The organism is Streptomyces sp. NPDC054796 (assembly GCF_053611545.1).
Map to the genome: position 1 here is coordinate 1 of NZ_JBSHAO010000005.1, position 54721 is coordinate 54721.

At 71.5% G+C, this 54721-nt stretch carries 56 protein-coding genes, 1 tRNA gene, 1 pseudogene and 1 riboswitch (1 of these 59 cut by a window edge); of the genes and pseudogenes, 27 read left to right on the forward strand and 31 right to left on the reverse strand.

The annotated features are described in order from the left end of the window. Positions 1–25: 25 nt before the first annotated feature. Positions 26–718: a DUF461 domain-containing protein gene (locus ACWGJ2_RS05695; protein ID WP_453344691.1), complete on the reverse strand. Its 693-nt coding sequence runs from the start codon at positions 716–718 to the stop codon at positions 26–28. A gap of 646 nt (positions 719–1364) precedes the next feature. Between ACWGJ2_RS05695 and ACWGJ2_RS05700 the strand changes: the two genes are divergently transcribed. The 10 genes from ACWGJ2_RS05700 to ACWGJ2_RS05745 all read left to right on the forward strand — a co-directional run bounded on the left by ACWGJ2_RS05700 (position 1365) and on the right by ACWGJ2_RS05745 (position 13806). Beyond that, the gene (locus ACWGJ2_RS05700; RefSeq protein ID WP_016472332.1) at positions 1365–1847 is read left to right on the forward strand and encodes a CarD family transcriptional regulator; all 483 of its coding nucleotides are present in this window, start codon (positions 1365–1367) and stop codon (positions 1845–1847) included. A gap of 370 nt (positions 1848–2217) precedes the next feature. Further along, complete coding sequence (gene ispD, locus ACWGJ2_RS05705) at positions 2218–2973, forward strand: 2-C-methyl-D-erythritol 4-phosphate cytidylyltransferase (RefSeq protein WP_453344692.1); 756 nt, start codon at positions 2218–2220, stop codon at positions 2971–2973. Then, positions 2963–3523 (forward strand): 2-C-methyl-D-erythritol 2,4-cyclodiphosphate synthase, encoded by a 561-nt coding sequence (gene ispF, locus ACWGJ2_RS05710; RefSeq protein ID WP_453344693.1) that lies wholly within the window; start codon positions 2963–2965, stop codon positions 3521–3523. Before ispD ends, ispF begins: the two co-directional genes overlap by 11 nt. A gap of 101 nt (positions 3524–3624) precedes the next feature. Beyond that, positions 3625–4206, forward strand: a complete 582-nt coding sequence (locus tag ACWGJ2_RS05715; RefSeq protein ID WP_453344694.1) for a GNAT family N-acetyltransferase — start codon at positions 3625–3627, stop codon at positions 4204–4206. Positions 4207–4233: 27 nt separating this feature from the next. Further along, a complete protein-coding gene (locus ACWGJ2_RS05720) occupies positions 4234–5808 on the forward strand; it encodes an ABC transporter substrate-binding protein (protein ID WP_453344695.1) in 1575 nt (524 codons plus the stop codon). Between the two features lie 90 nt (positions 5809–5898). After that, on the forward strand, positions 5899–7689 hold the full coding sequence (locus tag ACWGJ2_RS05725) for an ABC transporter permease subunit (protein WP_453344892.1): 1791 nt from the start codon (positions 5899–5901) through the stop codon (positions 7687–7689). 163 nt (positions 7690–7852) lie between these two features. Continuing rightward, positions 7853–9148, forward strand: a complete 1296-nt coding sequence (locus tag ACWGJ2_RS05730) for an MFS transporter (RefSeq protein WP_453344893.1) — start codon at positions 7853–7855, stop codon at positions 9146–9148. A 151-nt stretch (positions 9149–9299) separates the two neighbouring features. Continuing rightward, positions 9300–10706 (forward strand): cysteine--tRNA ligase, encoded by a 1407-nt coding sequence (cysS, locus tag ACWGJ2_RS05735; protein WP_453344696.1) that lies wholly within the window; start codon positions 9300–9302, stop codon positions 10704–10706. A 181-nt stretch (positions 10707–10887) separates the two neighbouring features. Next, positions 10888–11838, forward strand: a complete 951-nt coding sequence (gene rlmB / locus ACWGJ2_RS05740; RefSeq protein WP_453344697.1) for a 23S rRNA (guanosine(2251)-2'-O)-methyltransferase RlmB — start codon at positions 10888–10890, stop codon at positions 11836–11838. Positions 11839–12000: 162 nt separating this feature from the next. Then, positions 12001–13806, forward strand: a complete 1806-nt coding sequence (locus ACWGJ2_RS05745) for a DoxX family protein (RefSeq protein WP_453344698.1) — start codon at positions 12001–12003, stop codon at positions 13804–13806. 107 nt (positions 13807–13913) lie between these two features. Here the strand turns inward: ACWGJ2_RS05745 and ACWGJ2_RS05750 are convergent, their stop codons facing one another. From ACWGJ2_RS05750 to ACWGJ2_RS05760, 3 genes are all read right to left on the reverse strand, one after another. Next, the gene (locus tag ACWGJ2_RS05750) at positions 13914–14630 is read right to left on the reverse strand and encodes a nucleotidyltransferase family protein (RefSeq protein WP_453344699.1); all 717 of its coding nucleotides are present in this window, start codon (positions 14628–14630) and stop codon (positions 13914–13916) included. A 255-nt stretch (positions 14631–14885) separates the two neighbouring features. Beyond that, positions 14886–15302 carry a hypothetical protein gene (locus ACWGJ2_RS05755; RefSeq protein ID WP_453344700.1) on the reverse strand — a complete coding sequence of 139 codons (417 nt, stop codon included), beginning with the start codon at positions 15300–15302 and terminating at the stop codon, positions 14886–14888. 262 nt (positions 15303–15564) lie between these two features. Continuing rightward, positions 15565–16683, reverse strand: a complete 1119-nt coding sequence (locus ACWGJ2_RS05760; protein WP_453344701.1) for an ABC transporter ATP-binding protein — start codon at positions 16681–16683, stop codon at positions 15565–15567. A gap of 258 nt (positions 16684–16941) precedes the next feature. Between ACWGJ2_RS05760 and ACWGJ2_RS05765 the strand changes: the two genes are divergently transcribed. Further along, positions 16942–17015 (forward strand) — tRNA-Thr (locus tag ACWGJ2_RS05765). A gap of 95 nt (positions 17016–17110) precedes the next feature. On the opposite strand, the gene ACWGJ2_RS05770 is transcribed toward ACWGJ2_RS05765, so the two are convergent. The 16 genes from ACWGJ2_RS05770 to ACWGJ2_RS05845 form a co-directional block, all read right to left on the reverse strand. Then, entirely contained in the window at positions 17111–18349 is a 1239-nt protein-coding gene (locus tag ACWGJ2_RS05770) for a site-specific integrase (RefSeq protein WP_453344702.1), read from the reverse strand. Further along, positions 18346–18552, reverse strand: coding sequence for an excisionase family DNA-binding protein (locus ACWGJ2_RS05775; protein WP_453344703.1), 207 nt, complete (start codon positions 18550–18552; stop codon positions 18346–18348). Before ACWGJ2_RS05775 ends, ACWGJ2_RS05770 begins: the two co-directional genes overlap by 4 nt. Further along, a complete protein-coding gene (gene repSA / locus ACWGJ2_RS05780) occupies positions 18549–19952 on the reverse strand; it encodes a replication initiator protein RepSA (RefSeq protein WP_453344704.1) in 1404 nt (467 codons plus the stop codon). The genes ACWGJ2_RS05775 and repSA overlap by 4 nt, the downstream gene beginning before the upstream one ends. Before the next feature lie 207 nt (positions 19953–20159). Then, a complete protein-coding gene (locus ACWGJ2_RS05785) occupies positions 20160–20360 on the reverse strand; it encodes a hypothetical protein (protein WP_453344705.1) in 201 nt (66 codons plus the stop codon). Between the two features lie 92 nt (positions 20361–20452). Continuing rightward, on the reverse strand, positions 20453–20824 hold the full coding sequence (locus ACWGJ2_RS05790) for a hypothetical protein (RefSeq protein ID WP_453344706.1): 372 nt from the start codon (positions 20822–20824) through the stop codon (positions 20453–20455). 14 nt (positions 20825–20838) lie between these two features. Then, positions 20839–21024 (reverse strand): mobile element transfer protein, encoded by a 186-nt coding sequence (locus ACWGJ2_RS05795; protein WP_453344707.1) that lies wholly within the window; start codon positions 21022–21024, stop codon positions 20839–20841. Between the two features lie 2 nt (positions 21025–21026). Next, positions 21027–21206: a hypothetical protein gene (locus ACWGJ2_RS05800; protein WP_453344708.1), complete on the reverse strand. Its 180-nt coding sequence runs from the start codon at positions 21204–21206 to the stop codon at positions 21027–21029. A 19-nt stretch (positions 21207–21225) separates the two neighbouring features. After that, positions 21226–21879, reverse strand: a complete 654-nt coding sequence (locus tag ACWGJ2_RS05805; RefSeq protein WP_453344709.1) for a DUF2637 domain-containing protein — start codon at positions 21877–21879, stop codon at positions 21226–21228. Between the two features lie 14 nt (positions 21880–21893). After that, positions 21894–22064 (reverse strand): hypothetical protein, encoded by a 171-nt coding sequence (locus ACWGJ2_RS05810; protein WP_453344710.1) that lies wholly within the window; start codon positions 22062–22064, stop codon positions 21894–21896. Between the two features lie 263 nt (positions 22065–22327). Continuing rightward, a complete protein-coding gene (locus tag ACWGJ2_RS05815; protein ID WP_453344711.1) occupies positions 22328–22492 on the reverse strand; it encodes a hypothetical protein in 165 nt (54 codons plus the stop codon). A gap of 4 nt (positions 22493–22496) precedes the next feature. After that, positions 22497–22694 carry a hypothetical protein gene (locus ACWGJ2_RS05820; RefSeq protein WP_453344712.1) on the reverse strand — a complete coding sequence of 66 codons (198 nt, stop codon included), beginning with the start codon at positions 22692–22694 and terminating at the stop codon, positions 22497–22499. Positions 22695–22790: 96 nt separating this feature from the next. Further along, on the reverse strand, positions 22791–24134 hold the full coding sequence (locus tag ACWGJ2_RS05825; RefSeq protein ID WP_453344713.1) for an FtsK/SpoIIIE domain-containing protein: 1344 nt from the start codon (positions 24132–24134) through the stop codon (positions 22791–22793). A gap of 2 nt (positions 24135–24136) precedes the next feature. Then, complete coding sequence (locus ACWGJ2_RS05830; protein ID WP_453344714.1) at positions 24137–24466, reverse strand: SCO3933 family regulatory protein; 330 nt, start codon at positions 24464–24466, stop codon at positions 24137–24139. 187 nt (positions 24467–24653) lie between these two features. Continuing rightward, on the reverse strand, positions 24654–25391 hold the full coding sequence (locus tag ACWGJ2_RS05835; RefSeq protein WP_453344715.1) for a GntR family transcriptional regulator: 738 nt from the start codon (positions 25389–25391) through the stop codon (positions 24654–24656). A gap of 73 nt (positions 25392–25464) precedes the next feature. Continuing rightward, the gene (locus tag ACWGJ2_RS05840; protein ID WP_453344716.1) at positions 25465–26295 is read right to left on the reverse strand and encodes a nuclease-related domain-containing protein; all 831 of its coding nucleotides are present in this window, start codon (positions 26293–26295) and stop codon (positions 25465–25467) included. A 1577-nt stretch (positions 26296–27872) separates the two neighbouring features. Then, the gene (locus ACWGJ2_RS05845) at positions 27873–28286 is read right to left on the reverse strand and encodes an ArsI/CadI family heavy metal resistance metalloenzyme (RefSeq protein WP_453344717.1); all 414 of its coding nucleotides are present in this window, start codon (positions 28284–28286) and stop codon (positions 27873–27875) included. Between the two features lie 80 nt (positions 28287–28366). Between ACWGJ2_RS05845 and ACWGJ2_RS05850 the strand changes: the two genes are divergently transcribed. From ACWGJ2_RS05850 to ACWGJ2_RS05860, 3 genes are read left to right on the forward strand one after another with little or no spacing between them, the layout of a single operon-like run. Then, positions 28367–28783 carry an ArsR/SmtB family transcription factor gene (locus ACWGJ2_RS05850; RefSeq protein WP_453344718.1) on the forward strand — a complete coding sequence of 139 codons (417 nt, stop codon included), beginning with the start codon at positions 28367–28369 and terminating at the stop codon, positions 28781–28783. Next, entirely contained in the window at positions 28780–29952 is a 1173-nt protein-coding gene (gene arsB, locus ACWGJ2_RS05855) for an ACR3 family arsenite efflux transporter (protein ID WP_453344719.1), read from the forward strand. Before ACWGJ2_RS05850 ends, arsB begins: the two co-directional genes overlap by 4 nt. Next, positions 29945–30400, forward strand: a complete 456-nt coding sequence (locus ACWGJ2_RS05860; RefSeq protein WP_453344720.1) for an arsenate reductase ArsC — start codon at positions 29945–29947, stop codon at positions 30398–30400. The genes arsB and ACWGJ2_RS05860 overlap by 8 nt, the downstream gene beginning before the upstream one ends. Before the next feature lie 122 nt (positions 30401–30522). Here the strand turns inward: ACWGJ2_RS05860 and ACWGJ2_RS05865 are convergent, their stop codons facing one another. Continuing rightward, on the reverse strand, positions 30523–31986 hold the full coding sequence (locus ACWGJ2_RS05865) for an FG-GAP-like repeat-containing protein (protein WP_453344721.1): 1464 nt from the start codon (positions 31984–31986) through the stop codon (positions 30523–30525). A 317-nt stretch (positions 31987–32303) separates the two neighbouring features. Next, entirely contained in the window at positions 32304–32498 is a 195-nt protein-coding gene (locus ACWGJ2_RS05870; RefSeq protein ID WP_453344722.1) for a hypothetical protein, read from the reverse strand. Between the two features lie 169 nt (positions 32499–32667). Here ACWGJ2_RS05870 and ACWGJ2_RS05875 point away from each other — a divergent pair, with 169 nt between their 5' ends. After that, positions 32668–33033 carry a hypothetical protein gene (locus ACWGJ2_RS05875; RefSeq protein WP_453344723.1) on the forward strand — a complete coding sequence of 122 codons (366 nt, stop codon included), beginning with the start codon at positions 32668–32670 and terminating at the stop codon, positions 33031–33033. Between the two features lie 42 nt (positions 33034–33075). On the opposite strand, the gene ACWGJ2_RS05880 is transcribed toward ACWGJ2_RS05875, so the two are convergent. Further along, the gene (locus tag ACWGJ2_RS05880) at positions 33076–33723 is read right to left on the reverse strand and encodes a zinc-binding dehydrogenase (RefSeq protein ID WP_453344724.1); all 648 of its coding nucleotides are present in this window, start codon (positions 33721–33723) and stop codon (positions 33076–33078) included. Between the two features lie 108 nt (positions 33724–33831). On the opposite strand from ACWGJ2_RS05880, the gene ACWGJ2_RS05885 reads away from it, so the two are divergent. Then, on the forward strand, positions 33832–34545 hold the full coding sequence (locus ACWGJ2_RS05885) for a pentapeptide repeat-containing protein (protein ID WP_453344725.1): 714 nt from the start codon (positions 33832–33834) through the stop codon (positions 34543–34545). Between the two features lie 88 nt (positions 34546–34633). Here ACWGJ2_RS05885 and ACWGJ2_RS05890 read toward each other — a convergent pair whose 3' ends face one another. After that, positions 34634–35131, reverse strand: a complete 498-nt coding sequence (locus ACWGJ2_RS05890; RefSeq protein WP_453344726.1) for a hypothetical protein — start codon at positions 35129–35131, stop codon at positions 34634–34636. A 224-nt stretch (positions 35132–35355) separates the two neighbouring features. Between ACWGJ2_RS05890 and ACWGJ2_RS05895 the strand changes: the two are divergent. Beyond that, positions 35356–36612 (forward strand): annotated as a pseudogene (locus tag ACWGJ2_RS05895) (glycoside hydrolase family 27 protein); the annotation flags it as partial. Positions 36613–36957: 345 nt separating this feature from the next. Here the strand turns inward: ACWGJ2_RS05895 and ACWGJ2_RS05900 are convergent. Continuing rightward, entirely contained in the window at positions 36958–37533 is a 576-nt protein-coding gene (locus tag ACWGJ2_RS05900; protein WP_453344727.1) for a TerD family protein, read from the reverse strand. Positions 37534–37758: 225 nt separating this feature from the next. Between ACWGJ2_RS05900 and arfB the strand changes: the two genes are divergently transcribed. After that, on the forward strand, positions 37759–38187 hold the full coding sequence (arfB, locus tag ACWGJ2_RS05905; protein ID WP_453344728.1) for an alternative ribosome rescue aminoacyl-tRNA hydrolase ArfB: 429 nt from the start codon (positions 37759–37761) through the stop codon (positions 38185–38187). 45 nt (positions 38188–38232) lie between these two features. On the opposite strand, the gene ACWGJ2_RS05910 is transcribed toward arfB, so the two are convergent. Beyond that, the gene (locus ACWGJ2_RS05910; RefSeq protein WP_453344729.1) at positions 38233–38754 is read right to left on the reverse strand and encodes a flavin reductase family protein; all 522 of its coding nucleotides are present in this window, start codon (positions 38752–38754) and stop codon (positions 38233–38235) included. Positions 38755–39310: 556 nt separating this feature from the next. Between ACWGJ2_RS05910 and cdgB the strand changes: the two genes are divergently transcribed. After that, on the forward strand, positions 39311–41032 hold the full coding sequence (gene cdgB / locus ACWGJ2_RS05915; RefSeq protein WP_453344730.1) for a diguanylate cyclase CdgB: 1722 nt from the start codon (positions 39311–39313) through the stop codon (positions 41030–41032). 199 nt (positions 41033–41231) lie between these two features. Beyond that, positions 41232–42212, forward strand: a complete 981-nt coding sequence (locus ACWGJ2_RS05920; RefSeq protein WP_453344731.1) for a carbohydrate-binding protein — start codon at positions 41232–41234, stop codon at positions 42210–42212. Between the two features lie 55 nt (positions 42213–42267). Here ACWGJ2_RS05920 and ACWGJ2_RS05925 read toward each other — a convergent pair whose 3' ends face one another. The 3 genes from ACWGJ2_RS05925 to ACWGJ2_RS05935 form a co-directional block, all read right to left on the reverse strand. Then, positions 42268–43263, reverse strand: coding sequence for a 1-phosphofructokinase family hexose kinase (locus ACWGJ2_RS05925; protein ID WP_453344732.1), 996 nt, complete (start codon positions 43261–43263; stop codon positions 42268–42270). A 327-nt stretch (positions 43264–43590) separates the two neighbouring features. Beyond that, positions 43591–44829 (reverse strand): N-acetylglucosamine-6-phosphate deacetylase, encoded by a 1239-nt coding sequence (nagA, locus tag ACWGJ2_RS05930; protein ID WP_453344733.1) that lies wholly within the window; start codon positions 44827–44829, stop codon positions 43591–43593. Next, positions 44826–45773 (reverse strand): ROK family protein, encoded by a 948-nt coding sequence (locus tag ACWGJ2_RS05935; protein WP_453344734.1) that lies wholly within the window; start codon positions 45771–45773, stop codon positions 44826–44828. Before ACWGJ2_RS05935 ends, nagA begins: the two co-directional genes overlap by 4 nt. Positions 45774–46069: 296 nt before the next feature. Between ACWGJ2_RS05935 and ACWGJ2_RS05940 the strand changes: the two genes are divergently transcribed. The 3 genes from ACWGJ2_RS05940 (at position 46070) to otsB (ending at position 48606) form a co-directional block, all read left to right on the forward strand. Next, a complete protein-coding gene (locus tag ACWGJ2_RS05940) occupies positions 46070–47353 on the forward strand; it encodes an ABC transporter substrate-binding protein (RefSeq protein WP_453344735.1) in 1284 nt (427 codons plus the stop codon). Positions 47354–47400: 47 nt separating this feature from the next. Further along, the gene (locus tag ACWGJ2_RS05945; RefSeq protein ID WP_453344736.1) at positions 47401–47688 is read left to right on the forward strand and encodes a DUF3263 domain-containing protein; all 288 of its coding nucleotides are present in this window, start codon (positions 47401–47403) and stop codon (positions 47686–47688) included. 84 nt (positions 47689–47772) lie between these two features. Continuing rightward, entirely contained in the window at positions 47773–48606 is an 834-nt protein-coding gene (gene otsB / locus ACWGJ2_RS05950) for a trehalose-phosphatase (RefSeq protein WP_453344737.1), read from the forward strand. A 38-nt stretch (positions 48607–48644) separates the two neighbouring features. Here otsB and ACWGJ2_RS05955 read toward each other — a convergent pair whose 3' ends face one another. Further along, the gene (locus ACWGJ2_RS05955) at positions 48645–50159 is read right to left on the reverse strand and encodes an alpha,alpha-trehalose-phosphate synthase (UDP-forming) (protein WP_453344738.1); all 1515 of its coding nucleotides are present in this window, start codon (positions 50157–50159) and stop codon (positions 48645–48647) included. Between the two features lie 363 nt (positions 50160–50522). After that, entirely contained in the window at positions 50523–51476 is a 954-nt protein-coding gene (locus tag ACWGJ2_RS05960; RefSeq protein ID WP_453344739.1) for a glucosyl-3-phosphoglycerate synthase, read from the reverse strand. A gap of 162 nt (positions 51477–51638) precedes the next feature. Beyond that, a riboswitch (SAM riboswitch) is annotated at positions 51639–51780 on the forward strand. Between the two features lie 17 nt (positions 51781–51797). Between ACWGJ2_RS05960 and thrC the strand changes: the two genes are divergently transcribed. From thrC to groL, 4 genes are all read left to right on the forward strand, one after another. Continuing rightward, positions 51798–53105, forward strand: a complete 1308-nt coding sequence (thrC, locus tag ACWGJ2_RS05965; RefSeq protein ID WP_453344740.1) for a threonine synthase — start codon at positions 51798–51800, stop codon at positions 53103–53105. Next, entirely contained in the window at positions 53102–53380 is a 279-nt protein-coding gene (locus tag ACWGJ2_RS05970; protein ID WP_453344741.1) for a MoaD/ThiS family protein, read from the forward strand. The genes thrC and ACWGJ2_RS05970 overlap by 4 nt, the downstream gene beginning before the upstream one ends. 517 nt (positions 53381–53897) lie before the next feature. Next, the gene (locus tag ACWGJ2_RS05975) at positions 53898–54101 is read left to right on the forward strand and encodes a cold-shock protein (RefSeq protein WP_016472377.1); all 204 of its coding nucleotides are present in this window, start codon (positions 53898–53900) and stop codon (positions 54099–54101) included. Between the two features lie 528 nt (positions 54102–54629). Further along, positions 54630–54721 carry the start of a chaperonin GroEL gene (groL, locus tag ACWGJ2_RS05980; RefSeq protein ID WP_453344742.1) on the forward strand. Its footprint extends 1537 nt past the window's final position, so 92 of the gene's 1629 nt are visible here — the first part of the coding sequence; it begins with the start codon at positions 54630–54632; its stop codon lies off the right edge, out of view.

Below are 54721 nucleotides of genomic sequence, written 5' to 3' on the forward strand. Positions count from 1 at the left end.
CCGCAGGCCGGGCGCGGGCGGCGGCTCAGTGGCTCGCGTGCGCTCCGCCGTCGGCCGACTCCTGCGACTCCGAGCCGGAGGCGGACTCGCTCGCGCCGGTGCTCGGCTTGCCGGAGGCGTCGCCCTCGGCGCCCTGCGCGCTCTCCTGGCCCTCCTGGCCCTCCGACGCACCGGCCGACTCGGAAGCGGACGCCGAACCGGACGGCGACGGCTGGACGCTCGGCCCGGACTTCTCGTACTGGTGCGTCGCGGGGACCACCGTCGCGCGCAGCTTGACCGCGCCCGTGCTGCTGAGGCTGAAGGTGACGGGCTGCGCGCTGCCGTTGCTGACCTTGCCCCCGGCGTTCTCCAGCAGGGCCGAGGCATTGCCCTCGCCGCCGAGCGCCAGGGAGCCGCCCGCGGGGACGGTCACCTTCTTCTCGCCCTCGGCGGGGCTCAGCTTCGCCTGGCCGGCGCCGCGGACGGTGACCGACTCCAGGGTCTCGTCCTTGGTGCCGTCGTTGAAGATCCGGCCGGTCACGGTGGCGGCACCCGAACCGTCGGGGGCGGTCACCACATTGGCGTTCTGGATCTTGATGTCGCCGACGTGGACCGCGGCGTTGTCCGGCTTGATCTGAAGGGTCTGCGCGTCGTTCCCCGCACCACAGGCGGAGAGCGTGAGGACGGAGAGCGTCAGGGCGGTGGCGGCGAGGGTGCCGCGTCGAAGGCTGCTGCTCACGGCGGCGGCATCTCCTTGGCGAGCTCTTGCGGCCGAACTACGTGCCGGTCGCGGTCGGATGGGGCATCCCCGCCGGGGCGGGGCACGTCGCCAGTGACGTCATCTGGCGCGCTCAGGTTACCGAGCCGCCTCGCGCGCCCCGCACCCGACCCTCCGGCCGACGACGGACCGTCATCCGGAACGCCACGCGGACCGTCATCCGGAACCCCACGCGAAGCACCCGCGGGGCGCGCCGCGCACCCGCGCCAGTGCCGGACGACATCCGTACGGGCGATTCCGGGGAAAGAAAGCGGGGACCGTGTGAAGAAGGCCCGGAAGACCCTCGTGAATTGATCAAAGTGAGCTGTTGATCAATTCTTCGGAAAGTCCGCGCGACAGTGGAACTGACGCCGAACGGACTACTACTTACAGCCGGACAAAACGGACAGTCGCTCACTTCTGGCGGCACTTCCGGGACCGTGACGAGCGGGTTTCACTCGGCGCGCAGATGGGCCCCGACCTGCGAATACCCGCTTGCAACGACCCGCCGAAGCACGATACGGGGTGGGTTGTCAAGCCCCGAGATATGCCCTGACCTGCGAAAACGCCATTCAGAAGAGGCCGTTCCCGTGTTACTCTAGATAGCCACGGAAGGGGTACCTGACACATGACGTTCAAGGTTGGCGACACCGTGGTCTATCCCCATCACGGGGCCGCGCTGATCGAGGCCATCGAAACTCGCCAGATCAAAGGCGTGGACAAGACCTACTTGGTTCTGAAGGTCGCGCAAGGCGACTTGACGGTTCGTGTGCCAGCGGACAATGCGGAGTTCGTGGGCGTGCGTGATGTAGTCGGTTCGGACGGGCTGGACAGGGTCTTCGAGGTGCTCCGCGCACCGTATGCGGAAGAGCCCACCAACTGGTCCCGGCGCTACAAGGCGAATCTTGAGAAGCTCGCTTCCGGCGACGTGATCAAGGTGGCGGAGGTCGTGCGTGACCTCTGGCGCCGTGAGCGCGAGCGTGGTCTCTCGGCCGGAGAGAAGCGGATGCTGGCCAAGGCGCGCCAGATCCTGGTGAGCGAGCTGGCCCTCGCGGAGAACACCAACGAAGACAAGGCCGAGGCCCTGCTCGACGAGGTCCTCGCGTCCTGACGCGCGCTGTGCGTACGCGTTCTTGATCTTCACCTTCCGCTCTCCTCTTCTCCTCACGCGTCCTGCGCGAGGTTCCCCGCGAACGCGAGAAGCGCGGAGGAAGAGCGAGTTGTAGTGCAGTAGCAGCAGCGATGTGCCGCAGTGCCCGTGTGATGCAGTTCTGTCGCCGGGCGCTGCGGCATGTCTGCGACCAGCCCACGACGTTCAGTAATCTCAACTTCTGCACTTCTGCCCGCGAGAGCGGGAAGTGTGCCGGGCCCGGGCAGATGCCTCGACCGTCATCACGGAAGGGTCCGGTCGGGGGCGTCGCGCCCGGCACGCTGTGGCCATACCCATACCGGCTGAGGACACAAACCTGAACGCGCAACCGATGTCACGTGAATCCACGGGCCAGGCCCGTGACCCCGAATCCCGGACCGCCGTCGTCATCCCCGCGGCAGGCCGCGGGGTGCGTCTGGGGCCCGGCGCGCCCAAGGCGCTGCGCACGCTGAGCGGCACCCCGATGCTCGTGCACGCCGTGCGCGCCATGGAGCGGGCCCGCGCGGTGTCGCTCGTCGTCGTGGTCGCCCCGTCCGACGGCGCCAAGGAGGTCCGCAACCTCCTCGACGAGCACTCGCTCTCCGACGTGGTCGTCGTCCCCGGCGGCGAGACCCGGCAGGACTCCGTGCGGCTGGGCCTGGCCGTCCTTCCCGACGACATCGGCACCGTCCTCGTGCACGACGCGGCCCGCCCGCTGGTGCCGGTGGACACCGTGGACGCGGTGGCCGCCGCCGTGCGGGACGGGGCCCCGGCCGTCGTGCCCGCGCTGCCGGTCTCCGACACGGTCAAGGAGGTCGAGCCGCGCGGGAACGGCGCGCCCGAGCCCGTCACCGGCACCCCGGACAGGTCGCGGCTGCGTGCCGTGCAGACGCCCCAGGGCTTTGCCCGGGAGGTGCTGGCCGAGGCCCACGAGCGCGTCGCCCGGGAGGGAGAGGGCGCGACGGACGACGCGGGCATGGTCGAGCGCACGGGCGTCCAGGTCGTGGTCGTCCCCGGGCACGAGGAGGCGTTCAAGGTGACGCGTCCGCTCGATCTGGTGCTGGCCGAGGCCGTCCTCGCGCGAAGGAGGGCGACCGATGCCTTCTGAGCCGCCTGCCGAGCTGCCGCCCGAGGCGCCCGTGTCGTCCGGCGCCGTCGCCGCGACCACGTCCCGGGCCGGGCTGCCCAGGGTGGGCACCGGGACGGACGTGCACGCCTTCGAGGAGGGGCGCGAGCTGTGGTGCGCCGGGCTGCTGTGGGAGGGCGAGAGCCACGGCCTCGCCGGGCACTCCGACGGCGACGTCGCCGCGCACGCCGCCTGCGACGCCCTCTTCTCCGCCGCTGGACTCGGCGATCTCGGCGCCCACTTCGGCACCTCGCGCCCCGAGTGGTCCGGCGCCTCCGGGGTCACGCTGCTGACGGAGGCGGCGCGGATCGTACGCGCTGCGGGGTACGAGATCGGCAATGTCGCCATCCAGGTGATCGGCGTCCGTCCCAAGGTCGGCAAGCGGCGCGACGAGGCGCAGCGCGCGCTGTCCGACGCGGTCGGCGCGCCGGTCTCCGTCTCGGGCACGACCACGGACGGGCTCGGCCTGACGGGGCGGGGCGAGGGGCTGGCGGCGATGGCCACGGCGCTGGTGGTGCGGGCCGGGGGCTGAGCGGGTCCGGGGCGCCCCGGCAGGGGGCCGGGTGGCTGCGGCGAGAGCTGAGATACGGGTCACCCGCTGTTGCGCATGGTTCGCAGTTAGTCTTGTGGGCGATGTCCTACGTACTGCGCACCGCGACCCCCGCCGACGCCGACGCCGCCCGCAGCGTCATGCTCGATACCGTCTACGGCGATCTGCGGTCCGGGTACGTGCCGCGCTGGCACCGCGACATCATCGACGTCGAGGGCACGTATCTGCGCCCCGAGCGCCGCACGCTGCTCGTCGCCGAGGCCGACGACGGCCGGATCGTGGCCACGGGCGCCGTGCGCGACGAGGGGCCGCAGTCGCCGCCGAACCCCGAGTGGATCGCCCGGCGCTTCCCCTCCGGCAGCACGGCGCAGCTCTGCCGGATCTACGTGCGCCCGGAGTACCGCCGCCTCGGCATCGCCCGCGCCATGGTGCGCGAGCTGAGCGCCTTCGTCGCGGAGGCGGGCGGCTACACGGCGCTCTACCTCCACACCGACCCCTCCGTGCCCGGCGCCGAGCCCTTCTGGCGGTCGATCGCGCGGGAGGTGTGCGACGAGCGCGCGCTGCCCGGCGGCGGACAGGGCATCGTCCACTTCGAGCTGCCGCTGCCCGTGCCTGCTTCGGCGTCCGCTTCGGCCCCGGGGGCCGTCGCCGTGGCCGCTGAGTGAGAATCGTTTTCAGATAGAGTGCTGAGCATGTCCCGAATACGCCGTTCCCGCCTCCTCCCGCTCGCCGCGGTCTCCCTGCTCGCCACCGGCGCCCTCACCGCGTGCGGCGGCCAGGACTCCGGCAGCGGCGGCGAACGGCTCCGGGTGGCGATGGCCTTCCCGCCCGCGCAGGGCATGAGCCCCTACGGGGACGACGCCGTCACCCTCAGCAGGCTCTCCGTGATCGAGGGCCTCACCAAGCTCGACGCCAAGGGTGAGGTCAAGCCGGCGCTCGCCACGTCCTGGAAGCCGTCGGGCGGCGGCAAGGAGTGGACGTTCACGCTGCGCGAGGCGCGTTTCCAGGACGGCGACCCGGTGAACGCGGACGCCGTCGTGCGCTCCCTGGAGGAGGCCGAGAAGGCGTCGCCGAAGCCGCGCGTCCTCAGCGACGCGGGCGACCTGAAGGCCGAGGCGGAGGGCGCCCGCAAGGTACGGGTCACCAGCAGCGAGCCCGACGCGCTGCTGCCCCAGCGCCTCGCCAACCCCTCGCTGGCCGTGCTCTCGGCGGGCGCCTACGGGGCGGCCGACACGTCAGAGGGCGGCAAGGGCGACAAGGACGGCAAGGGCGCGAAGGGCTCGGACAAGGGCGGCAGGGTGGACCCGGCCGGGCACGCGACGGGCCCCTTCACCCTCACCCGCCTCAACGGCACCGCGAGCGCGACCCTGGAGCGCAACGGGACCTACTGGGGCGGCAAGGCCAAGGCCTCCGGCGTGGACGTGAAGTTCGTGTCCGACGGCACGGCCCGCGCCAACGCGCTGCGCGGCGGCCAGACCGACATCGCCGAGTACGTCCCCGTCTCGCAGGCGTCCGTGCTCGACGAGAAGCAGGTCCACGAGGTGCCAACGGCGCGCACCAACAGCCTCTACCTCAACACCGAGCGCGGCGTCTTCAAGGACGCGGGCATGCGCGCGGCCGTGCGCGAGGCCGTCGACAGCAAGGCGCTGATCAAGGGCGTCTACGAGGGCCGCGCCGACACCCCGCGCGGGCTGTTCGGACCCGGCGTGAGCTGGGCGCAGGACAAGCGGGTCAAGGTCTCCGGGCGCGCCGACGCCGCGCCGGAGAAGGACGTGAAGGCGACGAAGACCATCACGCTGGCCACGTACACCAACCGGCCCGAGCTGCCCGAGGTCGCCACCGTCCTCCAGCAGCAGTTGCGCAAGGCGGGGTTCAAGGTCAAGCAGGACGTCCGCGACTACGCGCAGATGGAGGCGGACGCGCTCTCCGGCAAGTACGACGCGTTCCTCCAGGCCCGCAACACCCTCCTGGACACCGGCGACCCGGTCTCCTACCTCCAGTCCGACTTCACCTGCGACGGCTCCTTCAACATCTCCCAGCTTTGCGACGGCTCCGTCGACTCCGCCGTGCGCAAGGCGGCGGGCACCGCCGACACGGAGAAGCGGCAGAGCGCCGAGATGCGTGCCGAGGCGCGGGTGCTGGGCACCGACGCCGTCGTACCGCTCCTCCACGAGCGCTTCATCCAGGGCGTGGCCGACGGTGTCGAGGGGGTCTCCTTCGACCCGATGGAGCGCACCCTGGTCACCGCCGACACGCGGCGCGGCTGAGCGGTGCGGGCGGGAGGCATATCCCGCGCGGGCGCGACGGAACCGTCGGGCAGGGGCCCGTCGGGCAAGGCGCTCGCCGCCGGGCTGTGGGTGGCCGCCGGACGGCTCGCCGCCGCGGTCCTCGTGCTGCTCGCCGTCGGGCTGCTGCCCTGGCTGACCCGTACCGACCCGGCCCGCGCGATCCTGCACGCCCGCTACGCCGACCGTGAGCCGACCCCCTCGGCCCTCGCCGCCATCCGCGCGCAGACCGGCCTCGACGACGGCCCGGCGCGCGTCCTCGGCCGCTGGCTCGGCGGCCTCGTACGCGGCGACTTCGGCACCTCATGGGTCTCGGGCCTCCCCGTGCGCCCCGACGTCCTCTCCGCGCTCGGCGTCTCGCTGACGCTCATGGGCGTCTCCCTCGCCGTCGCCCTCCTGCTGGCCGCCGCGCTCGGCCTCCGCACGCTGCTCGCGGGCGCGCGCGGCACGGGCGCGGTGCGGGCGCGGGCCGGGACGGTGGCCGCCGTGCTGGCGGCGCTGCCCGAGTTCCTGCTGGCCGCCGTGTTCGCGGCCGTCTTCGCCGTACGCCTCGGCTGGTTCCCGCCGCTGGGCTGGGACGGGCCGCAGACGGCCGTGCTGCCCGCGCTGGCCATGGGCGTGCCCGCGGGGGCGCTGCTGGGACGGCTGCTGGACGACGCGCTGCCCGCCGCCTTCGCCGAACCGTGGGTCCGCACGAACGTGGCCTTCGGCGTGCCGCCCGCGCGCATCGCACGGCACGCGCTGCGCCGGGTGCTGCCGCCGCTGCTGCCGCAGTTCGGCTTCGTCGTCGTCGGTCTGACGGGCGGCGCCGTCGCCGTGGAGTCCCTGTTCGCCGTGCCGGGTCTTGGCAGGACGGCGCTCGACGCGGCGCTCGCGCAGGACCTGCCCGTACTCCAGGCGAGCGTGCTCGTGCTGCTCGCGCTCGGTGTCGCGGTGGGAGCGCTCGTGGGCGTGGCCCGGCGCACGCTGATCGGCCCCGCGCTGCACGCCGCCGCCATCCCCGCGCTGCGCCGCCCCCGGCTGCCCGCGGGGCCGCTGCTGTGGGGCGCGACGGGCGTGCTGGGCGCGGTGCTCGCGGTCACCGTCGTCGCGGGGCTGCTGCGCGACCCGCTCGCCGTCGACGCGGCGGCGCGGCTGGCGTCGCCGAGCGCCGCGCATCCGCTGGGCACCGACTCGCTGGGCCGCGACGTGCTGGCCAGGCTGGGGCACGGCGCGGCCCGTACGGCGCTCACCGCCGTCGCCGTCGGCGCCGTCACACTGCTCGCGGGGCTGGCGGCCGGGCTGCTGGCCCGCTGGACGGAGGGCCTGCGCGAGGTCGCCAACGCGCTGCCGCCCGTGGTGTCCGGACTGATCGTCGCGGGCCTGCTGGGGCCCGGCGCGTGGGGCGCGGCCGTCGCCGTCGCCGTGGTGGCCTGGGCGCCGCTCGCCGCGCACACGGCGGGGCTGTACGAGGAGGAACGGGCCGCCGCGCACCTGGAGTCCGCCGTCGCGCTCGGCGCCGGGCGCGCGCATCTGCTGACGCGGCACGTCCTGCCCGGTGTCCTCCCGCCCGTGCTGCGGCACGCGCTGCTGCGCGTTCCGGCGCTGGCCCTGGCGCTCGCCTCCCTGGGGTTCCTCGGCCTGGGCGCGGAACCTCCGGCTCCGGAGTGGGGCCGGATGCTCTCGGAGAACATGCCGTACGTGGAACGCGCCCCCTGGGCCGTCCTCGCCCCCGCCACCGCACTGGCAGCGCTGGGCGCACTCTCCGTCCTCGCCGGCTCCCTCCGGCTCCCGCGCCGTCGCGGGGGAGGGGACGCGGTACGGGCCGAGGGCGTCGGCGCGTCCGCCGATGGCCGTCCGCTGGCGGAGGGGGCTGTCCGGTGAGCCGTTCGGAGCGCCCGGAGCGCCGGGGCGGCGCCGCTCCGGGCGGGTGGCGGCGTGGGGCCGAGGGTGCTGGCGCGTCCGCCGATGGCCGTCCGCTGGCGGAGGGGGCTGTCCGGTGAGCCGTCCGGAGCGCCCGGAGCGCCGGGGCGGCCCCGCTCCGGGCGTGCCCGGCGCACGCAGCGGGGCCGGAGGGCTGCGGGAGAAGGGCGGGGCGTTGCGGGATCTGCGCGTGCTGCCGCCGCTCCTCCGTCTGCTCGCCGTCACCCAGCTCGCCTTCAACGTCGGCTTCTTCGCCGTCCTCCCCTACCTCGCTGCGCACCTGGGCGAAGGGCTCGGCATGGGCGGCTGGCTCGTCGGCCTCGTGCTGGGGCTGCGGACGTTCAGCCAGCAGGGTCTCTTCGTGGTCGGCGGGCTGCTCACGGACCGGTACGGGCCGCGCCCGGTCGTGCTCGTCGGGTGCGTGCTGCGGATCGCCGGGTTCCTGTGGCTCGCGCGGGCGGACGGCACCGTCTCCGTGGTCGCCGCCGTCGTCTGCGTCGGCTTCGCGGCGGCCCTCTTCTCGCCCGCCGTCGAGTCGGAGACCGCGCGCCAGGCGGTCAGGTTCGAGGCGGCGACGGGGCACCCCCGCGCCCGTACGCTCGCGGTCTTCTCGGCCGCCGGGCAGGCCGGTTCGTTCCTGGGCCCGCTGCTCGGCTCGCTGCTCCTGCTGGCCGACTTCCGTACGGCCTGCTGGGCGGGAGCCCTCGTCTTCGTCGCCGTACTGGCCGCGCAGTGGCGCCTGATGCCCCGCCGCGACCAGCGCGAGGACGGCTCCCGTGACCCGTCGGAGCCTGCGAGCCCCCGCGAAGGGGCCCGCGTGGCGGCCCGCGCCGCGCTGCGCAACCGTCCCTTCCTCCTCCTCTGCCTCGCCTACAGCACCTACCTCCTCGCCTACAACCAGCTCTATCTGGCCCTCCCCGAGGAGGTCGTGCGCGCGACCGGTTCGCAGGCCGCGCTGGGCTGGCTCTTCGCGCTCTCCTCACTCCTCGTCGTCTGCGCGCAGTTGCCCGTCACGGCCCGCGCGGGGGAGCGGCTGGGCCAGCGCGCCACGCTCTGCCTCGGGCTGCTCGTCGTCGCGTCCGGGTTCGCCGTCGTCGCGGTGGCCGCGCCGTTCGGGCTCACAGGGCCCTACGGGTTGCTGCCCGCCGCCGGATACGTGCTGCTGCTGACCCTCGGCCAGATGCTGGCGGTGCCCTCCGCACGTGCGCTGGTCACGGAGTACGTCCCCGACCGGCACCTGGGCTTCGCGATGGGCGCGCTCTCGTCGTTCTCGGGGCTCGTCGTGCTGGGCGGGAGCGCGGCGACGGGCGCGCTCCTGGGCAGCGGCCTCGGGCCCGCGACGGCGTGGGCGGCGCTGGCGGCCGTGCCGCTGCTGGGCGCGGTCGCGGCCCGCGCGGTGGGGCCCCGCGCGGCGGCCTGACGGACCCGTCGTCCCAGGCGCCGCGCCACCGCTCCGCTCTGCCGACGACGGCCCCGTAAACCACTCTTCCGCGTCGCCTCCGCGCGGACCCGCCTCCACCACGTCCCCAGGTGCGGCACCGGCACCCCCGCGCGCCTACTACCCTTGACGCGTGACTATTCGCCTGTACGACACCAGCGCCCGGCAGATTCGCGATTTCAGCCCCCTCGTGCCGGGCTGTGTCTCGATCTACCTGTGCGGCGCGACGGTGCAGGCGGCCCCGCACATCGGGCACATCCGCTCGGGGCTCAACTTCGACATCATGCGCCGCTGGTTCACGTACCGCGGCTATGACGTCACCTTCGTCCGCAACGTCACGGACATCGACGACAAGATCATCGCCAAGGCCGCCGACCAGGGCCGTCCCTGGTGGTCGATCGGCTACGAGAACGAGCGCGCCTTCAACGCCGCCTACGACGCACTCGGCTGCCTGCCGCCCACCTACGAGCCGCGCGCCACGGGCCACGTCCCCGAGATGGTCGAGATGATGCGCGCCCTCATCGACAGCGGCCACGCCTACGCCTCGGACGGCAACGTCTATTTCGACGTCCGCTCCTACGACGGCTATCTCCAGCTCTCCAACCAGGAGCTGGACAACCTCCTCCAGCCCGAGGGCGAGGGCGAGACCGGCAAGCGGGACCCGCGCGACTTCGCCATGTGGAAGGCCGCCAAGCCGGGCGAGCCGAGCTGGGAGACGCCCTGGGGCCGTGGCCGCCCCGGCTGGCACCTGGAGTGCTCGGCGATGGCGCACAAGTATCTCGGCCCGGCCTTCGACATCCACGGCGGCGGCGTCGATCTCGTCTTCCCGCACCACGAGAACGAGATCGCCCAGTCCAAGGCGTTCGGCGACGACTTCGCCGCCTACTGGGCGCACAACGCCTGGGTCACCATGAGCGGCGAGAAGATGAGCAAGTCGCTCGGCAACTCGGTGCTCGTCTCCGAGATGGTCAAGCACTGGCGCCCCGTCGTCCTGCGCTACTACCTGGGCACCCCGCACTACCGCTCCACCGTCGAGTACAGCGAGGAGTCGCTGCGCGAGGCCGAGGCCGCTTTCGGCCGCATCGAGGGCTTCCTCCAGCGCGCGGCCGAGACGGTGGGTGCCACCGGGCCGGCCGCCGAGGTCCCGGCGTCCTTCGCCGAGGCCATGGACGACGACTTCGCCGTCCCCCAGGCGCTCGCCGTGCTCCACACCACGGTCCGCCAGGGCAACGCGGCCCTGAGCGCGAACGACAAGGAGACGGCGGCCACGGCCCTCGCCGACGTACGGGCCATGCTCGGCGTCCTCGGCCTCGACCCGCTGGAGCCGCAGTGGACCTCCGGGGGCGACACGGCGCGCGGCGAGGACCTGCACGCCGTCGTCGACTCGCTGGTCCGTCTCGTGCTGGACCAGCGCCAGGCGGCGCGTGCCCGCAAGGACTACGCGACGGCGGACGCCATCCGCGACGAACTGAAGGGGGCCGGACTCGTCATCGAGGACACCCCCTCGGGCCCGCGCTGGGAGCTGGACGGCTCCCACTGATCCGCCACCGATCCGCCACTGACCCGCGCCCCTCGGGCACCGGCTCGCGTACGGTCGTAGGTGTGTGCCGTACGGATGCCGTACCCCCGTCCGTACGCGCGCGGCCCGGTGAACAAACATCAGCAGCAAGCCGTGACCGCCGGACGCAGTGCGGCGCAGGAAGAGAAACAGGTGCACTGACATGGCGGGAAACAGCCAGCGCCGTAACAAGCGCACGTCGAACAAGAAGGGCATGCAGGTCGGCAGCGGCGGCCAGCGCCGCCGCGGCCTGGAGGGCAAGGGCCCGACCCCGCCCGCCGAGATGCGCAAGGGCCACGCCAAGCAGCGCGCGGCGCAGGCCAGGACCCGTCGCGCCCAGGGCCGCCCGCAGCGCAAGGGCAGCGGCAAGGGCACGTCGGAGCTGGTCGTCGGCCGTAACTCCGTGGTCGAGGCGCTGCGCGAGGGTGTGCCGGCGAACACGCTGTACGTGCAGCAGTTCATCGAGAACGACGAGCGCGTGCGCGAGGCCGTGCGCGTGGCGGGCGAGCGCGGCGGCATCCACCTGATGGAGGCCCCCAAGCCCGAGCTGGACCGCATGACGAACGGGCTCAACCACCAGGGCCTCGTCCTCCAGGTCCCGCCCTACGAGTACGCGCACCCCGAGGACCTCACCGCCGCGGCCTACGACGACGGCGAGGACCCGCTGATCGTCGCCCTCGACGGCGTCACCGACCCGCGCAACCTCGGCGCGGTCGTCCGCTCCGTCTCCGCCTTCGGCGGGCACGGCGTCGTGGTGCCCGAACGCAGGGCGGCCGGGATGACGGCGGGCGCCTGGAAGACCTCGGCGGGCACGGCCGCCCGTACGCCGGTCGCGCGCGCCACCAATCTGACCCGCGCGCTGGAGGGCTACCAGAAGGCGGGCGCCACGGTCGTCGGCCTCGCCGCCGACGGCGAGGTCGAGCTCCAGGACCTGGCGGCGCTGGACGGCCCCGTGGTCATCGTGGTCGGCAGCGAGGGCAAGGGCCTGTCCCGGCTCGTCGGCGAGACCTGCGACGTCCGCGTCCGCATCCCGATGCCGGGCGGCGCCGAGTCGCTGAACGCGGGCGTGGCCGCGGGCGTGGTCCTCTACGAGGCGGCGCGCAGGCGCGCCTGACGACCGTCGGGAGTCCGTGCTGCGGGCCCGTGACGCGGGCGGGCCCGGGGGCGCGCGACGGGGCTCGCGGGCGTACGCGCGGGGCCGGTCCGCCGGGCTTGACGGGCCTCGGACAGATCAGTCCGGTCAAGGCAGTGTCTTAAACGTCCATCACTCGGTTAGATGAGCGTGGACACGAGAACACCCCGCACACCCGGCCCCTCGGGCAGGCGCCCTGGGGAGGACCCAGGGGGAAGCCCGCGCGGATTCTTCGATGACGAGCCGGTGCTGAGCACGGTCAAGGTCCCCTCCGATCCCGCGCAGGTCATCGTCAACCACGCGAGCTTCCGTGTGCAGCTCGCCGCGTCGACGGCCAGGGCCACTTCCGCGAGCGCTTCCCGTACCGCATCCCGAGGCGCCGCCAGGGGCGGTGCGTTCGAGGACACGGAGCAGTTTCCCGCGGTCACCGCGGGCGCGGCCCCGGGCCAGGGCCCGGCGGCGGGGAGCGAACGCGGCGCGCACGCCAGGCGGCGCGCGCCCGTCGTCTGGAGCGGGCACACCGAGCCCGGCGAGTCCGGCGCGACGAAGCTGCTCCAGGCGGTGCGCGCGGGCACCCAGGAGGTCCCGGAGACGCCCGGCGCCACCACGCAGACGCTGCCCCGGGTCGAGGAGGGCGACGCGCGAGCGGCCGGCCCCGCGACCGTCGTCGGCCCCCCGCGCGGCCCCCGTCCCCCCGAGACGGCCCCCGAGCCGCTGCTGCGGGGGGTGCGGCCCGCGCGCGGCGCGTTCGACGACGAGCCGGGAGCCCTCGCGGACGGCTCCGGAACCGGTACCGGCCCCGGCGGGGACGAGGGCGCGTACGAGCTGAGAGACCAGGAGTACCGGATCGGCGGGGGCGCGGCGGCCGACGTCGCACGCCGCCAGGCGTACTACCCAGGGCGCCGGATGAACCTCGGCGTCGTCCTGCTCCCCCTGCGGGTCTTCCTCGGCTTCATCTCCATCTACGCGGGCATGGGCAAGCTCTGCGACCCCGTGTACTTCGACGGCGGCGAACGCGGCTCGATGGTCACCTGGCTGCGCAAACTGGAGCCGTGGACCATCGCCTCGCCCCTGCGGGACTTCGCGCTGGAGCACCCCGTCGGCTCGGGGCTGACCGTCGCCTTCCTCCAGGTCATCGTCGGCGTACTGACGATGTGCGGGCTGTGGCAGCGGCTCGCGGCCGGGATCGGGGCGCTGCTGTCGGCGGCGCTGCTGATGACGGTGAGCTGGAGCACGGTTCCCGCGTACGACGCGCCGGACATCATCTACCTCGCCGCCTGGAGCCCGCTCCTCATCGCGGGCGCGCCGGTCTACTCCGTCGACGGCAAGCTGGCGACGGACGCCTGGCGGAAGCTCGGCCCCCGCGCCGACCTCTGGGACCTGCGCCGCAGGGTGCTGCGGCGCGGCGCCGTCGTCGCCACCATCGTCGTCGGCTCTGCGCTGCTGATCGGCTCCACGCTGGGCGGGGCCGTGCGCTCCTCGCAGACGGCCACGGTCCCCGAGCCCGGCCACCCGCCGACGAACCAGCTTCCCGGCTCCCCGCTGCCGAAGGGTCCAGGGCAGCGCACGGCGGGCGGCCAGGCCACGCAGGGCCCGGGCGCGACGGGCTCGCCCGGCGCCCCTGGCGAGGGCAGGGACAAGCGCTCGGCCAGCCCCTCGGCGTCCGCCTCGACGGGCCAGCAGCAGCCGGGCGAGACGGCGGGGCCGCGGCAGCCGGGCCAGCAGGAGACGGTCCAGGCGCCGCAGCAGCAGACGGCGCCCCCGGCCCAGCAGTCGGCGCCCGACGCGCAGCCCTCGGCGGGCGGCACGACGGGGACGCAGAGCGGCAGCAGCGCGGCGGGCGGCACCACGGGCGGTTCGGGCAGCGGACGCAGCTCCACGTCGTCCTCCGGGGGCGGGGACAGCGGGGGCGGCGGCGCGCTGGGTGGCCTGCTGGGCGGCGGGGGCTAGGCCCTCCCGGTCTTCCGGCCCCCGGCCCCGGCCCCCGGCCCGGTAAGGGGCCCGCTCCATGGAGCGGGCCCCTTACACGTGTGCGCGCGTGCGCGACCACGGGGTGGCTACGAGGGGTGGCCCTCCAGCTCCTTGGCGGCCTCCGTGAGGTCCTTGGCGGTGTCGATGGCCCGCCAGTACGCGCCCTGGGGCAGCGGGAAGCCCGCCAGGCGCCGCTCACGGGCGAGCCGGGGGAAGGTGGTGCGCTCGTGGTCGCCCCGGTCGGGCAGCAGCCCGGAGAAGGCGGGGGAGAAGACGTAGACGCCCGCGTTGATCAGATACGGGGAGGGCGGCGCCTCGATGAAGTCGAGGACGTGCCCGAAGCGGTCGGTCTCGACGGCGCCCCAGGGGATGCGCGGGCGGGCCAGCGCGAGGGTGGCCGTCGCGTCGCGCTCGTCGTGGAAGTCGGCCATCGCGCGCAGCGAGAAGCGCGTCCAGATGTCGCCGTTGGTGGCGTACCAGGGCTGATCGGGGCGCGGCAGTGAGCCCGCCGCGTACTTCAGCCCGCCGCCGCGCCCCAGGGGCTCGCGCTCGACCACGGTGGTGACGCGCAGGGGGAGTTCGGCGCCGTCCAGCCACTCCTGGAGGACCTCGGCGAGGTGACCGCAGGAGACGACGGCGTCGGTGACGCCCTCGGCGGCCAGCCAGGAGAGCTGATGGCCGATGATCGGCATGCCGGTGCCGGGGATCTCGACCATCGGCTTCGGGCGGTCGTCCGTGTACGGCCGCAGTCGCGAGCCCTGGCCTCCGGCCAGGACCACGGCTTGGGTGGGTCGCTGGGTCATGCGGCGCACTTTATGCGCGTCGCGCGGTGAAACGTCGCCGAATGGCGGCGAATGGCGGCGAACGCGGTGAAACGGTTCGCTTCTTGTCGGGCGGGGGCGGAGGGGTGGGTGTCTGTTGGGCGCGGGCGACAGCGGTGTGGCGCTGTGGGTGGTGCGCTGCGCACGGTGAGCCGCTGCGCCGGGGCGCGCGGTTCCACGGGGACGGGGCACGAGGTGGCGCGATGCGGTGCTCGCGTACCCGCTGCCGCCCGGCGCCTAGTTCATCTGGGCGATGCCGGTGGCGAAGGACGTGTCGCAGACGGGGCGCGAGAAGCGGTGGGCGCGGTGCGCGGCACCGTACTTCTTGACGGCCGCCCTGCCGAGGGCCTTCGCGATGGACGTGCAGTGCTTGGCGAGTGATGGCTTGCGGTTCATCTCCTTCTGGAGGCTCGTGAGCGCGGTGCTGGGGTTCTCCTCCTGGAGCTCGGCGACGAGGCGGTCGCGGAGAACGTCCTGCGGTGCGCGGGACTTCGCCTTGGACGACGCGTTCTCCGCTGACGCGGTCAGCACCTGGGACTCGGAGGGTGCCGTCGCCCAGGGAACGCGGGTGACCGCGAGGGTCCCCGAGAGGACGAGGACGACCGGCAGGACAAGGGCGAGGGATCGGCCGATACGGCGGGCTGCGTGGTTCACGGTCGCGATGGTAGCGAGCGGTAGTGATTTGGCGACATTTAGTCACTCTGTCGAGGGAAGAAAAGAGGGTGTTGTTCGAGAGTCGTGTTGACGTAGGGGCACGAAAAGGGGCCGTATCACCGTGAGTTACGGAGATACGGCCCCTTCGCGGGGTTGCGGTCGCTGCGCCGATCGGCGCCGTCAGGCGCCGCGCCGGCCTGTCGCGACGGCGGGCCCGTCGACCGGCCTGTCGACCGGTCTGTCGACCGGGCCGCCGGCCGGGTCAGTCGCTGAGGCGCTCGCCGGTGGAGGTGGAGAACACGTGGGTCTCGCCGCCGCGCGGGACGACGTGGACCACGGCGCCCTTCTCAGGAACGGCGCGCCCGCTGACGCGGACCACGAGGTCGCGGGTCTCGCCGCCGACCTCGGCGGTGCCGTAGACGTAGCCGTCGGCGCCCAGCTCCTCGACGACGTTCACGGTGACCGGGACGCCCGCGGGCTGGTCCTTGGAGAGCCCGCTGCTCTCACCGTTGGTGAGGTCGAAGTGCTCAGGGCGGACGCCGACCGTGACCGTGGTGTCGCCCTTGTCGGCGGCGGCGCTCAGCGCCTCGCGGTCGACGGGCACGACGCTGTTGCCGAACTTCACGCCACCGTCGGTGATCGGGACCTCGACCAGGTTCATGGCGGGGGAGCCGATGAAGCCCGCGACGAAGAGGTTCGCCGGACGGTCGTACATGTGGCGCGGGGTGTCGACCTGCTGGAGCAGCCCGTCCTTGAGCACGGCCACGCGGTCGCCCATGGTCATGGCCTCGACCTGGTCGTGGGTGACGTAGACCGTGGTGATCCCCAGACGGCGCTGGAGGCCCGCTATCTGCGTACGGGTCTGGACGCGGAGCTTCGCGTCCAGGTTCGAGAGCGGCTCGTCCATGAGGAACACCTGCGGCTCCCGGACGATCGCGCGGCCCATCGCGACACGCTGGCGCTGACCACCGGAGAGCGCCTTGGGCTTGCGGCCCAGGTACTCGGTGAGGTCCAGGATCTTCGCCGCGTCCTCGACCTTCTTGCGGATCTCCGACTTCGGCACGCCCGCGATCTTGAGCGCGAAGCCCATGTTGTCGGCGACGCTCATGTGCGGGTACAGCGCGTAGTTCTGGAACACCATCGCGATGTCCCGGTCCTTCGGCGGCAGGTGGGTCACGTCCCGGTCGCCGATGCGGATGTTGCCCTCGTTGACGTCCTCGAGCCCCGCGAGCATCCGCAGCGACGTGGACTTCCCGCAACCGGAGGGTCCGACGAGCACGAGGAACTCCCCGTCCTCGATCCCGATGTCGAGCTTGTCGACGGCGGGCTTGTCGGAACCCGGATAGGTCCGGGTCGCCTGGTCATACGTGACCGTAGCCATGTTGTTGTCTCCTTCACCGGCAGGTACGTGCCGGACGATCCGTCGTAAAGGGAGGTGGTCCGCGGCGGAGGGGCGACCTCAGAAGGTGTAGTCCACTGCCGCGAACTGCGGTGACGCTAACCCGCGCCACCACCCCTTGTCAGTACTTCTGCGCGAACTCCCTCCGGGAGGGGCCGGGGGAGCCGGCGCGGCGCGGCTCTCCGGGGAACGGGCTCGCGGGGTGCGGGTGCTGGGTGGGTACACTGCACGGGCACGCATGCCGCCTTAGCTCAGCTGGTTAGAGCATCTGTCTTGTAAACAGAAGGTCGTCGGTTCGAATCCGACAGGCGGCTCCGCAGGCCAGAGGCCCGCTCCGGGAGTCCGGGGCGGGCCTCTGGTGTGCCGTACAGCAGCGGAGTACAGCAACCGTGGTGATCGCTACGGGCCGCTACGAGGCTTCCGAGCTGGGCCCGAAGCCCTTGGAGAGCCGTTGCAGCGCGTCGCGGATCTCTTCGTCACTCGCCTCCGAGTACACGTCGAAGGTCATCGTGAACTTGGAGTGCCGCAAGATCCTCTGCGCGACCTTGGGATGCACCTTGAGCGCGACGAGGAGCTTGCCCGTGGTGTGCCGGGTGTTCCGGAGCGGGATCGCGCGTACGGCGGCTTGCTTGATCCTTACGGCGAAGGCGCGGGTGAGGTTGCCGGGCTCGATCGGGGTCCCGTAGCGAGTGGTGAAGATCAGCCCGTGTACGTCCTGCCACAGCTCACCGGCCGCTTCCCGGTCCGCCTTCTGCTGCTGGCGGCGTTGCCAGAGTGCAGCCAGGCAGAGATCAGGTAGGGGTAGGAAGTCCTCCGAGTCCTCCGTCTTCGTCTCGCGGTGGAGGACTTCGCGGCCTGCCCGCTGTAGCTGGTGGTCGATGTACAGCTCGCCCGCGTCGAAGTCGATCGAGCCCCACGTAAGCCCCAAGATCTCCCCGCGACGCAGGCCGAGCGTCAGGGCCAGGACCCAGGCGGCGTACAGCGGGTCGTCGGACGTGACGGCGTGTTCCAGGAAGCGGCTCGCCTCACCGACGGACCACGCCTTGACCTTCCGGCGCCGAGGCTTGGGGACCCGCACGAGCTTGGCGACATTCCGGGGGATCTCCTCCTCTAGGACTGCTTGGCTCAGCGCAGCACGGAGCGTGTCGCGGGCGATCTGAATGACGCGTCCGCTGGGGTACTGCTCGCAGCACTCGCCCTTGGCGCAGCACCGCTGACGTTCGGGCCGACGCTTGGCGTCCTTGCGCTGGGCGCAGCACTGACAGGTGTCGGCCAGTTTCGTCAGCCACTCGCGCACGTCCCGGACGGTGAGCTTGTCGAGCCGCTTCGTGCCCAGGTGCGGCGCGATGTAAAGGCGTGCGGCGCCCTCGTACGCGACGTACGTCAGCGGCGCGAGGTTGGGCTTAACGACCGAGGTCAGCCAATAGTCCAGGAAGGCCGCGACCGTGCGGTATCGGGTGGCGACCGGTCCCTTCTTCGCCTCGGCGTGGAGCTTGAGCCACTTGTCGTGGACCTCGGTGCGGGTCTTGCCGTAGACGTACTTGCGCTTGCGCTTCCCGTCCGGGGTGGTGACCCAGACGTAGGCGGCGAAGCTGTTGTTGCGGTACGGGTAGATGGAGCCTTCGCCGTTGCCCCGCTTGCCGCTCATGCTGACACCCCCTCAGCTTCAGAGGTGACCCGACGAACGTAGTCATCCACCCATTCCGGCAAGATGCGCCGGTTACGGCCGATCTTCACGGAGCGGATCTCTCCAGTGAGAACCAGCATCTTGGTCTTCGACAGGCCGAAGCCGAGCATGGCCGCAACCTCCGCTGTTGTGTGCCACTTCGGAGTGATCACGGTTGTAGTCATGCTGCGGCTTCCTCCCATTCGGGTAGATCGGCTAGTACCTCGCGGGCTAGTTCGCGGTTGGTGGCGATCTCGCGGGCGATGGTGGCGGCGAGCCAGGATTCGCCGGGGGTGTGGCCGTGTCCGGCGTAGGTCCAGTGGGCGAGCGTGAGGGTCGTTGCTTCTTCCGGGGCGTCGCCGGGGTCGGGGAGGCCGAGGGCTGCACGGTGTTGGGCTGCGCGGTAGTCGGCGCGGGTCTGGCGCAGGGCGCCAAGGGTGGTGGAGTAGCGGCGGGACTTGGTGGAGAAGTGACCCCGGAAGCCGAGCATGTGTGCCCACTCGCGTAGTCGGCGGTCGGGGTAGACGGGGTGGAGGTCAAGGCATGCGGTGATCAGCCGGGCCGGGTGGTCGGGGATGCCGAGCAGGGCCACGGCGTCCTTGCTGCCGATGGGCCGGTCGGCGGTGCCGGTGGTCTCGGCTGCCTTGGTGGCGTACTTGGCCACGTAGGAGGCAACGGCCGCTTCGGTGAGGTCTTCACCGTGACCAAAGGCGCCGATGGGCTGCACGTCGAGCTGGTCACCCCAGCGCAGCGACCGGGCAGGCTGCCCGTACTCGGGGGCAGCGTCCACAGTGACCACGACACGGGCGGCTGCGGCCCGGATCGCGGCTTCCAGGAGAACGAGGGTGGCCCAGTGCGGGGGCGCGGAATCCGGCCCTTCCGGTCCGTCAAGGCGGATGACGGCATGGAAGTGCACAGCCCCGCGCTTCTGGTATTCAGCGACCTTGCCGAAGGAGACCCGCGAGACCTGCCGGACGGCCGTCTGCGTGAGGCCCGCTCGTTTGGCGATCTCGCGGCGCAGATAAATCGTGAAGCGCTGCCAAAGCTGCGAGGCGTAGTTGTTCCACAGCACGGCCCCGGCGTAGTCGTAGCTGTCCGGGTCGATCGGGGTTCCGAGGACAGGGGCGTCCTCCGCATGCCGGGTGCCGCAGCGGCAGGGGCGGTTGCCGGGCCGGTTGTGGACGGGGCCGAACGACGGGGCCGTCAGCGTTGCGAACACGCGGGGGTGGTCGCGCACCGTCTTCGGGGTGCCCTTGCCGGGGTCGCCGGTGAGTCCGGCGCGGATGAGGTGGAAGGTGTCTCCGGCGTAGGTCCAGGCGCAGGAGGGGCAGCGCGAGGCACGGCGGTTGCCGCAGGCGATGCGCAAGCGTCCGCCGGGCTCGCTGCCGGTGCTGTAGGTGTGCAGGATCTCGCCGGTGGCCCGGTCCCGGGTGACTGTGGCGCCAGTCAGATGAACGGGGTCGGCGCAGCCGCCGGTGCGGCGGATCTGGTCTTGCCAGCGGTCGAAGCCAGGGGCCCCGGTCACCCTCAGCGCGTCAGCGAGGGTGTCCGGGTCCAGGCCCGCCAGGGTGGCAACGTCAACCACGGCGGCGCCTCCCCTGCGGCCTGTTCGCGTCACGAGAGGAGGGGCCAGACGAGGACTTGCCCGTCCCGCGATCTTTCCGGGTGGGGAAGGGGCCGCTGTCGTGCCTCTGGTGGGCTTCTTTGGTACGCCGGGAGTCGGCGGCGTCTTCCTTGGCCCGGTCGATTGCCCGTCCGATGTAGTCATCGTCCTTGCGGCTGAAGAGGCCCATCACCGCACCTCCGTCCGGGAGGTGTGCGGGGTGGTGGTGAGCACGCGCGGGGCAATTCCCGAGCCGCCGCAGCCAGCGCACGTGGCGGTGGTCGTGCGTCGTGAGCCGTCCCGGTTGCGGGTACCGGTGGTTATGGCGACGCGGGAGAAGCCGTCGCAGTCCCGGCAGTTCCGGACGCGGGCAGGGGTGGGCTGGGTCATGATGGGTGGTGTCCCTTCGGATCGGTGGATTCGGATGGGCTCAGGCGTCCGGGGCGGTGAGAACTTGGCGGTTGGAGCCGCCCCGGAGGCCGCTACTTGCGATACGGCCGGGCCCGCTTGGGCCGGGTACGGGCGGGTGGGCGCTTGGCGCGCCGAGGAGACGAACGGGCGGTGAGCTGGCGTCCCTTGGGCCGGTTGGCGCGGTTGAGGGTGTAGCCGATGCCGCAGCTCGCGGAGAGCACCGCGACGATGGAGGCGGCGATGATCTGCACCACGTACGCGGCCACGATCAGCACGAGCACGGTTCCGGCGGTGATGGCCAGCGTCAGCAGGATCGGGCCCCGGTAGGAGCGGGGTGCTTCCTGCACGATCACGACCTTCCGCAGGTCGGTGCCGAGGGGCATCCGCTGGTAGAGGTCGGCGGGGATGTGTCCGGCGCGGAGCTGTTCGTCAGGCAGGTGCATGACAGGTTCTCCGTTCAAGAGCAGCGGTGGGTTCGAGCGGCGAGTTCGGCGCCGGAACGGTCGATGTAGTCGGCGGAGAAGCCGCAGCCGGGGGCGGTGCACGCGGCGGTGTGCTTCGTGCGGCCCCGCCGGTCGTGGTAGGTGCCGACCTGTACCGGGCCAATCTTGATGAGGTCGTGGAAGCGGTTGGGACGCGGCATGGTCACTTCTCCTTGCGTCGGCCACCGGGGAAGTCGGCGGCGACGCGCCGGTTGTCGGCGGGCGTGCTGGGCAGGTACTCGGCTTCCTCCGCGAGGAGTGAGGCCAGGCCCGAATTTCCGGCCTTCCTCTCTTCCCGTGCGGCGGCTAACAGGTCTGTGCGTGTGCTGTTCGGCTTGGACATGGCGAGCCTCCTTTGCTGGTCAGGCGAGTTGGGCGGCGATGGTGCGGGCCAGCGGTTCGGAGACACCGAGCCGGGCCCGCAACGTGGCTGTGTCGATCGGGGTACCGGTGCGGTCGCGGTGGTCGCTGTCGAGCTTCCGGGCGTGATCCACCAGCGCCGGAGGCACACCGGGCGGAGCCGGTGCCGGTTCGGCCACCGGTGCCGGTTCGGGCGCTGGGAGTTCCTCGCGCTCAGGAGTCGGTGGGGGCGCTGTTTCGGGCTTCGGCACGTGCGCGTGCGCGGTCGGCGCCGGAACCGGTTCCGGGGTCGGCCGGGTGGCTGCGGTGTGAGCCAGGAGGGTGCCGCCCAGGAAGGCGAGAGCGGGCCATCCGGCGACGAGAATGCGCAGCCAGGCCGGAACGTCGTTCAGATCGAGGAGTCCGGCTGTGGCGATGTTGGCGCCGAGCGAGGCGGTCAGGGCCACCAGGAACCAGCACCATGCGCCCGCCCGGTCGCGACCGGAGCGCAGGCGGTGCCAGGCGGCGACCAGCAGCAGGTCCACGCTGATCGGGTAGGCCCAGGCTTTCCAGCCGTCCTGTCCGGCAGCGGCGGCCAGATCGTGCAGGTGGGCGAAGGACAGGGCACCGGCGATCACGGCCTGTACGAATACGGCGTCCGGACGCGGCAGACTCATGGAGCGATGTGAGATCACTTCCAGGTCACCTCACGAACGAGCTGGTCTAGAGACAGATGGCAGTCTTGAAGTGCGGTCGCGATGTAGCTCTTCACATCGGCGCGAACCTCTTCCCTGCTCACGCCGTACTCGGTGGCCCAGGCGTCGGCGTCGAGATCAAGAGTGATGATCATGCGGACTTTCATGGCCGCTACCTCCTTCGAAGCGGGGCCGGAATCGGGCAAGAACCACGTCCGGCCCCGGGACGGAAATCGATCGAGGGCTTCACTGGAGTCCATGCAGGTCAGGCGGATATTGCGAAGTCAGTGGCGGTTGAAGCCGGGGCAGCCGTTCACCATGTGGTCCACGCATTGCGGACAGTCGCCCCGCAGTCCCCTGTGCACCTCGGGGTCGTGCGCGTGACGCCAGCACTGCGGACACTCACCCTGCGGCGTGGACGCAGACCGCGTCATTCGGTGGCCTTCTCGCCGGAGCCCATACAGGTCAGGCAGATACCGGCCTGTTGGTGATCGGTGGTGCGCTTACGGCGGGCGCCGACCGTGACCCGAACGGCGACCTCTCCAGAGCCCTTGCACGCCGGGCACTTCTGCGATGTGCGCTTCGCGGCAGTCATGACGTCATCCCTTGCTGGGGAAGTCGTGACCGGCGGGCGGGTACGGCCGACGCGGGTCGTTGGCGACGCCGTGCAGGACCACCGACTCGAACGTGTCGGGCTCGAACGTCGCTGACGGGTCGCCTTCGAAGGCGTTGTCCACCTGGTCCAGCAGACGCAAGGTGCGCTGTTCGTCGTCCTTGGGGGTCTCGCGACGCTTCATGGTCTGTCTTCCTTTCGATGTGGATCATGTTTCGGGCATGGCTCGGGTAGGGACATGGCGCGAAGGCGGTCGCACCGACCGTGGATCAGCGGGGTGTCAGTCGGTGGCTGGGACCAGGGCCGGGGCCGGGCCGTCGTCCGGGCCGGGGCTGGTCGGGACCACGGGGCGGAACGGGGCGAGGAAGGCCGGTTCCGGGGTCAGGTGCGCGAACTGGCGGCAGACCGCCACGGCTTCACCCGTGGTCATGCGCGGGGTGCGGATGCGGGACCAGCCGCCGGAGGTGTCACCGGCCACGGCCACCCCGGGCCGGTCAGGCGGGATCGTGGTCACGGCCTGGAGCGCGTCCGGGGCAATATCCTTAAGCCCCATCTCAGCCGTCTGGAGATCGTTGACGCGGTGCACGACACGGGCGGTGAGCTGCGCGCGAAGCATGGTGGCGCCCCTGCCCAGCTCGGAGCCGAAGCGCTGCCCGCACACCTCCAGATAGATCCCGATCGCACGGGCCATCTGCCCGAGCCGCACGAGCTGCTGCACCATCCGATCCCGGCGTTCTTCGTCCTTCTTGTTGGCGACGAGGAACAGTTCCGCCACCTCATCGATCAACACCACCAGAGGGACAGGCCGTGCCTCGTCGGGGAGTTCCCACAGGTCCGAGACGCGGTGAGCGTTCAGCAGGTCGAAGCGCTCTTCCATCTCCGCGACCAGGGAATCCAGCAGGTCAACGGCGGTGGCCGGGGTCGTCGCCAGAGCCGACAAACGCGGGGCGTATCGGGTCTGCTCGACACCACGCTTGCAGTCGATACCCACCAGGCCGACCGGGATACGGGCCAGAGCGGCGATCAGGTTGCGCTGATACACCGACTTACCCGACTGGTTCGCCCCCAGCGTGAGGCCATGCGGCACCTGCCGGTAGTCGCGGCAGAACACGGTGCCGTCCTCCCGCAGCGCGACCGGGACCACCATGGGGCCCGGCTTACGCACCCGACGCGGCATACGAACCCGCCTCAGCACGTCATAGCCGGTCATCCGCAGTTCCACCACACCCGGGCGGGACTCGACCACGGTCACCGAGCGCACACCCCAGGCATGTCGCAGCCGTTCCGAAGCCGCCACCACATCCGCCGGTTCCAGACCGGCCGGAAGCCGCAGTGAAACCCGCAGCCCGGTCAAGGTTGGCCGCACACGACGCACCTTCGGAGAGATCGGCCGCACCTCACGACGCGCGAGGTTCCGGGTCACCAGCGCCCGCAGTCCCGAGGGCTGCACGGTCAAACCGCACACCTCCATCGTGGACCGGTAAGTCACCGTGAACCGCCCGTACGTCAGCGGAAGTCCCACCAGCGACCAGTACACGCGCGGGGCCCGTACCTTCGCGTAGCCGAGCCCGCCGACACCAGCGGCAGCCGACGCGACCTCAACAGCCGTCACCAGGTCCGCCATGATCAGGCCGCCGCAGTGATCGCGACCGCGCGGAAGGCGATGCCGTGCCGCTTCTGCCCGTTGAACTCGTTCTCCCAGTCCCGAGCCTTCAACCCCGTCACCGCGACCGGCGTACCCGGAGTCAGACCCGAGGGGAGACCCGAGTCCGGCACGGTCACCTGGTAGAGATTGCCCTCACCCTCGTCCGAGACCAGCAGACCCACCGTGGACAGACCATCGCCAGTCTCCCGGTCCGTGGCCCGCTCACCTGTCTTCTTGTTCACCATCTTCGGTTCCGGCGCAGTCGCCACGAACACGATCGCGGTCGAAAGATCGATCTTGAAGGACGGCATGCTGAAACTCCCCTTCGAGGGAACCAGGGGCGACGCATCCACTTGGCGGTAGAGCGTCGCCCGCTCTTGCAGGAGAAGTTTTCCTCCCTAGGGAGATTGAAGCGAATGTCCCTAGGGAGGTCAACCCCTTCCGTCCTTTAGGCATGAAAAAAAGCCCGCCGAAGCGGGCCTGTCACGGATCAGTGGATCAACTTTCGAAGCGGTACCTCATCACGTACGCGCCTGCGTCGAGCAGCATCCGATTAATCTCAACCGGGCGTCCGTCGCTGGTGAAGGCCGTGCGGTAGACCTCCAGCACGGGCGTCGCGGCGGGCAGGTGAAGCTTCTCAGCCTCTTCTGCGCTCGGCATGCGCGCGCGCAAGTCCTCCTCGAACCGCTTGGGGGCGCTGCCGATCTCCTCCAGTCGCTTGAAGGTTCCGCCAGGCCCGGAATCCGGCTGGGCGATGGGCGTGTCGCGCACCAGGTCGGCAGGCAGGTAGGAGACCGCCGACTGGATCGGCTCACCTTCGACCAGGAACCGGCGACTACGGCGGATCACGGCACTGCCCTCGTCTAGTTCCAGGGCGCGGGCGACCCACGCGGGGGCTTCGATCTCGTCCACCTCGACGTCCACGACGTCCAACGGCCGGTCTTCGATGTCGGCGGACCAGATGGAAGTTCCCGAACCCCACTGTGACTGAGCCAGCCGCTTCACCGCGTCACGGATCACGGGCTTGAACTCGCGGACGTAGGTGCCCGACCCGGTACGCGCCTGTGCGATTCCTTCCGCAACCAAGATCTTCAACGCGCTGTTGGCCGTCATCTTGGCCACGCCGTACTGACGCACGAGCGCAGGCTCACCAGGAAGGCGTTTCCCAGGAGCGAACTCCCCGGAGTCAATCCGCGCCCGTAGGTCATCAGCGATCTGCTGGGCTGTCTCAGCCATTGATCGTCCTCCGATGCTCCCTAGGGTGCTTCCACCCTAAAGGACATGGCTGAGGGCAGCGAGCCAGGAGGGCTCAGGCGGAAGGCCAGTTCCGTCGATCGCGGGCCACGTCGTAGATCTTCTCAATCTGCGCTGCGGTCAACACTCCGCTCAGGGAACGCAGAGACGGCACTTGCCTGTCCTCGTACACCCGGACGTCAAGCAAGGTCGGCTCCTTGTGAAGGCGAGCTACGGCGACGAAGACCAGCATCGGCTCCACCGGCACGGAGAAGGCGCACCGAGGTTCCAACACCTTTCGGGCACGCTCGGCTTCGGCCCGCGCCTTGCGCTGATAGTGCCGCGACTCACCATGATTGATCTTCACTACGTGATCGCCCACCCAGACGTGCCCGTCAGGGTGCCGCTTAGTGTTGATGGTGAAGACGCCACCGGGGCCTATCAGTAAATGATCGATGTCCACGCCGTTCGGCAGCGGAATCGAGTGCAGGACGCGCCATCCGTGAGAAGTGAGCCGTTGCAGCTCTCGGCCGACCCGAACCTCTCCTTTGAGGCCGCTCTCCCAGGAGTCCCATTCGGTAGGGCGTCGCAGCAGTTTCGCGAGGAGCCTCACTAGCTTTCCGGGGGCCTCAGTGGCGAGTTTTTCCCGTACCCCGTCACCGGGGCGGTTCGTGGCGAGATCGTTGCCAGAGTTCAGCGGATCGACGCGCGGCGTCATGGCAGAGGGACGAGGCGAGGTCAAGTACGGGGCAAGGGCCTCAAGGGCCGCATCGCGGTATCCGTCGACCAAGACCGTGAGCTGTCCGGTCTTCCTGTCGTAATAGGCCACGTTAGTGTCATCTGGCAGAACGACGTAGAGCCGATCATGGCCCCATCGTTTCCAGGGCGATACCCGGAACTCACTCACGCTCGCACCTCCGAGTTTCTGTAAGTGTCAGAGCGCCATACGAGCAGCCCCTTCGAGGTCCTACAAGGGCACTTTTCCGCAGTTCGCCACTGGAGTCGGAGCGAGCCGGAAGCGAGGAGCGCTGTTAGGAGTTTCTCTACTTCATCAAGGCTCGCTGCGCTCGCGGGGAGGGGCGGGGTGGGGTTCCTTCGGGAGCTCCCGCAGGGGAGGCTTCCGCCCTTCGTCCAGGGCCGGGGGCGACCGAGCGCCTGGGAGACGTTCCCTTGGAAGCACAGGGCCGCAGGGCGGGGAGGGTGGGCGACTCTGGGCGCCTACCGGTGGGCGGCGCGTAGCCGGGGCCCTTCGGGCTTGGGGGTGCCTTGTGGCTCTCGCCTTGCGGACTGGCCCGGGGTGCTCTCGCTCTTGCGCGCATCCGGCGAGGTCGGGCCACCGGCTTTGACATCCGCCGCTACAGATCACACCCCACCGGCCCGCCGTGCGGGCCGCCGCTGTGCTCGGGGCTCGGGGCTGCGCTCCTGCCTTCGGCCCGCGCCGCCCCGGCCCCGGCCCTGCGGCACCGAAGCTGCCACGAGGTGATTGCTACACGCTGTGCCCCGCCCAAGAACACCCCCGGAACGATCAGCGATTCCCCTTGCCTGCCGACATCACCGCCGAGACGCCCACCGAGATCCCGCACAGCCGCGACCAGGAGACCGAAGGGTGCGCCGACCGGCCGCACCAAGGCCCGAACCCGGGGGGGGCACTGCCCACGCTGGGAGCTCCCGCAAGGAGCGGGGCGGGGTGCGGGGGGTCAGGGGTAGGGAGGGTGGGTGGTGGGGGCGGCCGGTTCCACGGCTTTAGGCAGCCACCTTGGGGCGAGCCTCTAAGATCGGGGCTCACTTCGGGCTATTGCGGGCAGGTCAGGAGACTGCCCGAGTCGCGGCAAGCTTACGAGCCCCGATCTCTCGCCCCAAGGCAGCTCCCGCCCAAAGCCGCTCCACCAGCCTCACGCCGTCAAGCCCCGTACAGCAGCGAAGTACAGCAACCCCGGCAACCGGCAACGACCAGCTATGACCTTTCCCGGTCCCGCTGTGACTGGATCAACCACTTTCAGCCGATCTCTGTAGAGCTTGTAAACAGAAGGTCGTCGGTTCGAATCCGACAGGCGGCTCCGCAGGTCAGAGGCCCCGTACCCGGAGTGGGACGGGGCCTCTTTCGTGCCGTTCAAGGGCCGGGGGAGGAGCCGGTGGGCTGGGTGAGGTGGGGAGTGGGGCTCGGAGTCGATGGGGTTCAGGCGTTTCGCAAGGTGGGCCGGACAGCCGTGGTGACATCGGGCGGCAGCACGGGCTCGGCGTCGGCGCCGAGTCCGTGCTTGGTGTGCGGCTGGTTGGTGGTGACCACGAGGGGCGTTCCCGGGGTGTCCGCGTGCTCAACCGCGAAGGTGCACGGCGACCAGGCCGGCCCCTGGGGTACGTCGGCCTGTCTCTCAGCCGCCAGCGGTAGGCCGTGCCGTCGACGGTGATCCGTCGTGATCCCTCGCGGGCCAGTGCCATGGCGCCCCCTCAACAGCGCCGATGCCGGCGAACGCGGCACCGCCGTCAGGTTCCGCAGCAGGTCGACGGGGTGGGGGTCGACGGGGTGGGTGGGGCGTCGGACTTGACGGTGTAGATCTCCCAGGGTTCCTTGCCGGGGCCGTGGACCCAGACCTTGTCCTGGAGCGCGTAGCAGCAGGTGGTGTCGTTCTCCTCGAAGGTGGCCAGGCCGGCGTTCTTGAGGCGCTCGGTGGCGGCGGTGACCTGGGAGGTCTCCTCGACCTCCACCCCGAGGTGGTCCAGGCGGGTGTCCTGGCCTTCCGCGCCCTTGATCAGGACGAGCTTCAGTGGTGGCTCGTCGACGATGAAGTTCGCGTAGCCGGGGCGGCGCTTGGCCGGTTCGACGCCGAAGAGCTTGGAGTAGAAGACCACCGATCCTTCCAGGTCCGCGACGTTCAGGGCGAGCTGTACGCGTGACATGACGAGCCTCCAAACAGGCTGTATTGATGTCCTTCGATGCCTAGCTTGCGCCTTGTATCGAAGAACGTCAACATAGAGGCATGTCGAAACAAGAGCTTGAGGTGCTCGGCCAGGACGTCGAAGGCTGCTGCCCGGCGCTGCTGACGGCCCCGCTGGGCGAGGACCAGGCCACGGAGCTGGCGAAGGTGTTCAAGGCCCTGGGGGATCCGATCCGGCTGCGGCTGCTGTCGATGATCGCGTCCCGGGCGGGCGGGGAGATCTGCGTCTGCGAACTGACCCCGGCCTTCGATCTGTCCCAGCCGACGATCTCCCACCACCTCAAGCTGCTGCGGCAGGCCGGACTCATCGACTGTGAGCGGCGCGGCACGTGGGTGTACTACTGGCTTCTCCCCGAGATGACCGACCGCCTCGCGGGCATCCTCACCCGCCCCGCGGGCACCCCGCCGCCGCACGCCTCGGGCACCCCGCTGCCCCAGCGCACGGGCACCCCCTCATGAGCGCCAAGGCGTCGGCCAAGGTGCCGTCCAAGGCGTCCGTCGACGGTGACGGGGCGGTGGCCGGGAAGCTGTCCTTCCTCGACCGGTGGCTGGCCGTGTGGATCCTGGCGGCGATGGCGGCCGGTCTGGGCCTGGGACGCGCCGTGCCGGGCCTGGGGGACGCGCTCGCGAAGGTGACCGTCACCGGCGTATCGCTGCCGATCGCGCTGGGCCTGCTGGTAATGATGTATCCGGTCCTGGCCAAGGTCCGCTACGACCGGCTGGAGTCCGTCACCCGCGACCGGCGGCTCCTGCTGCCCTCCCTGCTGCTGAACTGGGTGCTCGGCCCGGCCGTGATGTTCGCCCTCGCGTGGCTCTTCCTGCCGGACCTGCCCGAATACCGCACCGGGCTGATCATCGTCGGCCTCGCGCGCTGTATCGCCATGGTCATCATCTGGAACGACCTGGCCTGCGGGAACCGCGAGGCCGCCGCCGTACTCGTCGCGCTCAACAGCGTCTTCCAGGTGTTCGCGTTCGCCGCGCTGGGCTGGTTCTACCTGAGCGTGCTGCCCGGCTGGCTCGGTCTGGAACAGGCCGCGCTGGAGGTGTCGGTGTGGGAGATCGCCCGCAGCGTGCTGATCTTCCTCGGCATCCCGCTCGCGGCCGGATTCGCGACCCGGCGCCTGGGCGAGAAGGCCAGGGGACGCGACTGGTACGAGGCCAAGCTGATCCCGCGCATCGGCCCTTTCGCGCTGTACGGGCTGCTGTTCACCATCGTCGTCCTCTTCGCGCTGCAAGGGGAGGCGATCACTTCCAAGCCCCTGGACGTCGTCCGGATCGCGCTGCCCCTGCTGGTCTACTTCGCGCTCATGTGGGCCGGGTCCATGGCCCTGGGCCGAGCGGTGGGGCTGGACTACCCGAAGGCCACGACGCTGGCCTTCACCGCGGCGGGCAACAACTTCGAGCTGGCCATCGCCGTCGCCATCGCCACTTTCGGCGCCACCAGCGGCCAGGCCCTCGCGGGAGTCGTCGGCCCCCTCATCGAGGTGCCCGTCCTCATCGGCCTCGTCTACGTGGCGCTGGCCAGCCGTCGCTTCTTCCCCGCGTCGAGCGACGGCCCCAGCTCCAGCGCCGACGCGGACGTCGACGCCGTGCCGCCCCCTCCCGACAAGGATTCCGTACGTGCCTGACTCAGTGCCCACGAAGCCGTCCGTCCTGTTCGTGTGCGTGCACAACGCCGGACGCTCCCAGATGGCCGCCGCCTTTCTCGCCGACCTCGCGGGTGACCGGGTCGAGGTCCGCTCGGCCGGTTCCGCCCCCGCCGACCAGGTCAACCCGGCCGTGGTGGAGGCCATGGGCGAGGCGGGGATCGACCTCGCACACGCCCGTCCGAAAGTGCTCACCACGGACGCGGTGCACGCTTCCGACGTGGTGGTGACCATGGGGTGCGGCGACGCCTGCCCCGTCTTCCCCGGCAAGCGGTATCTCGACTGGTCCCTGGCGGACCCCGCCGGGCAAGGCGTCCGGGCCGTCAGGCCGATCCGCGACGAGATCGAGCGGCACGTCCGCGACCTGCTCACCGAACTCGGCGTCGAGACCGGGGGCGTCGAGACCGGGACCGAGCAGCCTCGCGCCTGACAGCGCCGCGCACCAGAACGGTCCCGCTGCCCCGCGTACGGGGGCGACGGGACCGTACGGTCCAGCGCGTGATGCCGGTGCTGGTGCTGGTGCCAGTACCGGCACCAGCACCAGCACCCGTGTTAGTTCGTCGCCGGAGCCGACAGCTCCTGGCCGAACGCGGCGTCCGTCGCCGGGGAGCCGAGGTCGTCCGGGCCGAAGAGGGCTGAGCCCTCGGCGGTCAGGCCGTCGGCGCCCGCGTACAGGAGAGCCACCGCGCCGGAGCCCTCGCCCTTGCTCGGCGCGCCGACGGCGAGGTCGGGCTTGCCGTCGCCGTTGTAGTCGGCCGGAGAGACGGACTCGCCGAAGTGGTCGTTGCCCTCCATCTCACCGGGGACGCCCTCGGTGTCGAGGGAGAAGGTCTGGGAACCCTCGTCGGTCAGCCAGTTCTCGCTGCCCTTGAAGACGCTGATCTCACCGGCGTTGTTGTAGCCACCGGGCGCCTCGGCGGCGGTGTTGCCGACGACGAGGTCGTCGTGGCCGTCACCGTTGATGTCGGCGAGGCGGGAGGCCTCGCCCTCCTGCTCCGGACCCTTCCAGTCCACCGGGTTGGCGGTGTCCATGCCGCCGGCGGTGCCGGGGTAGGTGCGCAGCTTCTGCTCGGTCGGGCCGTCCGAGAAGCCGGTGTCCGTGACGACGTCGTCCTTGCCGTCGCCGTTGATGTCGCCCACGACGGCGCGGTACTGGCCGAACCACAGCGAGACGGTCTTGCCCAGCGGGGTGCTCTTGATGCCCGTCGACGAGCCGGGCAGCACCCCGAGCGTGCCCTCGTCCGAGGGGGAGTCCTGGGACGCGACGCTGACGAGGTCGGCGAAGCCGTCGCCGTTGATGTCGCCGGAGGCCAGGTGCCCGATGCTGACGCCGCCGCCGGGCGGGGTCACGGCGGCCATCTTCGGGGTGGCGGTGTCCCGCAGGTTCGCGGCGCCGTTGACGAGCTGGACCTTCTCGCGGTCGGAGACGGCGATGTCGGCCCGGCCGTCGTGGTTGAAGTCGCCCACCGCGATCTTGTCGCCGAAGTGCGCGTTCTCGGTGACCTTCGGCGAGTGGAAGGCGATCGCGTCGCTCGACAGGCCGCTCTTGGAGCCGAAGACGACGGTGACGGAACCGGCCTGCTTGGTGCTGCCGATGGCCTCACCGTCCGCGCCGATGATCAGGTCCGAGTAGCCGTCCCCGTCCACGTCGCCGCGCACCACGGAAGAGCCGAAGTGGTCCTTGGCCTCGGGGGTGCCGGGAACGCCAGGGCTGGCCTGGGTCAGGCTGAGGTGCCGGGCGGTGTCGACGCCGGTCCCGGAGCCGTACGTCACGCCTACGTAGCCCGCCTTGGACTTCCCGGAGGCGGTGCCGTCGGGCGCGCCGACGCCGAGGTCGGCGTGGCCGTCGCCGTCGATGTCGCCCGCGGTCTTCGCCGCCTTGGCGGCTGCGGTGGAGAGCTGGTTCTGGGCCGACCCGTCGCTGTCCGTTCCTGCGGCGTTGGCACCGGCTGCGACGGCCGCCACCACCGCGGCGCCCACAGCGCCCGCCATCAGGCCCCTGCTTCGATTGCGCACAAATCCTCCATAGACTCACGCATCGGTCGTCCTCTTTGATCCGGCCACCCCTGCGGCCCCCACAGGCGGAACGGAAAGGACTGCTGACATAGACAAGTCCGGACGCTGAACGGTTGCGGAAGCGACAGAAGAATTCGAAGAGCAACAGGTTCACTCAAGTTGCGCGTAAGGGACGCGCAGGCCAGAGCGGCTGGCGCGACGCGGCCGGGCGGGGACTATGACGACGGTCACCATGCCCCTCGGGGTGGCGGGGGAGCGTCACGCTCCACTTCGGGCGCAGGACGGCCGGGGCGGCCGGGGCGGTCAGGACGGCGTGGTCAACTCCCCGCCTCCTTGCGGAGCTTGCGGACGTCGGCACGGGAGAGGCCGCTGACGCGGCCGACCTCGGAGGGGTCGGCGCCCGCACGGAGTGCTTCCAGCGCTTCGGTACGGAGGTCTTCGCGGGCCGCGTTCAGGGCGGCCTCCGCCTCGCGGTGACGCTTGGCCGCGAGTTCCAGTTTCGGGTTCTCCATGAATGTCGCGTTCCCCTCGCCCGGGCCCGCGACGCCGGTGGGAGAAGCGCGCGGCGTTGTTACGCTGCGCCGCATGGGGGTGGTGTGCGTGCGGTGGGGGTGGAGACAGGGGCGCGGGCGGAGGGTTCGCGCGTCGGTCGCGTCGGTCGCGTCGGTCGTGGTGACGGTCGTGACGGCTGTGGCGGTGACGTCGGCCGTCGCGGTGGCCGCGCCCGCCCCGGCGTTCGCGAGCGCCGACCGGGCCGCGAGCAGCGGCTTCGTGGCGGCGTCCGGGTGGCGTGGCGGCAAGGTGGCGTGGTCGGCGCGCGGTGAGTATCTGAAGGTGCGGGACACCAGGGCCGACGGCTACGCCTTCGTCGTGACCGCGAACGACACCCGCCACCCCCGCGCCCGCAAGACGTGCCGGGCCCCGCGCAGGGGCCAGACCCGGGTCTGCAACCTCTCGTTCCCCGAGCACCGCAAGATCCGCCTCGTCGCCAGCCTTCAGCGAGGCGGCACCGTCAAGTACGCGGGCTCGGCGCGCGTGCGCTCCTGACGGCTCGCGGCTGGCTGCTGGCGGCTCGCGGCTACTGCCCCATCACGTAGCGGACCGCCGGCCCCAGGGGAGCAGGACGACCTTGCCGACCGTGCCGCGATTCTGGAGCGCGTGATGGGCCGCCGCGGTCTCGTCGAGCGGGAACGTCCGGACGAGCGGGACGAGGACGCCGCGCCCCGCGTACGCGAGCGCCCGCTCCTCCAGGGCGCGCCGCCGCTCCAGCATCTTCCGCCCCTCCAGGGGGACGATCGTGATGCCGCGGTCCTCCCCCGCCTCCCCGGGCGGTTCGGACGCGGCGGACGCGGCGGACGCGCTGAACACGGTGGAGGAACTGCCGTAGGTGAAGGCGGTGCCGCCGGGTGCGACGAGGTCCAGTGCCGCGTGTCCGAGGGAGCCGCCGACGCCGTCGAAGAGGTGGCTGACGGGCCGTTCGTCGCGCAGTTCGGCGCGCACGCGGCCGGCCCAGTCCGGCCTGCCGTAGTCGAGAGCGAGGTCGGCGCCCAGGTCCCGCACGATCGCGGCCTTCTCCGCCCCGCCCGCCGCGCCGACGACGCGGGCGCCCCTGTGCCGCGCGTACTGGGTGAGCAGCGCGCCCATGCCGCCCGCGGCCGAGAGCACGAGGACGGTGTCACCGGGGCCCGGCTCGTGGCCCTCGACGACGCCCATGACGGTGCGCCCGGTGCCGATCATGGCAACGGCGTGGGCCTCGGAGAGCCCGTCGGGGAACGTTGAAGTCGAGGGGTGCGGGGGCGGGCGCGGGTCAGGGGGACTGTCAGTGGCGGGGTGCACGATGAGGGGATGGCGAGGACGAGGGTGTCGAGGACGGCGGGCGGGGAAGCGCGGACGGACGCACGGGCGCGTGCGGTGGGCAGACCCAGGCGGCCGGAGATCGGCCTGCCCGTGCTGCGGCCCCACGAGGAGGCGGGGCTGAGCCCTGACGGGGACTACGACGGAGTGGGCTTCACGGATCTCGATCTGAGCGGCGCCGACGGCGCGGGGGCCACCTTCCTGGACTGCGGGCTGTACCGCTGCGCGCTGGACGAGGCCCAGCTCGAACGGGCCCGGTTCATCGACACGGTGGCGGAGGGCGTGTGGGGCGTCGGCACGGGGCTGGCGCGCGCCGAGATACGGGACGTGGAGCTGGCCGACGCGCGGCTCGGCGGCACCCAACTGCACGGGGCGCGGCTGACGCGGGTGCTGGTGCGGGGCGGGAAGATCGATTTCCTGAATCTGCGGCAGTCCACGCTGAAGGACGTCACCTTCGAGGGCTGCGTCCTGATCGAGCCGGACTTCTCGGGTGCCTCGCTGGAGCGGGTCGCCTTCCCGGGGTGCGTGGTGAGAGGGGTGGACTTCGGGCAGGCGAAGCTCAAGGACGTGGATCTGCGCGATGCCGCCGAACTGGACATCGCCGCGGGCGTCGACCGGCTCTCGGGCGCCGTGATCAGCTCGGCCCAGCTCGTGGACCTGGCCCCGGCCTTCGCCGCCCAGGTGGGGGTGCGGGTGGAGGGGTGAGGCCGCTGGGGCGGGGGTGTCGGGTCGAGCCGACGGGACGGGCCGGGCTGTCGGGACGGGGCGACGGGACGGGTCGGGCCGACGGGGGTCAGACGCGGGGGAAGCGGGCCTGGAGGTCCCAGATCACCGGGTTGTCGTCGAGCCCGTCGTGCATGTCCGTGAGGTCGGCGAGGAGGTCGTGCAGGAAGTCGCGGGCCTCCCTGCGCAGGGTGGAGTGCTGGAAGGAGAGCGGGGGCTCGTCGGCCGGTGACCAGTCGGCCGTGATCTCCACCCATCCGAAGCGGCGCTCGAAGAGCAGGCAGTCCGTGCTCTCGGTGAAGTCCAGCTCGGCCCGCACGGGTCCGGGCGCACGGCTGCCCCGAGGGTCCTTGTCGAGGCGCTCGACGATGTCGCACAGGGCCCACGCGAAGTCGAGCACGGGCAGCCATCCCCAGGCTGTGGACAGTTCGGCGTCGGCCTTCGTGTCGGCGAGATACACGTCCCCGCAGAAGAGATCGTGCCGCAGCGTCCGTACGTCCGCTGTGCGGTAGTCCGTCTGCGGAGGGTCGGGGAAGCGGCGGGAGAGGGAGTAGCCGATGTCGAGCACGCTCCCGATGGTGTCACGGGGGCTCGGGGGGTCATGGGTGCCATGGGTGCCAGGGGGGTTCATCCGGTTCGTCCCCCGTAAACGAACATTCGTGCACAACCTTCCAACGCTCCCGCACAAGCTCTACCGTTGCTTCGCTCGCGCCTTCCGACGCGGGCGCGACGAATGAAAAGGAACAGCGCGGAAGGAACGGTTTCGGTCCAGCGAGGACGGAGGACGGAACAGTGAGCCATCTGCCAACCCGCCAGAGACGACTGATCAGTTCGCTTGCGGTCACCCTGATCTGTGGAGCGGGGCTGTACGCCCCCTCGGCCACCGCCGCGCCCCAGGCGGCCCCGGCCCCCGCGTCTGACGCGGGCGCGTTCACGGGCGAGGCGAAGGGCGGGCCGAAGCGCGGACTCGCCCGCACGCCCCCCATGGGCTTCAACAACTGGAACGCCACCCACTGCCGCCCCGAGTTCAACGAGGCGATGGTCAAGGGCATCGCCGACATCTTCGTCGAGAAGGGGCTCAAGGAAGCGGGCTACGAGTACGTCAACCTCGACGACTGCTGGGCCCTCCCGCAGCGCGACGCCGACGGCAAGCTGGTGCCCGACCCGGTCCGGTTCCCCAACGGGATCAAGGCGGTCGCCGACTATGTGCACTCCAAGGGCCTGAAGATCGGCATCTACACCAGCGCCGGCACCAAGACCTGCAACCGGAACGGCTTCCCCGGCGCACTCGGGCACGAGGAGAGCGACGCCCAGCAGTTCGCGGACTGGGGCATCGACTACCTCAAGTACGACAACTGCAACAACCAGGGCGTCCCGGCCCAGGAGCGCTACGCGGCGATGGACAAGGCGCTGAAGAAGACCAAGCGCGACATCGTCTACAGCATCTGCGAGTGGGGCCAGAACAAGCCGTGGGAGTGGGCGGCGAAGTACGGCGAGCTGTGGCGCACGACGGGCGATATCAGCGACAACTGGGGCAGCATGCTCGGCATCATGAAGCGGAACCTGCCGCTGGCCCCGTACGCCGGGCCAGGCCACTGGAACGACCCCGACATGCTGGAGGTCGGCAACGGCGGCATGACCGACACGGAGTACCGCACCCACTTCTCCATGTGGTCGATCATGGCCGCGCCGCTCCTCATCGGCTCCGACCTGCGCACGGCGACCGACGCGACGTACGAGATCCTCGGCAACAAGGAGGTCATCGCCGTCGACCAGGACAAGCTGGGCAAGCAGGGCAGCGTGGTCTCCTCCGAGGAGGGGCGCTGGGTCGTCGCCAAGGAACTCAAGGACGGCAGCCGCGCCGTCGCGCTGTTCAACGAGTCCGAGCAGGAGCAGACGATCTCCACGACGGCGGCCGACGTGGGGCTGCCCGAGGCCGATTCGTACACGCTGCGCGATCTGTGGAAGCACGAGGACGCGAGCGGCGACGGCACGATCGAGGCGACGGTCCCGGCGCACGGGACGGTGCTGCTGAAGGTGTCGGCCGAGGACTGAGGTCGGTTCGTCCGCCGAGCGCTCGGGCCCGGGACGCCCCGGTGCCAGGCTCGGCCGTACGGCTGACGGCCGCACCCCGCACCCCGCACCCCGGCGCTCCGCGTGGAGCGAGAAGGCCGCCCGGCCCCGTGTGCTCGGGTCGGGCGGCCTCCGTGGCGTCCGGGATGCGCCCGGGAACCCGCGTGTCGCGGGCCCCGAACCGGACGACTGGTGCTGCGCGGGCTCCGGCCCGACGTCGGTCAGCCGTGTGGAACACGGCGTACGGACGTCGGACCTGGGGCCCGGCAGTCGGGATCAGACACTGGCCGGCCATTGGCCAGAATCAGGCGTCGGTCCGGATCAGACGTTGACGCCGAAGTCCTGGGCGATGCCGACGAGGCCCGCGGCGTAGCCCTGGCCGACGGCCCGGAACTTCCACTCGGCGCCGTTGCGGTACAGCTCGCCGAAGACCATGGCGGTCTCGGTGGCGGCGTCCTCGCTCAGGTCGTAACGCGCGATCTCCGTGCCGCCCGCCTGGTTGACGATGCGGATGAAGGCGTTGCGCACCTGGCCGAAGTTCTGGCTGCGCGTCTCGGCGTCGTAGATCGAGACCGGGAAGACGATCTTCTCGATCTCGGCGGGGAGGGCGGCGAGGTTGACGTTGATCTGCTCGTCGTCGCCCTCGCCCTCGCCGGTGACGTTGTCGCCGGTGTGGACGATGGACTGGTCAGGCGTCGCCTTGTTGTTGAAGAAGATGAAGTGCTGGTCGGAGTAGACCTTGCCGCTGGGGTTCACCGCGATGGCGCTCGCGTCGAGGTCGAAGTCCGTACCCGTGGTCGTGCGGACGTCCCAGCCGAGGCCGACCGTGACGGCGGTCAGGCCCGGTGCCTCCTTGGTGAGCGAGACGTTGCCGCCCTTGGACAGGCTTACAGCCATGGGGATGCCCTTTCGTAGTGAGGTACTGAAGAGGGGTCGGTGTCCTCCACCCTGCACAACGCGGACGGGGGACGGGCGGGTTCCAGATTCTTTGCGTTCTTTACGTTTCACTCGCGCGCCCCGCCCCGCGCGCCCCGTATCGCCCTGCGCGCCCCGCCCCCGCGCGGACCGTCCCGCCGCGAAAAGGCGGTGACGAGGGCGCGCGGAGGCGGGATCATGGGACTCATGTCCGGTCCCTACGTCATCCGTGGTGCGGTCTCCCTGCCGGAGGCCGAGCTGTCGTGGCGTTTCTCGCGCTCCTCGGGCCCCGGCGGCCAGCACGTCAACACCAGCGACAGCCGCGCGGAGCTGCGCTTCGACCTCGCGGCCACCGAGGCGCTGCCCGAGGTGTGGAAGGAGCGCGCGCTGGAGCGGCTCGGCCCGCGGCTGGTGGACGGGGTGCTGGTCGTGCGCGCGGGCGAGCACCGTTCCCAGTGGCGCAACCGCGAGACGGCGGCCACCCGCATGGCCGCACTGCTCGCGGAGGCGACGGCGCCGCCGCCGCGCCCCCGCCGCAAGAAGAAGGTCTCGCGCGGGGCCAACGAGCGGCGGCTGCGGAGCAAGCAGCAGCGCGGCGATCTGAAGCGCGGCCGCTCGGGCCGCGACTGGACCTGACCCGCCCGCTCCCCTCCACGGGCCCCGGGCGCGGCCCGGATGGGCTCAGGCGAGCGAACGGTACCGGCCACGGAAGTACACCAGCGGCCCGCTCTCCTTCGCGTGCGGAAGCGTCGTCGACAGGACGCGCGCGATGACGAGGGTGTGGTCGCCCGCGGGCACGCGCTGTTCCGTGCGGCACTCGACCATGGCCAGCGCGTCCGTCACCAGGGGCGCGCCCGTGGCCTCGCCGAGGGTGTGGGGCAGCTCCCGGTAGAGCAGCCGGTCGTTGAGGCGGCCCTTCATCGAGAAGCGGTCGGCGGTCTGCCGCTGGCCGTCGTTCAGCAGGGAGGCGGCCCACAGGGGCTGGCGCTCCAGCAGCTCGTCCATCCGTGAACCGTCGCGGACGCTGACCATGACCAGGGGAGGGTCGAGGGAGACGGACATGAACGCGGTGGCGGTCATGCCCACGGGCTCGCCGCGGGGGCCTTCCTCCGGGTCGTACGCCGAAACCAGCACCACGCCGGCCGCCAGCCGCGCCATGGCGGCCCGGAACTCGTCCTCGCTCACCCCACCAGCATGGGGCATCGGAGAGGAGGAGGGAGAAGAGGCGGCAGGGGCGGAAGAGGGGGGAGTCGGCACCGTCTGTTGCTGTTGCGCTGCGTTGGACACGTCAAGAACGCTAACCGGAATGGGTGAGTGGACACATCGGACGCAGGAACCAGGCGGGTCCTAGGCCCCTCGTGAGGCGTACCCGGAAGCCGACCCCCCGATCGGCCGTTATCTCCCGCCAAGCCCCGTTATGTCGGTGGGGTGTGAACGGTACGGAGAGGGGGACGCGAGGGAGCACGCACCGGCGCGCGAAGGGGGCGCATTGGGTGGCGTACTGGTGAGTTCATGTACGGACGTCATGATGCCCTGACATGCCTCGGAAGGCCCGTGACCAGCGGAGACCATTCGGGAAGCGCTTCCACGTAACGCACCCAACCAACCCTGGATTCTTGTGACTTGAGTCACAGAGGGCATTAATTGTTGACCCTGTGTACCGGGTGAACAGCTCGCTGTGATTCAGTGGCCCGTGGCAGTCGGACAATGACGTCCCGCGAACACCTGGAGTTGACGACCGAGGCTCAGGGGGAGGGCGATGGAAACCGAGTCGGAGCCCTATGTCCGCCTCGCCAGTCTGCGTCAGCTACACCAGGTGGTGGCACAGCTCAACACCGCCCGCAGTCTCGCCGACACCCTCCAGACCGTCGCCGACGGCGTCGTGGAGGGGCTCGGCTTCGAGATAGCCGCGGTCAATCTCGTACGGCCCGACGGCGATCTCGTCGTCGCCGCCGTCGCCGGGAGCGCCGGGGCAGAGGCGATGATGGCGGGCCGGGTCGGCTCGCGTGCCTCCTGGGACCGCCGCCTCTCGATGGGCGAGAAGTGGGGCGAGCTGCGCTTCATCCCGTACACCGAGGGCTGGGTCCTCGACGATGACGACGTGCCCCAGTGGCACCCCGCCGGGCCCGCGCCCCGCTTCTCGGACGAGTGGCACCCCATGGACCGCCTCTTCGCCCCGCTCTACGCCTCCGACACCGAACTCCTCGGCGTGCTCTCCGTCGACAAACCCCGCAACGGGCGGCGCCCGGGCGCGTGGGGGCGCGAGGCGTTGCAGATGTACTCCTTCCAGGCCGCCATCGCCCTCACCAACGCCCGCCTGCGCTCCAACATGCAGCGCGCGCTGGTCAGGCTGGAGCGCGAGCAGTCGGCGCTGCGGGCCAGTGAGGAGAGCTTCCGGCAGGCGTTCGAGTACGCGCCCAGCGGCATGGCCGTCGCCGAGATGGGCGGTGACCAGCACGGACGCCTGATCCGCACCAACGACGCGCTGTGCCGCCTGCTGGGCCGCCCCGCCTCCGCGATGCGGCGCTACTCCTTCTCCGATCTCGTGCACCCCGAGGACATCGGCACCCTGCTGCGCACCTCGGCCGAGGGCGGCCGGGCCGAGCTGCGGCTGGCGCGGCGCGACGGCTCGTACGTGTGGGTCTCGCTCCGCAACTCCGTCGTCGCCGACGCGGCCGACGGACCGCGCTTCCTGCTCACCCACGTCGAGGACATCGAGGAGCGCAAGCGCCACGAGCTGCAACTCGCCCACCGCGCGAGCCACGACTCGCTGACGGGCCTGCCCAACAGCGCCGAGCTGCGCGCCCGCCTCAACAGCAGGCTCTGCGACAGCCCAGGCCCCACCCCGGGCCCGGGGCCCGCGATCTCCGGGCTGGTCGGCGGGGACCCGGGCGGGCACGCGTTCAGCACGGACGAGTTCGACGAGCTGGGCCTGGGCGGTACCGGAGGCATGGGCACCGGCATGGGCGGAGGACTGGGCACGGGCGTGGAGGGCGGCAACGGCGCGGCACCCAGCGGGGGCTACGCCGGGTACGACCACCACCACGTCCACATGGTGCCGCCCGAGGGCGACGGGCCGGGTGAGAAGGGTCTCGCCGTGCTCTTCTGCGACCTCGACGGCTTCAAGTCGATCAACGACCGTTTCGGCCACAACTGCGGCGACGCCGTCCTGGTCGAGGTCGCGCGCCGCCTCTCGGAGGGCGTGCGGGACAACGACACGGTGGCGCGGATGGGCGGCGACGAGTTCGTCGTCCTCGCCGACGGGCTGGGCCCGGCCGACGCGCAGGACCTGGCCGTGCGGCTGCGGAACGCGATCATCCCGCCCATCCGGGTCGACGGCCGCGCCGTCCGCGTCGGAGCCAGCTTCGGCATCGGCTGGGCGGGCTGCGGGATGACGGCCGAGGAAGTGCTCCAGTCCGCCGACCAGCGGATGTACGTCGAGAAGCGGTCCCGTTCGAAGGGGCAGCGCCGGGCGGGGTGACGCGAGGTGGCGCGGGAAGGACCGCGCGAACGGCCCCGGAGCCCCGTGACACCCCGTGGAACCCCGCGGACACGGCCCGTGGCCCTGGATGGCGAGATTCACAAGGCGTCCGCCCCCTGATCATTCCGGCGTTGGCAAGAGGGTCACCCCGGAGAGGTAGGCTCGGCCGGATACCTGACGCAGTAGGGAGTGACAGGGGATGACCGCCGAGAACAACGGCACGGGTGAGACGCCTGATCAGGGCGACGACCCGTTTGCCCATCTGTACCGCCAGGAAGGCGGTAACGGCTCGACGGTTCCGCAGTCCGGCGCACAGCGTGGTGTTCCCCGCCGCTCGTACAACCAGGTCCGCACGGTAGGCGAGCGCCAGTACGGCGGGCAGCAGGCCGCATACGGACAGCAGCAGTCCGCCTACGGGCAGCAGCAGCCCAGCGCGCACTACGCGGCGCCCGAGACCGTGCCGGGCGGCAGGGCCGCCACCCGCCAGAGCCAGCACCACGCGGGTGGCAACGGACACGGGAACGGCGGCGGACACGGCGACGGCGGCTACGGCCGAGGTGGCCGCAGCCGCAACGGGCTGCTGATCGGGGCCATCGCGGTCGTCGCGGCGGTCGTGATCGGTATCGGCGCGGCCATCGTCTTCAACAGCGACGACGAGTCCACGGGCGACCAGGCGGGCGGCAGCACGCCCAGCGCCTCCGCCGACGGCGGCGGCCAGGGCGAGCAGGACGAAGCGGACGACGGCAAGCAGCAGCAGAACTCGGGCCTCCCGCAGCAGGACGCGGCCAGCCTCCGCCTGGAGGGCGGCGCGGCCCCCGCGAAGGACACGAAGGGCGCGGAGGCCGACGGCGGCACGTACGTGGCGGGCTTCAACCAGGTCGGCGCGAAGGCCGTGTGGACCGTCAAGGCGCCGAAGGCCGGTGACTACCGGCTGTACGTGCGCTACGGCATTCCCGGCGAGGACGCGAACGCCACGGTGTCCGTGAACGGGAAGGCGAACGCGCAGCCGCTCGGGATGAAGAACTTCATCGGTTCGCCGAAGGGCAACTGGGAGAAGGGCTGGCAGACCACGTGGGCGCCGGTCACGCTCACCAAGGGCGAGAACACGGTCGAGATCGCCTGCGCCGAGGGCAACCAGTGCAACGCCTACCTGGACCAGGTCTCCCTGAAGCAGTCCTAGCCCTCAGGCGGGCCCGGCGGACCGGTGAAGCCCGGCGGTCCGGCGGGCCCGGTGGTCAGGGTGCCGTCGCCAGGAGGGTCGGGGCGATGCGGGGGAGCAGCGTCTCGTAGACGTCGCGGTCGAACTCGCCCGCCGCGGGAGACCGCACCGTCGCCGCTGACAGCGCGACGGCCCGCGCCAGCAGCGCCGGCCAGTCGAGCCCTTCGACGAGCCCCGACAGCAGCCCGGCGACGGCCGAGTCGCCGGCGCCCGTCGGATTCCCCGAGAGCCGCTCGGGCGGCATCGCCTGCCAGGTGCCCTCGGGCGTGACGACGACCATCCCGTCGGCGCCCAGCGAGGCGGCGACGGCCCGCGCCCCGCGCCGCTGCGCCCCGCGTGCGGCGCGCAGCGGCTCGGTGTGCCCCGTGATCCCGGCCAGCTCCTGCGAGTTGGGCTTGACGAGGTCGGGCCGCGCTGCCAGCCCGCGCCGCAGGGGTTCGCCGCTGGTGTCCAGCAGCACGGGTATCTCGGCTGCCCGCGCCTCCCTGATGAGCTGCGCGTACGCGCCGACCGGCACTCCGGGCGGCAGGCTCCCGCACAGTGCGACGGCGCGCGGCGCGGGGAGCGGACAGGCTCGGTCACCGTCGTGGGGCTCGCCGCGCAGCAGCCGCCCGTAGGCGGCGAGCAGCGTCCCCCACTCGTCCGGGCCGACCTGCGGTCCCGGCTCGTTGAGCTGCGTCGTGTCGCCGCTCGACTCGTCCACGACGCCGACGGTGCGGCGCGTGCTGCCCGCGATGGGCAGGAGCGCGTCCTCGACGGGAACGCCCGCGCCGTGCGCGCGGTACGAGGTGTCCTCGGCGAGGAGCCGCCGCAGTTCCTGTCCCGTACCGCCCCCGGCGAAGCCCGTGACGACGGTGCGGTGCCCGAGCGCGGCGAGCACGCGGGCCACGTTGAGGCCCTTGCCGCCGGGCCGCTCCGTCACCTCGCGGACGCGGTGCGAGCCGTGGACGTCGAGGCGGGGGACACGGTAGGTGAGGTCGAGGGCGGTATTGAGCGTGATCGTCAGGATCACCAGGAACAACCCCCTACGACAGGTACCCGCCCCCGAGTACAGGAACAGCCGCACGGACGCGAACGGCGAAGCGACGACAGCGAATCGGTGAAGCAGTGACGACGGACAGGCGACAACGGACAGGTGAGCGGGCGCACACGAGGTGACGACCGCGCGCGAGCGATCATGCCATCGCACACCCCCGGAGGCGACCCCCCGGGGGTTCCGAAGCGGTCTCGAACTCGGCTTTTGGCGCGATCTGTTGGCCCTGTGACCGGGGACGACGGGAGTGACGGACCCGCCACCGACCTGTGGACCGGCCCGCCGCCGAGCCGCCGAGCCGCCACGTCAGCCCGCGGCACGCACCGCCGTGCTCGGCTCGACCACCCACTCACCGTGCCGCATGACGCCCACGAGCGCGAAGTCCTCGTCCAGTACCACGAGATCGGCGTCCTTGCCCGCCTCCAGTGAGCCGACCCTGTCGTCGACGCCGAGGAGCCTCGCCGGGTTCGCGGACAGGGCGCGGACGGCGTCCTCGACCGCGATGCCGTCGACGGTCACGGCGCGCCGGAGCGCGCGGTCCATGGTGAGCGTGGAGCCCGCGATGGAGCCGCCCTCGACCAGCCGCGCGACGCCCTCCTTGACCTCGACCTCCATCGGGCCGAGCGGGTAGCGGCCGTCGCCCATCCCGGCGGCGCCCATCGCGTCGGTGATGAAGGCGACGCGCGAGGCGCCCGCGCTGCCGAAGGCCAGTTCCAGTACGGACGGGTGCAGATGGGTGCCGTCGTTGATCAGCTCGACGGTGATCCGCTCGTCCTCCAGGAGCGCGGCGATGGGCCCCGGGGCGCGGTGGCCGAGCCCCGGCATCGCGTTGAAGAGGTGCGTGGCGACGCTCGCGCCCGCCTCGATGGCCTCGCGGGTCGCGTCGTAGGTGGAGTCGGTGTGTCCGACGGCCGCGATGACGCCGTTCTCGACGAGTAGCCGTACGGAGTCGAGCCCGCCGGGGAGTTCGGGCGCCAGCGTCATCATGCGGGCGCTGCCGCGTGCCGCGTCCACGAGCTTGCGCACGTCGGCGGGCGCGGGGTCGCGCAGCAGCGCCGGTTCGTGGGCGCCGCAGCGGTGCGGGGAGATGAAGGGGCCCTCGAAATGGACGCCCGCCAGATCGCCCTGCTCGGTGAGTTCGCTGAGTGTGCCCGCCTGCTGGGCGAGGTCGGCCAGGTCGCCGGTGACGGTCGAGGCGACCATGGTCGTGGTGCCGTGGCCGCGGTGCATGGCGATGGCCTTGAGCGCTTCCTCGGGCGTACCGGCGGAGAAGGACGCGCCGCCGCCGCCGTGCACGTGCATGTCGACGAAGCCGGGCACGATCCAGTGCCCGCCCAGGTCGAGCACGTCGCCGCCCGCGCCGGAGCCCCCCGCCGTGCCGGAACCTCCCGTCGCGCCGGAGCCCCCCGCCCCGTCGAACCCCTCGTCCGCGCCCCCCTGGCCGACGGTGGCGAGTGTGCGGCCCTCGACGGCCAGCCACCCGTTCTCGGCGACGCCTCCCGGCAGCACCACCCGTGCCCCGGTCAGCACCTTGCGCTTGGTCATCGGCTCGCAACCTCCGCGGAGAGAAGATCCCAGGCGAGAAGTCCCGCGCCCAGGCATCCTGCGGCATCCCCAAGCGCCGCAGGCACGATCGTCGGGATGTGCTGGAAGGTGACCCGTTCCCGTACCGCGTCCCGAAGCGGTACGAACAGGGTGTCGCCCGCCTCCGCGAGCCCGCCGCCGATGATCAGCGTGCGGGGGTCGAGGAGGGTCAGGGCCGTGACGAGCCCGGCGGCGAGCGCGTCGAGCGCGTCGCGCCACACGGCGAGGGCGCGCGGATCCCCCGACTCGACGGCCTTGGCCGCGTCGGCCGCCGTGGCCTGCGGATCGCCGCACGCCTTCGCCCAGGCGTGGCCGACGGCAGCGGCGGAGGCGAGCATCTCCAGGCAGCCGCGCTGCCCGCACCGGCACCGCGGCCCCTCGGGGCGCACCGAGATGTGCCCGATCTCGCCCGCGCTGCCGTGCGCCCCCGGCTCGACGCGCCCCTCGATGCCGATGGCGCCGGCGATGCCCGTGCCGAGCGGCACGAAGAGGAAGCGGTCCACGCCCTCGCCCGCGCCGATGCGGCCCTCGGCGAGCCCGCCCGTGCGCACGTCGTGCCCGAGCGCGACGGGCAGCGCGCCGCCGAGGCGCGCGCTCAGCAGCGCGCGCAGCGGCACGTCGCGCCAGCCCAGGTTGGCGGCGTAGACGGCTACGCCATTCGCCTCGTCGATGATGCCGGGGACGGCGACTCCGGCGGCTGACGGCTCGTTCCCGAACCGTTCGACGCCGTACGCGCGCAGCTCAGCCGCGAAGCCGAGGATGCCCTCGACGACGGCCTCGGGACCGCGGTCGCGGTCGGTGGCGCGGCGTGTTTCGTGCAGCGGCTGGTTGTCGGGCCCGATGAGGGCGGCCTTCATTCCCGTGCCGCCCACGTCGAGGGCGATGACGTATTCCCGAGGACTCACAGGGGTCAGTCTCCCGCGAGAGCACGGGAAAGGTCTAGTCCACTCGCGCGACTGGCCGCGTCCGACCGCGTCCGACCGCGTCCGGCGGGATCTTTGTAGCCCTTCGGGCGTCGGGTGCACCGTGCTGACCTGGGCAGGGGAAGGCCGTTGCGGAAGTGGTAGGGGTGGTGGTGTAGACCTTGTGGGGTACGGAGTGGAGACTTCCGTTCCATACGTGTGCGGTCTCGAAGGCGCGGCCGACGGGACGAGTGCGAACGATGGCCGGTGGCCATACAGGGGCTTAAGGGGTAGTTCACGTGGAACGTCGGCGTTTTCTGGGGCTGGCGGCGACGGGCCTCACGGGTGCCGTGGGACTCACCGCCACGGCGTGCGGCAGCGGCTCGGACTCGGGCGACGGCGTCACGCTCAAGATGGTCGCGGCCGACTACGGCAACCCGGGGGGCGACAACAGCACCCAGACCTACTGGGACGAGATCGCCCGCGCCTTCACGAAGAAGCACCCCAACATCACCGTCGACGTCTCCGTCTACAGCTGGAACGACGTCGACAAGAAGGTCGCCGACATGGTCAAGCGCGGCGAGGCACCCGACATCGCCCAGATCGGCGCCTACGCCAACTACGCCGACCAGGACAAGCTCTATCCGGCCAGCGACCTGCTCTCCATCCCCGTCCAGGCCGACTTCCTGCCCTCGCTCGCCGAGGCGGGCGAGGTGATCCGGGTGCAGTACGGGCTGCCGTTCGCCTCCAGCACCCGGCTGCTCTTCTACAACAAGACCCTCTTCAGCGAGGCCGGGCTCGACCCCGAGGCGCCGCCCGAGAGCTGGAAGGAGCTGAAGCGGGCCGCCGCCGCGCTCAAGGACGCGGGCGTGAAGATCCCGTACGGGCTGCCGCTCGGCCCCGAGGAAGCACCGGCCGAGACCATGATGTGGATGCTCAGCGCGGGCGGCGGCTACACGGACACCGTCGGCACCTACACCATCGACTCCGCCGAGAACGTCCGCGCCTTCACCTGGCTCCGCGACGAACTCGTCGGCGAGGGCCTCACCAACCCCGGCCCCGGCAGCACCGACAGGCAGGACCTCTTCGACGCGTTCTGCCGGGGCGAGGTCGGCATGCTCAACGGCCACCCCACGCTGATGCAGCAGGCCGACCGGAACGACGTGAAGTACGGGACGGCCGTGCTGCCCGGCGACGGCGGCCCCGCCAAGGCCACCATGGGCGTCGCGGACTGGATGATGGGCTTCAAGCAGAACGGGCACCGCGAGCAGATCGGCGCGTTCCTCGACTTCGCCTACAGCGAGAAGAACCACTACGCCTTCGCCGACCGCTACGACATGCTCCCCGTGACCACGGCCGCCCGCGAGCGGATGCGGCGCGACAAGGGCCACAAGGAGCTGTGGAGCTTCCTCGACGAGCTGGCCACCGCCGAGTTCTACCCGGCGGGCAAGGTCTCCTGGGCGCACGTCAGCGCCGAGATCAAGAAGTCGATCGGCAAGGCCGTGGAGAAGGGCGGCAGCCCCGCGAGCGTGCTCGGCGGCCTCCAGCGCAAGGCCGAGGCGGAGGAGACGGCAGCGCAGTAGGCCGCAGCCCCGGCCGGTTGTCAGTGGCCGGGGTTACGTTGGGACGCATGACGGAGGAGACCGGAGCGGGAGCGGGGGAGAGCGCGGTGCTCCACGAGGAGCGGTCCGCGTCCGGGCTGTCGGAGCGCGACAGGGCGGTGCTCGCCGTCGAGCGGCGCGGGTGGCCGGGGCCCGGCGCGAAGGAGCGGGAGATACGGGAGCGGCTCGGCCTCTCGCCGACCCGCTACTACCAGTTGCTCAACGCCCTCCTGGACGATCCCCGCGCCCTGGCCCACGACCCCGTCACGGTCAACCGGCTGCGCGCACGGCGCGAGGAGCGGCGCGCGCTGCGCTGAGAGCGGTGTGGCGCGGGTGCGGGGCCGTGCGCGTCCGCGTCGCGCATGGTCACGTGCGGGGCGTCAGCCGGTAGTGTCCCTGGCATGGTCGCCGTGCCCACACCTCGTACCGCCCCTGGCAGGGAAGCCCTCGACGCGATCCTGGCCGAGCCCGGCCGTGCCGTGGTCGCCGTGGACTTCGACGGAACGCTCGCGCCGATCGTCGCCGACCCCGAGCAGGCCCGCGCCCACCCCGGCGCCGTGCCCGCGCTGTCGCGGCTCGCGCCCCGGCTGTGCGCCGTGGCCGTGATCACGGGGCGGCCCGTGGAGGCCGCCGTGCGCTACGGCGGCTTCGAGGGCGCAGCGGGCCTCGACCACCTCACCGTGCTCGGCGCGTACGGCGCTGAGCGCTGGGACGCGGCGACGGGGACCGTGCGGCGGCCTGAACCGCCCGTCGAGATCGAGAACCTGCGCCGCGAGCTGCCCACCCTGCTGGAGGAGCTGCGGGCCCCGGAGGGCACCTGGGTGGAGGACAAGGGCCGCGCCCTCGCCGTCCACACCCGTCGCGCCGACGATCCCGCAGGCGCCTTCGCGCTGCTGCGCGAGCCGCTGGCCGCGCTGGCCGAGCGGCACGGGCTGCGTGCGGAGCCCGGACGCATGGTCATGGAGCTGCGCCCGCACGGCGTGGACAAGGGCGCGGCACTCGCCGAGTTCGTCCGCGCCGCGGGCGCCGGAGCGGTCCTGTACGCGGGCGACGACCTCGGCGATCTCGCCGCCTTCAGCGCGGTGGAGAAGCTGCGCGGCGAGGGCGTGCCGGGACTGCTGGTGTGCAGCGGCAGCGACGAGGTGACCGAACTGGCCGAGCGCGCCGACCTCACGGTGAACGGCCCCGCGGGCGTGGTCGACCTGCTGGAGCGCCTCGCGGACTCGCTGCGCTGACGCTGCGTCGCGCGGGGGCGCTGCGCTGTGCGGCGCCGTTAGCGGAGTGCGTTGAGCTGGTCCAGGAACCAGCGCTCCGGCGGGAGCGCCGTGGCCGCCGCAGCCAGCCGCTTGGTGCGCTCCGCACGCTCGTCCCGCTCCATCGTCAGCGCCTCGTGCAGCGCTTCGGCGGTGGCCGTGACGTCGTACGGGTTGACCGTGAGCGCGTCCTCGCCCAACTCCGCGAAGGCGCCCGCCTCGCGCGAGAGGACCAGCGCGCAGCCGTCGTCGGAGACGACGGGCACCTCCTTGGCGACGAGGTTCATGCCGTCCCTGATCGGATTGACCAGCGCGACGTCCGCCAGCCGGTAGGCGGCCAGCGAGCGCGCGAAGTCGTCCTTCACGTGCAGCACGACCGGGGTCCAGTCGCCCCGGCCGAACTCCGCGTTGATCCCGTCGGCGACGCGCGAGACCTCGTCGGTGTACTCGCGGTACACCTCCAGGTCCTGCCGCGAGGGGTACGCGAAGGCCACGTGCACGACGCGCTCGTGCCACTCGGGGTGGTCGGCGAGGAGGCGGCGGTAGGCGCGCAGTCCGCGCACGATGTTCTTGGACAGCTCCGTGCGGTCCACGCGGACGACCGTGCGCCGGGGCGCGCCGTCGGGCCCGGCGCCGACCTGCGTACGCAACTGCGCCATCCGCTCCGCCACGTCGTCGCGGTGTGCGCGCTCGCGCAGGAAATCGGCGTCGGCGCCGAGTCCGTGCACGCCGACGCGGGTCGTGCGGCCCTCGTACGACACCGTCAGCTCGTGGCCGTCCTCGCGCGAGGTCACCTCGGCGCCCAGCACGCGCGCACAGCAGTCCGCGAACGCCTCGGCCCACCGCCACGTCAGGAACCCGGCGCGGTCGGCGCCCAGGATGCCGCGCAGGACCCGCGCCGCGGTCTCGTCGGGCAGCAGCGCGTAGTAGTCCGGCGGGGCCCACGGGGTGTGCGAGAAGTGGCCGATGCGCAGGTCGGGGCGGCGGGCGCGGAGCAGCGCGGGGACGAGGGTGAGGTGGTAGTCCTGCACCAGCACGACGGCGCCCTCGCCCGCCTCCTCGGCGAGCGCGTCGGCGAACGCGGCGTTGTAGCGCTCGTACGAGGTCCACTGGCGCGTGAAGTCCTCGTCGAAGGACGGCTCGACGGGGGTCTGGTACAGCAGGTGGTGGACGAACCACAGCACGGAGTTGGCCACGCCGTTGTACGCGTCCCTGAACGTGTCCTCCGGGATGTCCAGCATCCGTACGGACTGGCCGCCGGTGTCCTCCGGGTCCAGCTTGCCGGTGTCGCCGGCGGCGCGCCGTGCGGCTCGGCGTGCGGCCTCGCGGTCGTCGTCGCCGAGTGCGGCGCACACCCACACGGCGTCGGTGTCCGGGCCGATGGCCGACAGCCCGGACACGAGTCCGCCGCCGCCGCGCTTGGCCTGGAGCGTGCCGTCAGGGGCGGCGCTGTAGGCGACCGGGCCGCGGTTGGACGCGACCAGGACCTGCGCGTGCGGGGGGTGCGCTGAGGGGGTGGCGGGTTCGGCGACCATGCGCGGAGCTTAGCCGCCCCGAGATCCGCCCAAACGTTCCCCCTTCGCGGGGTGGCGGAAGGAAACGGTGGGTTCCCCTTGTCGGGGGTGTTGCGCGGGACGGTTCACCGGTGAGGTGGGTGCCGTAGGGTCCCGCGCTGGTTTTTGTGCCGCGGCACGGGACGCGGGGTGCGGGGGCGCTGTGTGGGTGGGGTCGGTGCCGCGCCGGGGTGTCTCCTCGGGCGGCGACAAGTGCGGGTCTCGTTCGCGTGTCTCCGCCGTCACTCGTCGCCACCACTTGCGGGGACACCCCACCGCGTCCCCTCCCAGGTACGCGGCCGACAGCAGGTCCGATCCGATTGTGGGCACCGGCAGGGCGGGGAGTCACGCCGCGTGGAGGCGGGTGTATTCGGGGACCCTGCGCATGGGTTCCCTCTCCTCCGTGGCGATCGGTTCGTCTCGCGCCAGGAACCCCCCGTCCGCGTCGCGCTCGAACTGCGTCAGCAGCCCGCCCACCAGGTGCCCCCGCGAGAGCCGAAGCTGCGCGGTGCGGTAGATCGTCGCGGCCATGCGCCCGAGTGCCTGCCCGTCCTGGTGGCGGTGCCGCCGTATGCCCACGTCGGCCTGCCCGAGCGCGTCGAGCCCCACCGTGTGCAGCGCGTCGATCAGCAGCCCCAGCTCCACCCCGTAGCCGACGGGGAACGGCAGCCGCTCCAGCAGGGAGCGCCGCGCCGCGTACTCGCCGCCCAGGGGCTGGACGAAGCCCGCGAGCTGGGGCCAGTGGAGGTTCAGCAGGGGGCGTGCCACCAGTTCCGTGACGCGGCCCCCGCCCGCCGGGTCGGACCCGAGCGGGCGGTCGTACATCGCCTTGACCAGGTGCAGCTCGGGCTCCAGCAGCAGTGGCCCGACGATCCCGGAGACGAAGGCGGACGAGAAGTCGATGAGGTCGGCGTCGACGAAGCAGACGATGTCGCCGTCGGTCGCCAGCAGCGACCGCCACAGCACCTCGCCCTTGCCGGGCAGCGCGGGCAGCCGGGGCAGCACCTCGTCGCGGTGGACGACCTTCGCGCCCGCGGCGGCGGCGACCTCGGCCGTGCGGTCGGTGGAGCCGGAGTCCATGACGACCAGCTCGTCGACGAGGGGCGCCGCCTCGGTCATCAGCTCGCCGCGGATGACGGAGACGATCTTCGCGACCGTGGCCTCCTCGTCGAGCGCGGGCAGCACGACGCTGACGGTGCTGCCCGCGTTCCGTTTGGCCGCGAGAAGCTCGCCGATCGGGCGGCGATCGGTCGCTGACCAGGACCGATGGCTCAGCCACTGCTCTACTTCTGGCAGCACTGGACGCTCCCCATGTGATCCATCTCGCGGTTCGGACGACTATCTCAAGACTCGGGGCCTTCGGTTACAGTCTTGAACAACGCGGATGACGACCGCATGTCGGGGTCGATCTGCGTAGTGTGCACTTGCACGGTCCAGTGCGTGCACCGCAAAACTTCATACCGCTCATCCAGAGGGGCAGAGGGAAACGGCCCGTTGAAGCCCCGGCAACCCTCCAGCCGGTCTCGCGATCATGGCGAGGCTCCCGGCTTGGGAAGGTGCCAATTCCGTCTCGTGGCGAGATACGTCACGGGGAAGATGAGGAGAAAGGGCCTCGCCTCCATGGCTGTGCAAGCTGCTGAGCAGCAGGACACCGTATCCCCGCAGAACAACGCCACCGTCGATCTCGGCCCCGCCGTCGCGCTCTCCTGCCGTGAGTGCGGGGAGCGCATCCCGCTCGGCCCGGTCTTCGCGTGCGAGGCGTGTTTCGGGCCGCTGGAGATCGCTTACGACCTTCCCAGCGGCGACCCCGAGGGTCTGCGCAAGCAGATCGAGGCGGGCCCCGACAACATCTGGCGGTACGCGCCGCTGCTGCCCGTCCCCGCCGACGTGGCCTCGAAGCCCAGCATCAATCCGGGCTTCACCAAGCTGGTCAAGGCCGACAACCTGGCCCGTGAGCTGGGCATCACCGGGTCCCTCCACATCAAGGACGACTCCGGCAACCCGACGCACTCCTTCAAGGACCGCGTCGTCGCCATCGCCGTGGAGGCGGCCCGCGCCTTCGGCTTCACCACGCTGTCGTGCTCGTCGACGGGCAACCTGGCCGGTGCCGTCGGCGCCGCCGCGGCCCGCGCGGGCTTCCGCTCCTGCGTGTTCATCCCGCACGACCTGGAGCAGGGCAAGGTCGTGATGGCCGCCGTCTACGGCGGCGACCTGGTCGGCATCGAGGGCAACTACGACGACGTCAACCGCTTCTGCTCCGAGCTGATCGGCGACCCGCTGGGCGAGGGCTGGGGGTTCGTCAACGTCAACCTGCGCCCGTACTACGGCGAGGGCTCGAAGACGCTCGCGTACGAGATCTGCGAGCAGCTCGGCTGGGAGCTGCCGGACCAGATCGTGATCCCGATCGCCTCGGGCTCGCAGCTCACGAAGATCGACAAGGGTCTGAAGGAGCTGATCAGGATCGGGCTCGTCGAGGACAAGCCCTACAAGATCTTCGGCGCCCAGGCCGAGGGCTGCTCGCCCGTCTCCCGCGCATTCAAGGACGGGCACGACGTCGTGCGCCCGGTGCGCCCGGACACGATCGCCAAGTCGCTGGCCATCGGCAACCCGGCCGACGGGCCCTATGTCCTGGACATCGCACGCCGTACGGGCGGCGCGGTGGAGGATGTGAACGACGAGCAGGTCGTCGACGCGATCAAGCTGCTGGCGCGCACGGAGGGCATCTTCGCCGAGACCGCGGGCGGCGTGACCGTCGGCGTGACCAAGAAGCTGATCGAGGAAGGGCAGCTCGACCCCTCCCTCACCACCGTCGTCCTCAACACGGGCGACGGACTCAAGACCCTGGACGCGGTCGCCCCGACCACCGGTCCTTCCGCCATCATCCGTCCGAACCTGGACTCCTTCCGAGAGGCTGGCCTCGCATCATGAGCGTGAATGTCCGTATCCCCACCATCCTCCGTACGTACACCGGTGGCCAGGCCGAAGTGAGCGCCGAGGGCGCCACGCTGTCCGAGGTGCTGACGGACCTGGAGAAGAACCACGCGGGCATCGGCGCGCGCGTTCTCGACGACGAGGGCAAGCTGCGCCGCTTCGTCAACGTGTACGTGAACGACGACGACGTCCGCTTCGAGCAGGGCCTGGAGACGCCGACGCCGGACGGCGCGGGTGTCTCCATCATCCCGGCCGTCGCGGGCGGCTGCTGAGTCCCGACGGGGTCCGGCGGGGGCCCGGCAGGGTCCGCTTCCCCCGGCCTCCATGATTCTTCGATGGGTCTTCGTTGAATCTTCACTGATGACGGGCCCGAAGCGTCCGTGAACGGTCAACGCATCGAATATTGTCGAATCGCTCCCTCCTGATCCGACCGGAGGGAGCGATTCCGCATTCCGGGCCGCGATAGGGTGGCGTCACTTCCCTCCCCCGTGCGCGCCCAGCGCATATGAGAACGCGACAAGTTGTGCCCCAAAACGAGGCCGCAATTGTCGTGTTGGTGGCCTATGCCCGGCCCGACTTGCCCTGATTTCAAGGGACTTCAGCGTTTATTCCCGATCGGCCGTACCCAGAATTCTCGTCCGATTGACCTGTTGCAGAGGGCGTCCGTGCAGATACATTCAGCCGCGGTCGACGCGTTCCGGCGCACGCTTCCGCTTAGGCAGAAGTGAGGTCTGACCCGGGTTCGTGAAGTGCGGGCTCGTGCAAGGGCCAGTAATAGGGGAGTTAGGAATGGCTCAGGGCACCGTCAAGTGGTTCAACGCGGAGAAGGGGTACGGCTTCATCGCGGTCGACGGTGGTGCGGACGTGTTCGTCCACTACAGCGCGATCCAGATGGACGGCTACCGCACTCTCGACGAAGGGCAGCGGGTCGAGTTCGAGATCTCGCAGGGTCAGAAGGGGCCGCAGGCGGACATGGTCCGCGTGACCGGCTGAGCGCCGACCAGACTGCGCAGAGCGTGGAGGGGCCGCATCTTCGGATGCGGCCCCTCATGTCTGTCCGGGGGCCGTTTTCGTCCGGGGCCCGGCTCATGGGGGCCCGGCTCATGGGGGCCCGGACCGGCCGACCGGTCCGGAGTCGTACCGTCGGATACGGAGCGCGTGCGGATCCGGCGAGGTGTGCGGATCCGGTGGGGCGCGCGGACTCGTGCCGGAGGGCTGTTCACGTCCGCGCGCACAGCCGCGCACGTCCGCGCGCGTATACACGCGCCCCGCCGAGCACCCCGCGCCGGGCCTTCGAACCGCCGCAGCCGCTTGCACTCGCGGGGGTCGAGTGCTAATCATTGGCGTTAGCACTCTACGAGTGAGAGTGACAACGAAGGACCGGGTCGGTGAGGCCCGCAGCCGGGTGGGTGCAAGGAACCGCCCGGGTTGCAGGCCGTCCGTCGCGGGCGCCAGCGCGGTCCGGATCATCCGTACCCTGGCTTCGCCGGGGGGACCCCCAGTCCGGGAGGACCACTTCACATGGCCAAGATCATCGCGTTCGACGAGGAGGCGCGGCGCGGCCTTGAGCGCGGTATGAACCAGCTCGCCGATGCCGTCAAGGTCACCCTCGG

Bases quoted from the DNA above. Each gene is read 5' to 3' on its own strand.
- ACWGJ2_RS05700 (WP_016472332.1), top strand. From the start codon at position 1,365: ATGACGTTCAAGGTTGGCGACACCGTGGTCTATCCCCATCACGGGGCC.
- ispD (WP_453344692.1), top strand. From the start codon at position 2,218: ATGTCACGTGAATCCACGGGCCAGGCCCGTGACCCCGAATCCCGGACC.
- ispF (WP_453344693.1), top strand. From the start codon at position 2,963: ATGCCTTCTGAGCCGCCTGCCGAGCTGCCGCCCGAGGCGCCCGTGTCG.
- ACWGJ2_RS05715 (WP_453344694.1), top strand. From the start codon at position 3,625: ATGTCCTACGTACTGCGCACCGCGACCCCCGCCGACGCCGACGCCGCC.
- ACWGJ2_RS05720 (WP_453344695.1), top strand. From the start codon at position 4,234: ATGTCCCGAATACGCCGTTCCCGCCTCCTCCCGCTCGCCGCGGTCTCC.
- rlmB (WP_453344697.1), top strand. From the start codon at position 10,888: ATGGCGGGAAACAGCCAGCGCCGTAACAAGCGCACGTCGAACAAGAAG.
- ACWGJ2_RS05745 (WP_453344698.1), top strand. From the start codon at position 12,001: ATGAGCGTGGACACGAGAACACCCCGCACACCCGGCCCCTCGGGCAGG.
- ACWGJ2_RS05750 (WP_453344699.1), bottom strand. From the start codon at position 14,630: ATGACCCAGCGACCCACCCAAGCCGTGGTCCTGGCCGGAGGCCAGGGC.
- ACWGJ2_RS05760 (WP_453344701.1), bottom strand. From the start codon at position 16,683: ATGGCTACGGTCACGTATGACCAGGCGACCCGGACCTATCCGGGTTCC.
- ACWGJ2_RS05770 (WP_453344702.1), bottom strand. From the start codon at position 18,349: ATGAGCGGCAAGCGGGGCAACGGCGAAGGCTCCATCTACCCGTACCGC.
- ACWGJ2_RS05775 (WP_453344703.1), bottom strand. From the start codon at position 18,552: ATGACTACAACCGTGATCACTCCGAAGTGGCACACAACAGCGGAGGTT.
- ACWGJ2_RS05785 (WP_453344705.1), bottom strand. From the start codon at position 20,360: ATGACCCAGCCCACCCCTGCCCGCGTCCGGAACTGCCGGGACTGCGAC.
- ACWGJ2_RS05790 (WP_453344706.1), bottom strand. From the start codon at position 20,824: ATGCACCTGCCTGACGAACAGCTCCGCGCCGGACACATCCCCGCCGAC.
- ACWGJ2_RS05795 (WP_453344707.1), bottom strand. From the start codon at position 21,024: ATGCCGCGTCCCAACCGCTTCCACGACCTCATCAAGATTGGCCCGGTA.
- ACWGJ2_RS05800 (WP_453344708.1), bottom strand. From the start codon at position 21,206: ATGTCCAAGCCGAACAGCACACGCACAGACCTGTTAGCCGCCGCACGG.
- ACWGJ2_RS05805 (WP_453344709.1), bottom strand. From the start codon at position 21,879: ATGAGTCTGCCGCGTCCGGACGCCGTATTCGTACAGGCCGTGATCGCC.
- ACWGJ2_RS05810 (WP_453344710.1), bottom strand. From the start codon at position 22,064: ATGAAAGTCCGCATGATCATCACTCTTGATCTCGACGCCGACGCCTGG.
- ACWGJ2_RS05815 (WP_453344711.1), bottom strand. From the start codon at position 22,492: ATGACTGCCGCGAAGCGCACATCGCAGAAGTGCCCGGCGTGCAAGGGC.
- ACWGJ2_RS05820 (WP_453344712.1), bottom strand. From the start codon at position 22,694: ATGAAGCGTCGCGAGACCCCCAAGGACGACGAACAGCGCACCTTGCGT.
- ACWGJ2_RS05825 (WP_453344713.1), bottom strand. From the start codon at position 24,134: ATGGCGGACCTGGTGACGGCTGTTGAGGTCGCGTCGGCTGCCGCTGGT.
- ACWGJ2_RS05830 (WP_453344714.1), bottom strand. From the start codon at position 24,466: ATGCCGTCCTTCAAGATCGATCTTTCGACCGCGATCGTGTTCGTGGCG.
- ACWGJ2_RS05835 (WP_453344715.1), bottom strand. From the start codon at position 25,391: ATGGCTGAGACAGCCCAGCAGATCGCTGATGACCTACGGGCGCGGATT.
- ACWGJ2_RS05845 (WP_453344717.1), bottom strand. From the start codon at position 28,286: ATGTCACGCGTACAGCTCGCCCTGAACGTCGCGGACCTGGAAGGATCG.
- ACWGJ2_RS05850 (WP_453344718.1), top strand. From the start codon at position 28,367: ATGTCGAAACAAGAGCTTGAGGTGCTCGGCCAGGACGTCGAAGGCTGC.
- arsB (WP_453344719.1), top strand. From the start codon at position 28,780: ATGAGCGCCAAGGCGTCGGCCAAGGTGCCGTCCAAGGCGTCCGTCGAC.
- ACWGJ2_RS05870 (WP_453344722.1), bottom strand. From the start codon at position 32,498: ATGGAGAACCCGAAACTGGAACTCGCGGCCAAGCGTCACCGCGAGGCG.
- ACWGJ2_RS05880 (WP_453344724.1), bottom strand. From the start codon at position 33,723: ATGATCGGCACCGGGCGCACCGTCATGGGCGTCGTCGAGGGCCACGAG.
- ACWGJ2_RS05885 (WP_453344725.1), top strand. From the start codon at position 33,832: ATGGCGAGGACGAGGGTGTCGAGGACGGCGGGCGGGGAAGCGCGGACG.
- ACWGJ2_RS05900 (WP_453344727.1), bottom strand. From the start codon at position 37,533: ATGGCTGTAAGCCTGTCCAAGGGCGGCAACGTCTCGCTCACCAAGGAG.
- arfB (WP_453344728.1), top strand. From the start codon at position 37,759: ATGTCCGGTCCCTACGTCATCCGTGGTGCGGTCTCCCTGCCGGAGGCC.
- ACWGJ2_RS05910 (WP_453344729.1), bottom strand. From the start codon at position 38,754: ATGCCCCATGCTGGTGGGGTGAGCGAGGACGAGTTCCGGGCCGCCATG.
- cdgB (WP_453344730.1), top strand. From the start codon at position 39,311: ATGGAAACCGAGTCGGAGCCCTATGTCCGCCTCGCCAGTCTGCGTCAG.
- ACWGJ2_RS05920 (WP_453344731.1), top strand. From the start codon at position 41,232: ATGACCGCCGAGAACAACGGCACGGGTGAGACGCCTGATCAGGGCGAC.
- nagA (WP_453344733.1), bottom strand. From the start codon at position 44,829: ATGACCAAGCGCAAGGTGCTGACCGGGGCACGGGTGGTGCTGCCGGGA.
- ACWGJ2_RS05945 (WP_453344736.1), top strand. From the start codon at position 47,401: ATGACGGAGGAGACCGGAGCGGGAGCGGGGGAGAGCGCGGTGCTCCAC.
- otsB (WP_453344737.1), top strand. From the start codon at position 47,773: ATGGTCGCCGTGCCCACACCTCGTACCGCCCCTGGCAGGGAAGCCCTC.
- ACWGJ2_RS05955 (WP_453344738.1), bottom strand. From the start codon at position 50,159: ATGGTCGCCGAACCCGCCACCCCCTCAGCGCACCCCCCGCACGCGCAG.
- thrC (WP_453344740.1), top strand. From the start codon at position 51,798: ATGGCTGTGCAAGCTGCTGAGCAGCAGGACACCGTATCCCCGCAGAAC.
- ACWGJ2_RS05970 (WP_453344741.1), top strand. From the start codon at position 53,102: ATGAGCGTGAATGTCCGTATCCCCACCATCCTCCGTACGTACACCGGT.
- ACWGJ2_RS05975 (WP_016472377.1), top strand. From the start codon at position 53,898: ATGGCTCAGGGCACCGTCAAGTGGTTCAACGCGGAGAAGGGGTACGGC.